The sequence below is a fragment of the uncultured Marinobacter sp. genome (genome assembly GCF_913055835.1).
Lineage (GTDB): Bacteria > Pseudomonadota > Gammaproteobacteria > Pseudomonadales > Oleiphilaceae > Marinobacter.
Genome location: NZ_CAJXKQ010000029.1, coordinates 1 through 56,661, shown reverse-complemented (window position 1 = coordinate 56,661; position 56,661 = coordinate 1). Strand labels below are relative to the sequence as shown.

The window sequence follows — 56,661 nt, the reverse complement described above, 5'->3', positions numbered from 1 at the left end:
GACGCACTGCTGCTTGAAGGTGGCGAAACAACTCTGGAAGTCCAGCAGCAGCTGGGTGACGGCATTGTTCGTACCATCGCCATGGGCAGCACCGAAGGCCTGAAGCGTGGCCTGAAAGCAGAAAACACCGGCAACCCGATTTCGGTACCGGTTGGTACCCAGACTCTGGGCCGTATCATGGACGTTCTGGGTCGTCCCATCGACGAAGCCGGCGAGATCGGCGAAGAAGAGCGTTGGGCGATTCACCGTAAGGCTCCTGGCTATGCCGATCAGGCAGCGTCTGCGGACCTGCTGGAAACCGGCATCAAGGTTATCGACCTGATCTGCCCGTTCGCCAAAGGTGGTAAGGTTGGCCTGTTCGGTGGTGCCGGTGTTGGTAAAACCGTAAACATGATGGAGCTGATCAACAACATCGCGAAAGAGCACTCCGGTCTCTCCGTATTCGCAGGTGTTGGTGAGCGGACCCGGGAAGGTAACGACTTCTACTACGAAATGAAGGAGTCCAACGTTCTCGATAAGGTTGCCATGGTTTACGGCCAGATGAACGAGCCCCCTGGAAACCGTCTGCGTGTGGCCCTGACCGGTCTCACCATGGCCGAGAAGTTCCGGGACGAAGGTCGTGACGTACTGTTGTTCGTTGACAACATCTACCGTTACACCCTGGCAGGTACCGAAGTATCCGCACTGCTCGGCCGTATGCCGTCTGCGGTAGGTTACCAGCCGACTCTGGCTGAAGAGATGGGTCAGCTGCAGGAGCGTATTACCTCCACCAAGAACGGTTCCATCACGTCCATCCAGGCGGTATACGTACCGGCGGATGACTTGACTGACCCGTCGCCTGCAACCACCTTCTCGCACCTGGATGCGACCGTGGTACTGAGCCGTGACATCGCTTCCAAGGGTATCTACCCGGCGATCGATCCGCTGGATTCCACCTCTCGTCAGCTGGATCCGCTGATCATCGGCCAGGAGCACTACGAAGTGGCCCGTGGCGTGCAGACTAACCTGCAGCGCTACAAGGAGCTGAAAGACATCATCGCCATCCTGGGTATGGACGAACTGTCAGAAGAAGACAAGCTGACCGTTGCCCGTGCCCGTAAGATCGAGCGTTTTCTGTCCCAGCCGTTCCACGTTGCTGAAGTATTCACCGGTTCCCCCGGTAAGTACGTTTCCCTCAAGGAAACCATCAGCAGCTTTAAGGGCATCCTGAATGGTGACTATGACGAATTGCCCGAGCAGGCGTTCTACATGGTTGGTACCATTGAGGAAGCGGTCGAGAAAGCGAAGGAAATGAAGAGCAAGGCAAAGAGCTAATCTGAGCCGACGCATTTGTTTCCGGATCGATCAAAGAGGCAACTGACATGGGTATGACCGTGCATTGTGATGTGGTAAGTGCCGAAACAAAGATCTATTCCGGATTGGTGGAAATGCTGATCGCAGCGGGCTCTGAAGGTGACCTGGGTATTGCCCCGGGTCACACTCCGCTGCTGACCCAGCTGAAGCCGGGCCCTATTCGGATTATCAAGCAGGGCGGTGAAGAAGAAATTCTTTACGTGTCCGGCGGGTATCTGGAAGTTCAGCCCAATCTGGTGACTTTGTTGGCGGATACCGCGGTTCGTGCAAAGGATGTGGACGAAGCAGCCGCGCTCGAAGCTCAGAAAGAAGCCGAGAAAGCACTTGCCAACAAGACCGGTGAATTCGAGTACTCCCGTGCCGCTGCAGAGCTGGCCGAAGCTGTTGCTCAGCTTCGTACCATCCAGCAGCTGCGTAACAAAATGCGATAAGCATTTCCGTTTCGGGTTTGCCGAACACCGAAGCCGCATCCTGAGCGGCTGGAAGATCAGCGTTTTACGTTGACCATCCGGCTTTGAAGGGTGCGGTTTTTTATTTTAAGCATTCAGAGACTAAATACTTCGGGAGCCTGACTTTTCCATGAGCCCGCTACACGTCGTCATTCTGGCCGCCGGCCAGGGTTCCAGAATGAAATCCGCACTGCCGAAGGTGTTGCACCCCATTGCCGGGCGCCCGATGCTCCATCATGTCATCGACACCGCCAAACAGCTGGGCGCTGAAAAAATTCACACGGTAATCGGCCACGGGGCCAGTATGGTTCGGGAAGCCACCGATGAAGCCTCGGTAAACTGGGTGACCCAGAGCGAACAGTTGGGCACCGGCCACGCTGTGGCCCAGGCCCTGCCGGATCTACCCGACGATGCGCGGGTTCTTGTGCTCTATGGCGATGTACCCCTGACCCGCCACGAAACCCTCGACGGACTGGTTGGAACTCTGGATGACAACACCCTGGGTCTGCTAACGGTGACCATGGACAACCCCCAGGGCTACGGACGGATCGTCCGGAATGCCGATGGCGACGTGCAGTCCATTGTCGAGCAGAAAGATGCTTCGCCGGAGCAACAACAGATTCGGGAGGTGAATACCGGCATCCTGGCGGTATCAGCAAAACACCTGAAGAACTGGTTGCCAACCCTCTCCAGCAGCAATGCCCAGGGCGAATACTACCTTACCGACATTATCGCCATGGCAGTGGCGCAGGGCCTTCGCGTCTCGGTGTCGCAACCGGAGAATCCTTTTGAAGTGCAGGGGGTCAACAATCGCCTGCAACTGGCCGAACTGGAACGCTGGTTCCAGCGTCAGCAGGCTGATCGCCTGATGACAGAAGGCGCAACACTGGCGGATCCCGCTCGGGTGGATGTTCGCGGCGAGCTCAGTATTGGCAATGATCTTTGGATTGATGTGAACGTGGTCTTTGAGGGTAAGGTCAGCCTCGGTAGCAATGTGTCCATTGGACCAGGTTGCGTCATCAAGGACGCCACCATTTCTGATGGTGCTGAGATCAAGGCCAACAGTGTGATTGAGGGGGCGGTGATTGGCGCCAAGGCCCAGATCGGGCCATTTGCCCGTATCCGTCCGGGCACCGAACTGGCGGCGAATACGAAGGTGGGCAACTTCGTGGAAACCAAGAAGGCCATCGTCGGCGAAGGCAGCAAGATCAATCACCTGAGCTACGTGGGTGATGCCTCTCTGGGTCGTAATGTGAATGTAGGTGCAGGAACCATCACCTGTAATTATGATGGGGTGAACAAGTACCAGACGGTGCTCGGCGACGGAGTCTTTGTCGGTTCCAATACCGCTCTGGTTGCCCCGGTTACCGTTGCGGCAGAGGCCACCATTGGTGCCGGTTCGACCATTACCCGAGACGTTGCCGATCACGAACTGGCCGTCGCCCGTGGCCGGCAGCGGAACATTGCCGGCTGGGAAAAGCCGAAGAAACACTGATACAAACGATCAACAGACAGGTAGAGCAGCATGTGTGGAATTGTAGGCGCGGTTTCGGAAAGGGACGTTCAGGGCATCCTTCTTGAGGGCCTGCGCCGTCTGGAATACCGGGGGTATGACTCCGCGGGCATGGCCGTCATCGGTGGCGACCACAGCGTCCAGCGTGCAAGGGAAGTTGGCAAGGTTGCTGCACTCGGGGATGCCATGAAAGCAAACCCGCTCGCCGGTCATCTGGGCATCGCCCACACCCGCTGGGCCACCCATGGCGAGCCGTCCCAGATCAACGCCCATCCCCACATGTCCGGTGAGCGCCTGGCCATCGTCCATAACGGTATTATCGAGAACTACCAGGAGCTGCGCGAAGAACTCCGGGCCGACGGTTTCGAGTTCACCTCCCAGACCGATACCGAAGTCGTTGCCCACCTGATCGAGAAGAACTACCGGTCCCTGGGTAACCTTCACGATTCCGTTCGGGCCGCCATTGCCCGTCTTCGCGGTGCCTATGCCCTGGCTGTGGTCCACGCCGATGAACCCGACCATATGGTGGTGTGTCGTGAAGGCAGCCCTCTGGTGATCGGTGTGGGTATCGGCGAGAACTTCATCGCCTCCGATCAGCTCGCGCTGTTGCCGGTGACCGACCGCTTCATGTTCCTGGAAGAAGGCGACATTGCCGACATCCGGAAGGACAACATCGCCATTCTCGATCGCGAGGGGCAAACGGTTGAGCGAGAAGTGACCCGCTTCGAACACGGCGCGGATTCCGCGGACAAGGGCGAATACCGCCACTTCATGCTCAAGGAAATCTACGAGCAGCCGAAAGTGATCAAGGCCACCATGGAAGGTCGGGTCACCAACACCCGGGTGCTGGAACAGGCCCTGGGTACCGAGGCTGCGAACCTCCTTGAGAACGTGCGTCACGTCCAGATCATTGCCTGTGGCACCAGTTACCACGCCGGTATGGTGGCCCGTTACTGGATTGAAGAGCTGGCCGGTATTGCCTGCTCCGTGGAAGTGGCTTCCGAATTCCGGTACCGCAAGCACGTGATCCAGCAGGACACCCTGTTTCTCTGTATCTCCCAGTCCGGCGAAACCGCCGACACTCTGGCGGCCCTGCGCCAGGCCAAGAAAGCCGGTTTCCGGGCGGCGCTGGCCATCTGCAACGTACCGGGCAGCTCCCTGGTGCGGGAATCCGACCTGGTGATCATGACCCAGGCCGGACCTGAGATCGGCGTGGCCTCCACCAAGGCCTTCACCACCCAGCTGACCGCGCTGCTGATTTTCACTCTGGCCCTGGCCCGCCACAATGGGCTGCCCGAGGAGCAGGAAGCGGAGATCGTTGAGGCCATCCATCTACTGCCTGGCCAGGTGAACGATGTGCTGGCTCTGGATGGCGAAATTGCCGAGATGTCCAAGGCCTTCATGGACAAGAACCACAGCCTGTTCCTTGGCCGCGGTTCCCAGTTCCCGGTCGCCCTCGAGGGCGCCCTCAAGCTCAAGGAAATTTCCTACATCCACGCAGAGGCCTATCCGGCGGGTGAGCTCAAGCATGGTCCCCTGGCCCTGGTGGACAGCGAAATGCCGGTGGTCACCGTAGCACCCAACAACGACCTGGTTGAGAAGCTCAAGTCCAACCTGGAAGAGGTCCGTGCCCGCGGCGGTGAACTGTTTGTCTTCGCCGATAAAAAGGCCGATGTGAAAGCCGAAGAGGGCCTGCACGTGATGCATATTCCGTCAGTGCATCCGATTACGGCCCCTATTGTTTATACCGTGCCACTTCAGCTGCTGTCCTATCATGTGGCCGTGCTCAAGGGCACCGATGTGGACCAGCCGCGGAACCTGGCCAAGAGTGTAACAGTCGAATAACCCTGATCGCTTGCGCGCTGATCAAACAATAAACGGTTTTTCTTGAATCCATCGCCAATGATAATTATTATCATTGGCGATGGATTATCAAGGAGACCACGATGAAATTTTTGTGCCCCAATCACCGCCAGCAATTTGCCGATCTTCCGCTGGAAGAGCGAAAAGACCTCTGGCTGTTCTGGATGGAAAACGCCCAGGCTTTGAGCGAGCAGGGTCAACTGCAGGATGTGATCTCACTGGCCGGGAGCGCGTTCGATCTGGCCTGCCTCTCCTGTAGCGCCGACGAAACCTGCATGCATGTTGAACTGACGCTCTCGGCCATTCTTGTCTCCCGAGCACTGCTGGACCGAGGCGATCGTAACGCCATGGATGCGGTGATCCTCCGAGCTCTGGAGTGTCTTCAACACCCGGATAGCCAGGCCGCCAACGATGGTTGCTGCGATTTCCAGGAATGCGTGTCGGTACTTATTGATCCTGCCCGCCAGGCGGATTTCTTTTCAGACTACTTGAACTGGCGTTCGATGCCTTTTGCGCCGAGGAACCGGGTGACCATGGTCAGGGTGTTGCACTGATTTCTTCTTTAAACGTCAAGGCCAACCTCTCGCCTAGGTTGGCCGCTGGCGTCGCGACCAGACCAAAAGAATTGCAATCACCACCACTCCGATAACCGCACCGGCGTAAAATGTCAGTGCGGCTCCACCCCAGACCCAGAGTATCCCGGCAAGCATGTTGGCCAGGAACAGCGTCAGGCCGGTGATCAGGTTGAAAACGCCAAACGCGGTGCCTCGCAGGTGGTCCGGGGCAGTGTCGGCAACCAGCTTGGCGAACAGGCCCTGGGTGATGCCCATATGCAGGCCCCAGGCGATGGCACCGGCCAGTACCCGGGCCCAGTGATCGGCTGTGGCGAGAAGGATATCGGCCAGAATCAGCGGCACCAGGCCAATGACCAGCAGTACAGGGGCGGGCAGGCGGTCCGAGAGTTTGCCGAAGGGGTAGGCAGACAAGGAGAACGCCAGATTAAGGGCGACGATGACCAGTGGCAGCCAGGCAAGCGCCAGATCCAGTTCCTCCGCGCGTAGCAGAATGAAGGCCTCGCTGAAACGGGCCAGGGTAAACAGGGCGCCGATGACGACAATGGTCCAGTAGGCCCGGGTCAGGCGCTTGAGATTGGCGCGCTGGATCGGGTTGGTTCGGGGTCTGGCATTTGCCGGGGGCGGTTCATGAACACCGAACACCAGCAAAAGAACCGTTAGCACGGCCGGCACCACTGCCGCCCAGAACACCGCCTGATAGTCGTTCTGCCACAGTAGCATCAAAGCGATGGCCAGCAGCGGCCCGGCCACTGCTCCGGCAACATCCAGGGATTGGCGCAGGCCGTAGGCGGCGCCACGCAGGGCAGGGGGAGCCAGGTCGGCAATCAACGCATCCCTCGGCGCACCGCGGATACCCTTGCCCACCCGGTCAACAATTCTGGCGGTGACAATCCAGCCAAGCCCTGAGGCCAGGGCAAACACCGGTTTTGAGAGTGCGCTGAGCCCGTAGCCCAAAATCGCCAACCCCTTTCGTTTGCCCAGGTAATCACTCAGTGCTCCGGAAAACACCTTGATAATGGGCGCCGTGGCATTGGCCGCGCCCTCGATCAGGCCGACGGCCAGGGCGCTGGCGCCAAGCACTGTCACCAGATAGATCGGCAGCAGGCTGTGGATAATTTCTGAAGACACATCCATCAGCAGGCTGACGAAGCCCAGAATCCAGATGCTCCGGGGCAAGTGTGGGGAAGAGGCAGGGTTGGGAATGGGCGCCATGGGTCAGGCAGCTCCGCAAGAGTCCATGGCGTCCATTCTATTCGGTTCCTTACCGGTCAGAAGGTGTAGGAGACTGATGCTTCAACGGTTCGTTCCTCGCCGAACCAGCAGTTACTGCTGTCAAAGCAGCTGTAATAGCGCTCGTCAGTAAGGTTGTTCACGGACAGGCCCAGTTCGGTGCCGCGGAGGGTGTGGGAGACCCGCCCCAGATTGTAGCGCAGGGCGATATCCAGCAGGGTGGCATCCGGCACATTGCCCTCGTTGGTGGCGGCGTTGTATTCCGCTTCACCAATGTAGCGGGCACCAATCCCGGCCACCAGGCCATCCAGCGGGCCACTATAGAAGCCATAGTCGGCCCAGACAGAGAGCATCTGGTCTGGCACCCAAACCGGGGTCTGACCTTTCAGGCCGGTGTTGTCTTTGGTGACTTCCACATCCTGCAGCGTGTAGCTGGCGGTTACCAGCAGACTGTCGATGGGCTGGGCCTGGGCTTCCAGTTCGATACCCTGTGACCGTACTTCGCCTGCCTGGATCTGATCATAGGGGCCGCCGTTGGGATCGCGTGTTGGCACGTTTTCCTTGGTGATCTGATAGAAGGCGAGGTTTGCCGAGGTGCGCTGATCCTGTGACTGGTATTTTACACCGAGCTCCCACTGGTCGCCCGTGGAAGGGTCAAACTCGTTGCCATTACGGTCGCTGCCGGTTTGTGGCTCGAAGCTTTCGGCGTAATTAATATAGGGCGAAACGCCGTTGGCAGCCTGGTACATCATGCCGGCCCGGGTGGAAAAGTTGTCTTGGTCCAGTTTCCTGTCGATCGCTCCACCATATTGCTTGCCTTTTTCCTCACCGGTGAAGTCATCCCATCGAACGCCGCCGATGAATACGAAACGGTTCAGCTCGATCTGGTCCTGGAGATAGACGCCAAGCTGCTTCTTACGAATGTTGAAGTCGGAGGAGTACACAGTGTCGGTAATGTCGATCGTGCTGCGGGAAATCTGATAGTAGTCGGGATCATAAAGATCGATTGAGGGCGCACCGCTGCCGAAGGATGTATCTTCATAGATCACATCTGAATCGAGGCTGAGGTAATCAAAACCGACCAGGATATTGTGCCGGGCCGAGCCGGTCTGGAAGCGTCCTGAGAACTGGTTGTCCACCGTAAAGCCAGTCGTTGCCTCATCAGTCAGGTAGGCCTGTCGCGACAGAGTTCTGCCATTGGCCGCGAGCCCGGTTCCGTAGGTATTGGTCTGAAACGCCTCCGCATCGGTGTACCGGAAGTTCTGCAGGAAATTCCAGTTGTCATTGATGTTGTGGTTCACCTTGTAGCCGGCAAGCAACACCTCTTTATCAAACTCGTTCCAGTTGGCGTCGCCGGAGAAGGCATCCTGCGGTAGCTCGCCATTGGGGTTGGGCAGTAAGAGACCGGAGGCGGGCAGGGTGGTGTAGATGCCCATGGCCGGGTCTTTCTGGTAGTACAGGTTGAAGTTTACCAGGGTGTCCTCACTGACCTGCCAATCCACGGACGGCGCGATCATGTGACGTTCTTCTTCGGATGTTTCGGCCTGTCCGTCACGGGTTCGGGTCAGGCCCACCAGGCTATAGGACAGGCTGGAGTCGCCCAGTTGGCCGCGGCTTTCAACTGACGCTTCGGCCAGATTTCGGGAACCGCCGGCCACTTCAATCTTGTTGAAGCTCTCAGTGGAGGGCTGTTTGCCGATCAGGTTGACCATGCCACCGGGCGGCATGGATCCGTACAGCGTGGAGGTGGGGCCACGGAAAACTTCAACCTGCTCCACGGCTTTCAGATCAATTTGGGGCTGGAGATTCCAGTCGTTGTAGAGAAGCTGAAGGCCGTCGTAGTAGTTCTGATAGTTGATGAAACCGCGGATGCTGAACAAATCCAGCCGGCCCACAGCTCCGCCCCGCAACTCGGTGTTCACACCCGGAGCATAGCGGAGGGCGGTGGCTACGGAGTCGGCATCGCGCATCTCCAGGGCCTGTTGGTCCAGAACGGAGATGCTTTGCGGGGTTTCGCCCGGTTCCAGTGCTGTCTTGGTGGCGGTGTTTCTGTAGGTCTCGCCGTACACCGTCATGGTGTCCAGTTCCAGGGGTTCATTGGAGTCCGCGGCAGCCATCTGGCTGACAGCCAGGCCAATGGCAACAGCCAGTGTGGAGGGTTTGATAACGTGTGAATGCATAATGGGTCCTGTTAAACCTCGAATAATTAATTGCGAATCATTCCCATTATATTTATCTGGTTGAACAGGACTTAACCGATTGGTGCATGCCGGTAATTAATGGTGTCTCAAGCACGACTGGAATCCAGTATTCCATGCTCACTTCCGGCGCCCGGGCGTCGAATTCCGGAGGGTAGACCTCCAGATCAAATTCATAGACCGCCTTGCAGCCGGCATGTGGAAGCCAGGCATTGAAAAACCATTTCAGGATTTCAGCGAGTGAGCGGATGGGGCCCTGAAAGGAGACCACCGCATAATTCTGGGCAGGCACCTGAAGCACTTCGAGACCTTGAGAAGCGTGGGCTTCACCGGTTTCAACACCAGCCAGATAGTGGAATTCGGGACCCGCTCCCCCGGAGAGATCAATAACGCCAAACCTGGGTTGCTCCTCTGGCAGCAGCCCGGCGGCCGATAACGAACCCCAGAGCGCAGGGACCTTGACGTTGAAATCAGGATTGGACGAGAACAGTCCCCGTATCTTCTCGGAGCGACCGGCCACGGTGAACGCCGGCCTTGAATCAAGCCGGATGGCAGGGACTCGGGCCCGGAGGGAGGCATCCGGCAGAAGGGCCGGATCGAGACATAAAGGCGTGCTCAGCAGGCACGGCAGTCCGCGGCGCCGGTATTGGGCCGGTGGACACCCGAAATGCTGTTTGAAACTGCGGCTGAAGCTGATGTCGGAGCCAAAGCCGCAGGCCAGGCCAATATCGATGATGCGCTGATCGGTAAACAGCAGCATTTCCGCCGCCAGGCTCAGCCGCAGTTCCCTCACATACTGCCCGACGCATTGACCGGTCTCGAAGGCGAACACGCGGTTGAATTGCCAGCGGGACCATCCCCCGATCCTGGCAAGGCTGGTAACGGCCAGCGGCTTGTCCAGGTTCAGGTGGATGTAATCCAGAACCTTCCCGATCCTGCCCAGCTGTGTTTGCCGGCTTGACGGGGTCATCGGGGGCTCCTGTTCCCGGGCAGGGGATTTACCAGCGATAGCTCAGGGTGCCGACCACACTGCGCTCTTCGCCGTAGTAACAGTAGAACTCACAGCTGGCGACGTACTCGCGATCAGCAATGTTGTTCACGTTCAGCTGTGCGATCCAGTTGTCCACGAACTGGTACTGCGCCATCAGGTCCACCACCGTGTAAGAAGGCACCTCGGTTCCCGTGAAGCTGTCGTCGGTACTGCCAACGTACCGGGCGCCACCACCGAGCTTCAGACCTGGCGCAAAATCCTGGAAGGCGTAGTCCAGCCAAACCGACGCAGAATGACGGGGGATCAGATTCGCAGCGGCCGCGGGCTGGTTGTCGGAGGTGTTGTCCGTTGTCGCGTCGTTGTAGGTGTAGGCAGCTGTCAACTCGAGCTGTTCGGTCAGATAGGCGACACTCTCAAGTTCAAAGCCCTGGGTTTCCCTGACGCCTTCCTGAACCTGAAAGCCGGAGGGACTGGTGACCAGTGAGTTTTCTTCCTCAATGTTATAGATGGCCGCCGTCACATAGCCGTCCAGACTGTTCGGAGCGTATTTGACGCCAAATTCCAACTGTTCACCAACCCGCGGTTCGTAAAGGTTGCCGTTGTTATCCACGCCGGCAATCGGTTGGAACGACTCGGTCCACGAAAGGTATGGCGAGAAGCCATTATCCGCCAGGTACATAACCCCACCGGAGAGAGATATCTGATCGTCGTCGGCTCTCTGCCGGGAAGCCGCGGTCAGGTTGCGATCAACCACCTCAGCCTGGTCGTACCGCGCGCCCGCGAGAAAGATCCAGCGGTCGTCCAGTCGGAGCTGATTCTGGAGATACAGGCCGGTTTGCTCCTTGGTGATGTTTCGGCGGGTCAGGTCTGCAGGTGATACCGGCGTGAAATTACCGTAAGTCGGGTCGAAGATGTCGATCGTGGAAAAGGCGAAATTATCCAGTTCCAGACCGTCGGTTTCGAGGTCCTGATAGTCCACACCGATCAACAGGGTGTTTTCAGTGCGGTCAGTAAACCAGGTGCCCACCAGCCGGTTATCCACCGTCCAACTGGACAGATCCCCATCGCGATAGACGATGCCGCGGGTCCCTTCTCTCGAGCCACTCTGGAACGACATGTAGATACTGCGCAGTAGCAGGTCGAGCTCGCTGTAACGGGTGTCCTGTTGAAACTCCCAGGTGTTGTTGAAGCGATGTGAAAGGCTGTAACCGACAGAGGACTGGGTACGTTCGTTGGTGTCGTATCCGGGTTCGCCATAAAAGGTGGAAGGTTCAACCTTGCCAAAGGGCGTATCCTGGATTGTGCCGTAAGCCAGCTTGAAGCCATTGTAGGGTACGGCATCATCCTTCTGAAGACTCGCCAGGAATGTCAGGGAGGTATCGTCGGACACATCCCAGCGCAGGCTGGGCGCCAGGTAGTAGCGTTCGTTTTCGGTGTAGTCAATATCACCATCGGCGGAACGGTACAGGCCAACCAGGCGATAGCTGACCGAATCGCTGTCTCCAATCGGGCCTGAGGTGTCCAGACCCAATTGGCGGTGCTCGTTGGTGCCAGCCTGAATCTGAAGTTCTCCCTGCGCCTGATCAGTCGGGCGTTTACTGATGGCGTTGATTACGCCGCCAGGGGGCGCCTCACCGTAAAGAATGGACGCGGGTCCCTTGAGGAGTTCAACGCGTTCAAGGCCATAGGTTTCCGGCAGCCACTGATAGAAGCCCTCGCGATAGATGCGCAATCCGTCTTGATAGGTGGCCTGGTCGAAACCCCGGATCTTGAACCAGTCAGTGTCGTTGTCTGCGCCATAGTGGCCGGAAACCACGCCGGCGCGATAGCGGAATGTTTCATCAAGGGATTGTACGTTGCGCTCACGGAGTTCCTCTTCATCGACCACGGAAGCTGGCCTTGGTGTTTCAACCAGCGGTGTCTCCACCTTGAGTGCTGTGGCGGAAACCACCAGGGCATCCAGGTTGGTTGTGGTGTCTTCCTGGGCTAAAACAGGCAGTGCATTAGCGGCGATACCGACGCATACGATCAGGCGAATGGCCCTTGCGAGGGGCTCGGGAGAGAGAACGGCGAACATTATCAAAACCCTGAAGCTATTGGTGGTGTTTGGGAATTTGCTTCAGGATAGTATTGCCCGGCAAATAATAATGCAAATAAATATCATTAAAATTAAAGGCAGGTGGACGTGTCCTCTTTGATAGCTTTCGGCAATTACCTAGCTTGCCGACGTGCTCCGTTGATACGCAAAAGCCATTGTTTTATTTGATTATTTTTTTAACTTCCAAGCCATTTTTAAGTTTCTTGCAAATCAGTTGCGCAAGGTAACAAATCCCTGCTGGCGCTTAAAAATCCATCACATTACCTTGGCCGTAATTTTCGATTCATCCAGCCAAAAGGGTGCCTTCATTGCGTCGTTTGCCACTGATTTTTCTTCTGATGATCTTCGTCTTTCCTGCCCACGTGTTGGCGGCTCCAAAGCTGACAATTACCAATGGAGCAAGCACTCTGGTTCTGGACCGGAATGAACTGGAAAGCTTTCCCCAAACCACCTTTTCGACAATCAGCCCCTATTTTGACGGCGAGGTCCAGTTCTCGGGACCAACCCTGGCACGGGTTCTTGAGACCTTCGGTGTATCCGGGCAGTCACAGATCACCCTGACGGCCCTGAACAATTACAATGTCTCGGGCTCTCTGGAAGATCTGCTGTCACTCGATGCGATCATTGCCACCCGTAGGGAATCCAAGACCATGTCTGTTCGAGACCGGGGCCCCTTCTGGGTCATTCTTCCACTGTCTGAGCGCCCGGAACTGGATAACGAAGATTTTCATCGCTACATGGTCTGGCAACTCAGCGGCATTGAGCTGGAATAACCTTGACCAAGGGCGCCCTACTTTCAGGTTTGTTTTCGCGAACCACCGTTGTCTTTCTGTTCCTGATCGTACTCCTGCTCCTGGGCGGGAGTTTCTATACGTATATTCAGGACAGGAAACTGCAGTCAGTTTCTCTGGGAACCCTGCGTATGGCGTCGTGGAACCTGGCCCAGTTGGGCACTGAAGCAGGCGACTTTGATCGGGAACTGTCGCTGGCGGCGAAGGGTGTGGGCGATCAGGACGAGTTGACCCTGCGCTACGACGTATTGTGGAGCCGGTATGATTACCTGCTTAACGGTTCCGAGTCGCGGGCAACCCGGGACCACCAGGACAATGAACTGCGTCTGAAAGCCCTGTTCAGTCAGTTAAGGGCGCTGGAGGAGCCGGTTTTGGCTGGTGTGGGAAGTGGGCCCGAAGACATTGTGCCAGTTATGGAGGCCTGGAACCGCCAGAAGGCGGGTATTCAGCAGCTGGTTATCGATAACTTCGTCGGTGACGAAGCCAGTCGGCTTGTGACTGCCGTTGAGGAATCCCGCAATAGGCTTGCCAACCTCCGAGTCCTGACTCTGGTGGCTCTGGTTGCCGTGTTTTCGTACCTGGCTTTTGCTATTGCCTTTGTTCGCAGGCAGTCCAGGGTAGATCCCGTAACCGGTCTTCCGAACAGCCAATATCTCCACGGTGTTCGCCGTGTATCCCCTGAAAAAGCCATTATCACTTGTGAAATCAGAGGTTTTCAGCTGGTTCTGAGCGATTTCGGAACTGAAGGTGGAGATGATTTGCTTAGGGTTTTTGCCCGAAAGCTCCGGAAGCAGCTGGGCGCTGATGATGAGCTGATCCAGGCCTCGCAGAGCGGGTTTGTGATGTTTATGTCAGTGAGTCTGACCGAAGACATCGAAACGATTGCCAAACGATTGGTCGGCGCAACCACCTTTGATTGGCGCATCAAGGACTCTGTCTTGCATGTGTCGGCAGTTATGGGTGTAGACCCGCAGTGCCAGGGTAATAGTCCGGACTGGAGTATTCGTTACCAACGCGCCCACCGGGCTTTGACTCAGGCGCGGCTGGAAGGCCACAACTACTGCATCAACCAGGAAGATCTCCGCCGTAGAATCGAGGAGGATCGGCTTGTCCACACCGGCCTTATCCGGTTTTTCAACAATGAACCCGGCACCCTTCATCTGAGCCTGGTGTATCAGCCTATTGTGAGTTCCGAAAACATAAATCTGGTGACCGGTGCCGAGGTGCTTCTTCGTTGCCGGGATGAGCGTGTCGGCTTTGTACCCCCGAACCGTGTGGTGGACCTGTGTGAGCGTTATGGCCTGGGTGTGGAGCTGGGTCGTTGGCTGTTCCGGCAGATTGCACGGGAGACCCAATCGCTTTATCAGAACCTCGGCTTTAGTGGCAATCTCTCAATCAATCTCAACCCTTCCATGCTGGACGATCATCTGGTGCAGGACGTTCAGAGTCTTTTGATTGATGCCGGAATCCCTGCCAACGCCCTCTGTATGGAGATTACCGAAGACAATGCGGCCCTGGAATTCCAGCGCATCAACCAGCTGATAGGCAGCCTTCATTCTATGGGCGTAACCTTCGCGCTGGATGATTTCGGCACCGGGCACTCGTCGCTGGAGTATGTCCGTGAACTGAAGGTAGACCGACTCAAGATCGACCGATGTTTTGTGAATGGCATTGAAGAGAGCGAGGACAAGGCCCGGTTCCTGGCTTCCGTGATCGCTATGGCCGACCAGGCATACATGAAGAGTGTGATTGAAGGGGTAGAGAACCAGGCCCAGTGGCAATTGATCGAGGGCATTGGTGGCGTCCTTATTCAGGGCTATTATGCGCACAAACCGATGCCACTGAATGATTATCTGGCCCTGCTCCTTGATTCGGGTACTTGTTACCCATTTGTAGAAACCAGGTATTTGGCAACTACTGGCTATTGAAGAGTGTGTCTGGATGAAGTTAAAGCGAGGTTTTGTTCCGTGGTTGGTTGCATTACTGATCGCCACTCAACCCATTAGCGCTTACAGTGCGGAAGACCCACTGCTTTTCGGCATTGTTCCCCAGGAGTCCTCCAGCAAACTGGCGGATCAGTGGACCCCCTTGATGCGGTATCTATCGGAGCAATTGGGTCGTCAGGTACGGTTTACCACCGCGCCGGACATTCCCACCTTCGAAGAGCGTGTCCTGGCGGGCCAGTACGATATTGCCTATATGAACCCCTACCACTACGTGGAGTTCAGTGAATCGCCGGGTTACCAGGCCGTCGCCCGTGAGGGGGAAAAACGGATACGTGGGATCATTGTGGTTGGCGAAGACAGCCCCGTTACCACCCTCGAAGAGCTTGAGGGATCGACACTGGCTTTCCCCGCGCCGGCGGCGTTTGCCGCCACGATATTGACCCGTGCTGAGCTGGAACGGCTGGGTGTCACCTACACGCCGCGCTTTGTGTCTTCCCACGAATCGGTATACCTGAACGTTCAGAAAGGTTTCGCGGCTGCCGGCGGTGGGATAGAGCGCACTTATAACTCGGCGATTGCCGGCGGTCTTACCGGCGTTCGGGTACTTTGGCGATCCGAGGGTTATACGCCCCACGCTATTGCGGTGCATCCGAAGCATACCGATGACCAGAGGTTGCGTATACAGGCAGCGTTGACCAATCTTGGTAGCAGCGAAGAAGGCGTGGCCCTTCTGCAACGCGCCAACCTCAAGACTCTGGTCCCCGCCGGGAACCACGATTGGGACGATGTCCGGGGACTTGGCCTGGACTTTATCCAGAAAACGGACGATCCGTGAAGCTATCAATCCGCGCCCAGGCCGTGATCGGGATCGGTATGATCGAAGTGGTCATGCTGGTGGTGCTGTTGTATTCGGTCTTTCACTTTATTGACTCGTCAACAACCGATGAAGTGGAACGTCGGGCCCAGTCTATCGCCCGGATTTTTGCCGCCACCGCTGCCGATGACGTGTTATCTCTGGACCTTGGATCCCTGCAGTCGTTTGTAGACGCCGCTGCCAGGACCCCTGGAACCGCGTTTGCCCGAGTAATTGACTACAATGGCCATCTCCTTGCCGAGGCGGGTAATCCGGATGCCCTGCGCCATTCTTTCCAGCGCTCGAGAGAGACCGATGGCCTTTCGGAGCTCTACATGGCAAAAGCCGCCATCGTGAAGGCAGGTCTGAATTACGGCACGGTGGAAATTGGCCTGGACCTGAGGGAACAGTTGCAGGGTATCGAGCAGGTCAAGCGCAGAAGTCTGGCTATTGCCGGCCTTGAAGTGTTGGCCGCTGCCTTGTTTTCCATTGCCGCGGGCTACTATCTTGTCCGGCGATTGAAACACATCCGGCGCATACTGGGGCGGGTAAATAACGGCGAATATCATCAGCGGGTTAAGGACACCCAGCTTGACGAGGTTTCCGAAGTTGCTGCGGAAATTGACCGTCTGACGGAGCGGGTTGCCTGGGAAAAGGCCGCCAGTGAGCGGAGGATCGCCGAGCTTGAGGAGCTGAACGGGTTACTCCAGAAGAGGTTTTCGGAGCAACGGCGGCGTTGAGCCTTGTTCAAACATTCTTCCCGCTTCGTACGTACAAGGCTGTCGAATTCTAGTTGTCGAAAAAACAGATGCAGTTCCTGACGCGCTGACTGGCATGATTCTCTGGGGAGCAAAAAGAGCAGCGATAATTTTTCATAAAGCGACTCTTCAGTTTGAAAATCGGTTAAAATGCCGTCGCCTGTGCGGCTTAAATTAAGTAATATTACTAAAAAATACCGGCGTGGCCGGGCTTACCTTCCTCTATTGTTGTTATTACGACCAATTAAGGTCTGAAAGTCGTACCTTTGGACCATACCGCGGTACGCAAATATCAAGGAAGATTCGGGCCTTCTGCCACACAATACCAATAATCCGTTTTCTCAGAAGATTTCTGTAATGCCCACTACCGTTATTTCCGGCTTTACCCACAACTTCCTTGGCAAGGCGCCTGTCTGGTACAAGCAGGTCATCCTGCTGTTTCTTGTCGCCAACCCGATTGTGATGTGGACCCTGGGGCCGGGGACGGCCGGTTGGCTGCTGATTGCCGAGTTTATTTTTACCCTGGCTATGGCCCTGAAGTGCTATCCACTGCTGCCCGGTGGCCTGCTTGCGGTGGAAGCGCTGCTGATCGGGTTGACCACGCCGGATGCAGTCTATCTGGAAGTGCTCACCAATTTCCCGGTTATCCTGCTGCTGATGTTCATGGTGGCGGGCATCTACTTCATGAAGGAGTTGCTGCTGGTTACCTTCACCCAGATTCTGGTGGGTGTGCGTTCTAAATCGGCCCTCTCCCTGCTGTTCTGCACTGCAGCCGCCATACTCTCTGCGTTCCTGGATGCCTTGACCGTTACTGCGGTGATCATCAGCGTGGCGGTAGGTTTCTACTCGGTTTACCACAAGGTGGCCTCCGGTAAGGGCTATCAACACAAGGATCACAACGCCGGCAGTGATGACGAGGTGATTGAGCTGCACCGGGAAGATCTCGAGAACTTCCGGGCCTTTTTGCGCAGCCTTTTGATGCACGGTGCTATCGGTACAGCCCTTGGTGGCGTGGCCACCATGGTGGGCGAGCCGCAGAACCTGCTGATTGCCAAGGTGGTGGGTTGGGATTTTGCCGGCTTCTTCCTGCACATGGCGCCGGTGAGCCTGCCGGTGCTGGCGGCGGGGCTGTTTACCTGCTGGGCTCTGGAGAAGCTGCGTTGGTTTGGCTATGGCGGGCGTTTGCCCAAACCCGTGCGCCGGGTGCTGGAAGAGTTTGCAGAGAACGAGCGGGCCAAGCGTACCAAGGCTGATCAGGCGGCACTCTGGGTGCAGGCCTTCGCGGCCGCAATCCTGGTGGTGGGCCTGGCCTTTCACCTGGCCGAGGTCGGCTTGATTGGCCTGTTGGTCATCATCCTGATTACCTCATTTACCGGGGTTACCGATGAGCACCAGATTGGTAAGGCGTTCCAGGAATCCCTGCCGTTCACCTCCCTGCTGGTGGTGTTTTTTGCGGTAGTTGCCGTGATCCATGAACAGCACCTGTTCAAGCCGATCATTGATTACGTTCTTTCGCTCCCCGAAGCCCGTCAGCCTGGCATGTTCTTCATTGCCAATGGCGTGCTTTCGATGATCAGCGATAACGTGTTCGTGGCCACCGTGTATATCAGTGAAGTGAAACAGGCTCTGGATGCAGGTGCTATCAGCTATGATCACTTCCAGAAGCTGGCAGTTGCCATCAACACCGGCACCAATCTTCCCAGTGTAGCGACCCCGAATGGCCAGGCGGCTTTCCTGTTCCTACTGACGTCTGCCATTGCGCCACTGGTGCGACTGTCCTACGGCAAGATGGTGGTGATGGCGTTTCCCTATATGCTGGTAATGGGTGGTGTAGGCCTGTATATGGTTATTAACCATATTTGACATTCTGTTCGGGTTTTTGCGGGCGGTGTCAGTGCAGATTTGCCCGGGTCTGTTAATCTTTGGCTAAACAGACCCAGACAGCATGGATTCCATGTCCAGAAACTACACGAACCAAATTTCCTCGATGTGTACAACCAATCGTTTTTTCGGTGCCCGGCTTTGGGTTTTGCTAGCAGGTTTATTGCTATCAACGGGCACTCTGGCTGAGCCGGATACAGCCGGCAAACCGCTTCGCATTGCCTACGTCGACTTTCCTCCTATGACCTATCAGAAAGTTGATGGCAGTCCGGCGGGCACTTTCATTGAGGTCACCCGAAAAGTGGCGGTCGAAGCAGGCTATCAGCCGGAATTTCTCTATCTTCCTATCAGTCGTGTATATCTTTATCTGCGCAATGGACGGATTGATGTTTGGCCAGGCTCAACCAACGTACCGGCTCTGGAAGGTGAAGTTCTTGAGACTTGGGTGAGCCCCTTTGCGACCCAGCTTAGTGCTTGGTATTTGCAGGGAACGAAGCCACTCACTCATTTTGATCAGCTACAGGGCAAGACAGTAATCACGATTGCCGGATACACCTACGGCGGGCTTTTGTATTGGCTGGAGGCCGAAGGCTCCATTGACGTAACTGAGGCACCCAACTACCGGGCGGCTCTGGAGATGCTTAAGCTCGGCCGAGGGCATTACCTGTTGGGTCATCGAGATCCTGTACTGGAAACCCTTTCAATGCCCGAAGATGCGAAAATTCGTGAATCGGAGATCCGTTTGAGGAATCTAGCCTGGCTGTTCTCGCTCGCCAATCCCCGGGCAGCGATGCTGCGGGAAGAGTTCGATGATGCTTATATCCGTCTCGCTGAAAAAGGTGAAGTCCCCCCGATACGAAAATTTGGTGAAAGCGCTGTGATACCGGGCTTCCCCGAAAAGTATCGGTAGTAAACCCAAGTGGCTCAGGGCCTGGGGTTCAACCGGATATCCCCATACCAGGCCGTCGCTTTTTCACCGGTGTTGTCCGAATCCGACATAATGGCAATACCCACCACCGGTGGCGGCTCCTCGCCAAACGCTTCCCGGTAGTCGGCCATGATGTCACGTTCCACAGTCACCCATTCTCCGACCCGTTCTGATCCTGAATTTACCGCGATCATCATGGTTTTATCTGTATACGGGTTGGGCACGATCTCGCCCCGGGGCAGGGTATTCGCCCAGATGTAGTTCAGGGCATTGCCTGGCAAAGACTCACCGAACAACACTTCAACTGCCTTTCGTTTGGCACGTTCGAAGAAGCCGGCCTTTTCGGGTTGGAACTCAAACGCAACGTAGATCCTGGCAGGGTAGTCGTCCCCGGACTTTTCCCGGGCATTCCCGTTTTCGAACACATTCGAGACCTTCCAGCGCCACTGCAGAATCAGCGAATCGGTCGGTTCCAGTCTTACCCGGGCGATAAGGCCAGAGGCCCCGCCGTCTGTGGTGGCCCGAACAACCTGCTGCCCGTCTTCTGTGGTCAGCTCATAACGGCTGAGCTGGTCAATCTTGGGGAATTCCAACGGTTCCCAGCCGTCATTCAGGGACTGCATCTCAGAAAACGGTTTGAGAGCGGGCGATTGCTGAGCAACCAGGAATCCAGAAATGCCTGCAAAAAACAGGAGTGACAGGATTCTTGTCGTCTTTCTCATCAGGCTTCTCGATGTCTGGAAGGGGGTATACCCGTGGACAGACGCTTTGCGCAAAAGTGCCCGAAACGATTACTGAATCGCCAACACCCGGATCGCGCTGGCCGCAGCTGCCGTCCGGTTCTCCACGCCCAGTTTCCGGAATACCTGCTCCAGATGCTTGTTGACGGTCCGGGGGCTCATATCCAGTATCTGGCCAATTTCCCGATTGGTCTTGCCGTTGGCGATCCACAATAACACGTCGGATTCCCTCAATGTCAGTTCGAACCGTTGTCGCAAAGCGGCGGTTGCGTTGTTCGGATTCTGCGGTGTTTTTAGCCGAAGCAGGTATTCCCGGTTATCCACGAGGGCCAGAAACTCCACGGACCTCGCCACGCCCATGATTTCCATCGGCATGCTGTGGCCTGGTTCGGGTTGGTGCCCCAGCCATTCTGCCAGGCGGGCGCGGACATCGGAGAATTCAGGGTGCGCCGCATCGGGCAGGTACTGACAAACCTGGGGCGTGCCCCAGAGCAGGTTGCCCTCCTGATCCACGGCAAACAGGTTCTGACCGGCAGTATCCAGTGCGCTGCGGGCGCTTCGGGTCATGCGGGCATTGGTCAGGTGCACATCCATTCTGGCCAGCAGCTCGGTGGTGTTGATGGGCTTTGTCACGTAATCCACGCCCCCGGCATTGAGCCCCATGACAACGTGTTCCGTGTCGCTCAGCCCGGTCATGAAGATGATAGGAATGTCGGTAAACGCCGGGTTCTCCTTCAATCTTCGACAGGTTTCGAAGCCGTCCATGTGGGGCATCAGAGCATCCATCAGCACCACGTCCGGCGTTATATTCTGGCTGATGGTGAGGGCCTGGTTCCCTTCCAGGGCAACCAGCACCGTCATGCCGGCCTCTTCCATGGCGTCGTTGATCATTCGAATGGAGTCGACCGCGTCATCCACGACCATCACGACAGTTTTCCGGTCATTATGAAGCTTCATGTTCGGCTACCTCGAGTAGTTCAAGAATTTTCTCGAACTGGAAATCATTGGTGAGTCTGGTGAGCTCACGCGCAAAGGGTTCGGCTGCATCGCCGCCGTGTTTCAGGGCATGCAATGCTTCAAGCAAGCCCTTTCGATGCCCGATCCGGGCCAGGTCGGCCAGAGCCAGACGATGCTCCAGTTCCGGTAAGGGAAGAACGCCGTGCTCGGGGGCGGGAATGGCGGCGAGGGGCTCCGGGCTTTTATCGAAACGCCACCCGAGATCCAGCACGCTGGCAATGGTGTCAAGCAGCAGATCCAGTCGCACGGGTTTAATGATGTAGCCATCGTGCAGCCGGGGAGAATCAGCCGCGTGGTGACCTTCATTGGCGTCGGCCGAGACCATGACAACCGGGACGGTGTGCTTGTGCTCGCGCAGTGATGCCAGCACGTCCCAGCCGCTCATTCCGGGCATGGAGACGTCCAGAAGCACGAGGTCAGGGCGCTCCGCCTCAACGGTCGCCATTACCGTCAGCGCATTACCGGTGTCGACGATTTCAAAGCCCAGGGGTGAAAGCATGGCACGCATGACCTGGCGGTGGGAGACATCGTCATCGACCAGCAGCACTTTTCGCCGCGGGCCGTGGTACCCGTAGATGCGTTTGGTCGGCGTCGAGATGGAGCGGGGAGCGGAGGCATGCAGGCTCGACAGCATGAGGCTCACCCGAAAGACGCTGCCCTGCCCAGGCTCGCTTTCAACCGAAATATCACCCCCCATGATTTCGGTGAGCAGGCGGGTAATGGTCAGGCCAAGGCCCGTGCCTGTCCGGCTTTGTCCCGGTGTGCGGATGCGCTCGAAGGGCCGGAAGATACGTTCCACATTCTCGGGGGCTATACCCTCGCCGGTGTCGCGCACGGTGAACTCGGCCACCTGACTGCGATAGCGCAGGGTCAGGGATACTCCGCCCCGGTCAGTATATTTAATGGCGTTGGATAGGAGGTTGATCAGAATCTGCCGCAGTCGTTTTTCGTCTGTGGTTACCAGTTCCGGAAGCGGATTGGGGCAGTGATAATCAAAGGCCAGGCCTTTGTCTTCCGCCTGCAAGCGGAACATGGTCACCAGTTGCTCCATCAACAGTTCAATGCGGACCTGATCACGGTGCAGGTCCAGCCGACCCGCTTCGATTTTGGAAATGTCCAGCAGCCCCTCAATGAGGTCGGCCAGGTATTCACCGCTGCGCCGAATCACACCCAGGGCTTCCTTCCGGTGCGCGGGAATGGTTTCGTCGTTCTCCATCAGCTGGGCGTATCCGAGAATGGCATTCAGTGGAGAGCGGAGTTCATGACTTATTCCGGTCAGGTAGCGACTTTTCGCGCCATTTGCGGCCTCCGCCTGCTCTTTCGCCTGCTGAAGGGCCTGATCGGTTCGTTCATGGGCGATGATCTCTTCCATCAACAGGCGGTTCTGACGACGGGACTCTTCCTCGGCCACCACCCGGCTTTCATGGGCAAGCACGAACAGCCAGCAAATCACACCGGTCACGATGACCAGTATGAAGAACACCTTCCAAAGCGTAATCGACAGCAGCAGACCTTCCGCCGGTGAAGCCACCGGCGTCTTGAAATAGATTAATGACAACAGCAGTCCCGAAAGCCCGTTGATCAATATCAGCAGACTCAGGAAATGCCCGATCCGCGAACGCAGACCGTCCAGCAGCGGTTTCGGCATCAGGGTTCCGAGAAAATGATTGAGCTGCTCCTGGTAACCCGCTCCCGGCTTGCAAACGTCGCCACACCGGGCATCCAGAGAGCAGCACAGGGAGCAGATGGTGCCCTCGTAGGCCGGACAGGTCGTGAGGTCCTCGGGTTCAAAGTGGTGTTCGCAGATCGTGCACTGAACCGGGTGATGGTCGGTCGCAATCGGGACGAAGGGCCGTGCGGTGTAAAAACGGCCGCCAGTCCTCCAGGCAATCAGAGGCGCCATGATCAAAGCAACGGCCATCGCGATGAAGTGGGAAAGCGCCTGGGGATAGTCCCCCAGTATGCCGGTGTGACAGGTGATGCCGACAACCGAAGCCGTCAGCATGGCACCAACGCCGACAGGGTTGATGTCATACAAGTGAGCGCGCTTGAACTCAATGTGCGCTGGGCTCAGCCCCAGTGGTTTGTTGATTACCAGATCCGCCACCAGGGAGCCTACCCAGGCAATGGCGACAATGCCGTAAAACCCCAGGGTTTCCTCCAGAGCCCGGTAGACACCGAGTTCCATCACCAGCAGGGCAATGGCGACGTTAAAGAACAACCAGACGACCCGCCCGGGATGACTGTGGGTCAGACGAGAGAAGAAATTGGACCAGGCAATGGAGCCGGCGTAGGCGTTGGTGACGTTGATCTTGAGCTGGCAAAGAATGACAAAAATGCCGGCCATGGCCATGGAAATCTCGGGCGAATGGGTAATGTAGTTGAAAGCGATCAGGTACATCTGAGTAGGGTCGGCGGCTTCGGAGGCCGTAACGCCCTGATTCAGGGCAAGCACGGCCAGGAAAGAGCCTGCCAGAATCTTCAGCATACCGATCACGATCCAGCCAGGGCCGCCCGTCATAACGGCAACCCACCAGCGCCGTTTTTCCTTCGCATTCTGAGGCTCGGGGATAAAGCGCAGGAAATCCACTTGCTCGCCGATCTGTGCGATCAGGGAAAAGACAACCGCCGCCGCGGCTCCAAACATCACGATGCTCAAGCCACCGGTATTCACCGGGTTAACTCCCTCGAATTGCGTCCAATCGCTGATTGAGGAGGCGTCCGAGTAGATGACAAAAACAAAAGGCATGATCTGCAAAAGGATGAAGGCTGGCTGGGTCCAGACCTGGAAGCGGCTGATCGTTGTGATGCCATGTATGACCAATGGAATGATGACCACAGCACAAATCAGGTAGCCAAGTACCAGAGGAATTCCGAACAGCATTTCCAGCGCCATGGCCATGATCGCCGCCTCGATGGCGAAGAAGATAAACGTGAACGAGGCATAGATCAGGGAGGTGATGGTGGAGCCGATGTAGCCAAAGCCGGCGCCGCGGGTCAGCAGGTCAATGTCGACCCCGTAACGGGCCGCGTAGTAACTGATCGGGATAGCCGTCAGAAAGATCACCAGGCTGACAGCGAGGATCGCGGCGACCGCGTTATCGAACCCGTAGTGAAGAGTTATGGAGCCGCCAATGGCTTCAAGCGCCAGGAACGAGATCGCTCCCAGAGCGGTATTGCTTACCCGGGCAGCAGACCAACGCCGGGCGCTTTTGGCAGTAAAGCGAAGCGCATAGTCTTCCAGGGTCTGGTTGGCTACCCACTGGTTGTAGCTGCGCCGAACCCGAAAAATAGTCTGTCTTGCCGCCATGACTGCCTTGCCTTTGGTTTCTGGGTGCCCCGCGTTAGTGCAGCTTCAAGCTGAAATGCACCGCATGAGAAAGCCGGAACAATATCCGTGCCATAGACGGGTGCCGGGATGTTCTTCTTCTGTATGCCTGCGTTTTTAGCCTGTCCTGCGGGCAACCGGAATGCGTCAAATGACGTAGCGCGCTGGGGCGATTGCCGAATGGGCACCCAAGAGGGGGCCGAGCAGAATGATTCTCGTGGGCACTGTGCTTTCGAAGGGAAGCGCGGATCCGGACTTCAAAAACTGCGAGGAATCACCATGGATACGACAGATCAAACCGCCGGTGGGCGGTCATTCGGCAAGGGACTGGGGCTTCGAAAGAGCCTGATGACGCTGGCGGCTTCCGTCATGCTCGCCACATCCGCACAAGCGGCCACACCGGCTACGGCCGAGGTCAACACCACCGGCCTGGCGGTTACGGATGACACCGTCACCGTGGGCATCCTGCACTCCATCACCGGCACCATGGCGCTTAGTGAGATTGGTTCTGTTCAGGCAGAGAAGCTGGCCATTGACCAGATCAACGCCTCAGGTGGTGTGCTTGGGCGTCAGATCGAATACGTTCAGGAAGACGGCGCCAGTGATTGGCCAACCTTCGCTGAAAAGTCGCGTAAGCTTCTGCGTCAGGACAATGTCGCGGCCATCTTCGGGGCCTGGACGTCCGCCTCACGCAAGGCCATCTTGCCAGTCATCGAGCAGTACAACGGCATGCTCTATTACCCGACCTTCTATGAGGGGCTGGAGCAGTCGCCCAACGTTGTCTACACCGGCCAGGAAGCTACCCAGCAGATTCTTGCGGGTATCGACTGGGCCGTCGAGAACAAGGGCGCCAAAACTTTCTATTTGCTCGGCTCCGATTACATCTGGCCGCGTACCTCCAACAAGATCGCCCGCAAGCACATCGACAAGCTGGGCCTGAAAGTGGTGGGCGAGGAGTACTACCCCCTGGGCCACACCCAGTTCAACTCGGTTATCAACAAGATCAAGCTGAGAAAGCCTGACGTGATCTTCGCCTCGGTTGTTGGTGGCTCCAACGTGGCCTTCTACAAGCAGATGAAAGCCGCCGGTGTTGATTTCACCGACGAGAAGCCGCTGCTGCTTACCATCTCGGTTACCGAGGACGAAATCCGCGGTATCGGCGGTGAGAACGTTGAAGGCATCTACGCCTCCATGAAGTACTTCCAGAGCCTTGATAACCCCAACAACAAAGAGTTTGTTGCGGCCTTCAAGGAAGCCTACGGCGACGACATGGTCATCGGTGACGTGACCCAGGCTGCATACCTTGGCCCATGGCTGTGGAAAGCGGCGGTTGAGAAAGCCGGCTCCTTCGATATCGACAAGATCCGCGAAGAGTTTGCAGGCATCGAATTCACCAAGGCGCCGGAAGGCTATGTGCGCATCCACGAAAACCATCACCTGTGGTCCAAGACCCGGATTGGCAAGGCTCAGACCGACGGCCAGTACAAGGTTGTCTACGAGACCGAAGAGCTGATGGAGCCGGACCCCTTCCCTGAAGGTTACCAGTAAGACGGAATGGCCGGCGCCACAGTGCGCCGGCCTTTATCGCCTCCAAAACGCAAAGCATGTTGGTTCGAAGGGGAGAAGGGTCATGTTCGATGGCTACACCAGCAGTGAATTGATGTCGATATTTGCCATGCAGGGGTTTGCCGGGCTCTCCCTGTTCTCAGTGTTCGTACTGATGGCAATGGGCCTGGCCATCATCTTCGGTCAGATGGGGGTGATCAACATGGCTCACGGGGAGTTCATGATCCTCGGCGCCTACACCACCTATCTCACATCGGGCTTTTTCCAGAGTTATCTACCGGGACTGTTCGGCGGTTACTTCCTCATCGCCATGCTCTTGGCGTTTCTTGTCTGCGCCGCGCTTGGGGCGCTGATTGAATGGTTGATGATACGGCATCTCTATCATCGGCCTCTCGACACCCTGCTCGCTACCTGGGGCCTCAGCCTGATTATGCAGCAGGCCTATCGATCCATTTTCGGCGCCCGTGAAGTGGGTGTGGAACTGCCGGACTGGATGATGGGTGCGTTCCAGGTGACCGACCTTGTGGAACTGCCGATTAACGGCCTGTTCGTCATGATCATTGCGCTCTCCATTGCAGTGGGCGTTTATCTGCTGATGTACCGGTCCGGCTACGGCAAGAAGGTGCGGGCGGTGGTTCAGAACCGGCCCATGGCCGAGGCAGTCGGTATCAACAGCGCCGGCATCGACCGGGCCACCTTTGCCCTTGGCTGCGGCATCGCAGGCATAGCGGGTGCCGCGTTCACCATGATCGGTTCAACGGGGCCGTCCTCGGGCCAGGCCTACATTGTGGACACCTTCCTGGTGGTGGTTTTCGGCGGTGCGCAAAGCCTGATCGGCACCATTGTCTCTGCCTTCGGAATTTCCCAGGCCCAGTCCACCATGGAGTTCTTCCTCAGCGGATCCATGGCCAAGGTACTCACCCTGCTGGTCGTCGTCGGCATCCTGATGTTGCGTCCGGAAGGACTCATGGCCCTCAAGGTCCGTCGCTAGGAGACTGTCATGAAGAATTCATCCCCCCTGAAATGGTTTGGCTCCCGCGAGGGACTGTACTACCTGGCACTGGCATTCCTGCTGGTGGTTCTCTTGCCCCTGATGCTGGACCCGTTCCGGCTGAACATGGTGGGCAAGTATCTGACCTACGCCTTTGTCGCAATCGGTCTGGTGATGTGCTGGGGTAAGGCCGGCATTCTGAGCCTGGGCCAGGGCGTGTTCTTTGGTCTGGGCGGCTACTGCATGGCGATGTTCCTGAAGCTGGAGGCCTCCACGCCGGAGGCCACGGCCATCCAGTCCACCCCGGGCATTCCCGACTTCATGGACTGGAACCAGCTCACCGAGCTGCCCTGGTTCTGGGAACCGTTCCACAGCTTCTCGTTCACCCTGATTGCGGTGATCGGTGTGCCGGTGCTGTTGGCCTTTGTAATTGGCTTCGCCATGTTCACACGACGTGTGGGTGGCGTGTACTTCGCCATCATCACCCAGGCCATCGCGGCAATCCTGACCATCCTGATCATCGGGCAACAGGGTTACACCGGCGGCGTCAACGGCATCACCGATCTGCAGACCCTGATGGGCTGGGATATTCGCACAGATGCAGCGAAGACAACCCTGTATTTCATCTGCGTGGGCATGCTGTTCCTGTGCCTGTTCATCGCGCGTTTGGTCCAGAACCGGAAACTGGGGCGGATTCTCGTCGCCATGAATGCCCAGGAAATGCGGGTGAGGTTCTCCGGCTACGACGTGGCCGCCTTCAAGATCTTCGTGTTCTGCCTGGCAGCGGCGTTTGCCGGTGTCGGGGGCGCCATGTTCACGCTGATCGTTGGCTTCATGTCGCCGTCGTTCATCGGCATCGTCGCCTCCATCGAGATGGTGATCTTCTGTGCCCTGGGCGGCCGCCTGTCGATTCTTGGCGCGGTCTACGGTGCCCTTCTGGTCAACGCTGCCAAGAGTGGCTTTTCGGAATCTTTCCCGGAACTCTGGCCCTTCGCCATGGGCGCGCTGTTCATTGGCGTGGTGCTGGCATTCCCGAATGGCCTGGCCGGTCTCTATCAGACCTATGTCATGCCCCTTGAGGACAAGCTCTTCGAGCGCGGCAAAGGCGCCAGGGCTGAGGCCACGCCTGCGAAACCAGCCGCTGAGCGAAAGCCGAAAACCGAGAAAACGGATGATTACGATCCGATGATCGATTCCTACAGCCCGGAGAAATCGTGATGAGTGCAGCCAAAAGCAAAGCCAAAGATTTCCTGCTGGCAGTCGAGGGCCTGACGGTTTCCTTCGACGGCTTCAAGGCGGTGGATGATCTTTCCTTCTACCTGGATCCGAAGGAGATACGGGTCATCATCGGCCCCAACGGGGCCGGAAAAACCACGGTGCTGGATCTGATTTGCGGCAAGACCAAAGCCACCTCCGGCTCGATCAAGTTTGATGGCAAGGAGCTAACCAAGCTCAAGGAGCACCAGATTGTTCACTCGGGCGTGGGTCGGAAATTCCAGACCCCGTCCGTGTTCGAGGACCTGACGGTGTTCGAGAACCTGGAGGTCTCCTACCCCCAGGGGCACAGCGTTATGGGCGCCCTGGCGTTCAAGCGCGACCGGGCGGTTATCGAGGCTGTGGAAGAGGTGGCAGAGACGATCTTCCTGTCTGATGCCCTGAACGAACCGGCGGCGTCGCTCAGTCACGGTCAGAAGCAGTGGCTGGAGATCGGGATGCTGTTGATCCAGAAACCGGATCTGTTGATGCTGGACGAGCCGGTGGCGGGCATGTCGGTCACCGAGCGCAAGAAAACCGCCGAGCTGCTGAAGGTAATCACCAAGGACCACACGGTGCTGGTCATCGAGCATGACATGCAGTTTGTCGGCGATATCGCCGACCGGGTCACGGTCATGCATCAGGGCAAGGTTCTATCCGAGGGGTCGATTGAGCACGTGAAATCGGATCCGAAAGTCATCGAAGTCTATCTGGGGCACTGATCATGCTGAGCTTGAAACATCATTCGGTGGCCTATGGCCAAAGCACCATCATCAATGACCTGAACCTTGACGTGGCAAAGAACGAAATCGTTGCCGTGGTGGGTCGAAACGGCATGGGCAAGACCACGCTGATGAAGTCCCTGGTGGGCATGACGCCGACCAAGAGCGGCGAAGTCAACCTGGACGGTACCGATCTGTCGGGCATGAAAAGCTTCCAGCGTGTGCGCGCCGGGATCGGCTTTGTACCCCAGGGACGGATGATCTTTCCGACCCTGACGGTCCGGGAAAACATCGAGACCGGCCTGGCCGCGGTGGGTGAAAAGAAGGTACCGGAAGACCTGTACGAACTCTTCCCGGTGCTGAAGGAAATGCAGAACCGCCGGGGCGGCAACCTGTCCGGCGGCCAGCAACAACAGCTGGCTATCGCCCGGGCCCTGGCCACCCGGCCCAAGGTGTTGTTGCTCGACGAGCCGACCGAGGGTATTCAGCCCAACATCATCAAGGACATCGCCCAGACCCTTCGACGCATCCGCGACGAACGGGGCCTGTCGATTGTGGTTTCCGAGCAGGTGCTGAGCTTTGTGATGGATGCGGCGGACCGGATCCTGGTGATCGAAAAAGGCGCGATCGTGCACGAAGAGAGCCGGGAAGAGGCCGATCAGGACAAGATTGCGAGCTATCTGGCCGTTTAACGAGGAGCAGAGCAATGAGACACGGTGATATTTCCAGCAGTAACGATACCGTTGGCGTGGCGGTGGTGAACTACAAGATGCCGCGGCTGCATACCAAGGCCGAGGTGTTGGACAACGCCCGCAAGATTGCGGACATGATCAAGGGTATGAAGGTGGGCCTGCCGGGCATGGACCTGGTGGTGTTCCCGGAATACAGCACCATGGGCATCATGTACGACAACGAGGAGATGATGGAGACCGCGGCCACCGTACCCGGTGACGAGACTTCCATCTTCTCCGCTGCCTGTCGTGAGGCCAATACCTGGGGGGTGTTTTCCCTGACCGGGGAACGCCACGAGGATCACCCCAACAAGGCCCCCTACAACACCCTGGTGCTGATCAACAACGAAGGTGAAGTCGTCCAGAAATACCGCAAGTGTATTCCCTGGTGTCCGATCGAGGGGTGGTATCCGGGTGACACCACCTATGTGACTGAAGGCCCCAAGGGTATGAAGATCAGCCTGATCATCTGCGATGACGGCAACTACCCGGAAATCTGGCGGGACTGCGCCATGAAGGGCGCGGAACTGATTGTGCGCTGCCAGGGCTACATGTACCCGGCCAAGGAACAGCAGGTGATGATGGCCAAGAGCATGGCCTGGGCCAATAACTGCTATGTGGCCGTCGCCAACGCCTCTGGTTTTGACGGTGTGTATTCCTACTTCGGCCATTCCGCCATTATTGGCTTTGATGGCCGAACTCTTGGCGAATGTGGCGAGGAGGACATGGGCATCCAGTATGCCCAGCTGTCGGTCAGCCAGATCCGCGATGCCCGCGCCAATGACCAGTCCCAGAACCACCTGTTCAAACTGCTGCACCGGGGTTACACCGGCGTGCATGCCTCCGGTGACGGCGATAAGGGCGTGGCAGACTGCCCGTTCGAGTTTTATCGCACCTGGGTGATGGATGCCCAGAAAGCCCAGGAAAACGTGGAGGCGATGACCCGCAAGACGGTGGGCACCGCTGAGTGCCCGGTGGGCGAGTTGCCATTCGATGACAAGGAAAAATCTGCAGGGGCATAAGCCCGGGAGGTGCTGATGCCGTTTATTAACGAACGGCTGGAAGCCAACCGGGAGTCCATCGAAAAGAACCGGGCCGCTTCAGGCCCGGTTCGTGCTTCCCGGTTCCGTTTCGAGCCTGATGCTGTCATGGCCCGCCTGCGGCAAAACATCGTCGGCCAGGACGAGGCCCTTGATGCCATGGAATCCATGCTGGTGCGGGTAAAAGCCGACATTGGCGAGGACAACCGGCCGCTGGCGGTGCACCTGTTCCTGGGGCCCACGGGTGTGGGCAAGACCGAAACCGTGCGCCTGATCGCCGAAGCCATTCATGTCAACCGGGATGGCCTGTGCCGTATCGACATGAATACCCTGGCCCAGGAGCATTACGCGGCGGCACTCACCGGCGCGCCTCCGGGCTACGTGGGCAGCAAGGAAGGCCATAGCCTGTTTGATCTGGACAAGATTCAGGGTTCCTTCAGCAAACCCGGCATCGTGCTGTTCGATGAAATCGAGAAGGCCAGCAAGGAAGTGGTCCGTACCCTGCTCAATGTGCTCGACACCGGCCGACTGGTCTTCCCCTCCGGCAATCGGGAGATCGACTTCCGCAACACCCTGATCTTCATGACCAGCAACGCCGGTGCCCTGGACGCTGAGACCCACCAACAGCGATACCAGCGGGGATGGCGGCGCTGGCTTGGTTTATCGCCCGGCAAGGGCGAGGCCATTCGCGATGCTGCCTTGCGACGCCATTTCGACCCGGAGTTTCTCAACCGGATCGACCAGATCCTCACCTTTAACCGGCTGACCGACAACTGGCTGGAAGCCCTGCTGGACATCGAGCTGGCAGGTCTCAATCGTCGGCTCTCCAAGAAGCACGCAGAGCTCAGCCTGTTGCCGGAATTGCGCGCTGAACTCTGCCGGAGTTACGACGCCCGCTACGGAGCAAGGGAACTGTTGCGAGCATTTCGCCAGCGCCTGGAGCCGGCGGTAGCGCGGGCACTGCTGGCCTATCCTGAGTGCCGTCGGTTCCGTGCCGGACTGAAGGGCAACACGGTCACCGTTGACCAATACGTCGAATGACGTAGGCACCGGGGGCATTTCGCGAATACCTCACCGGCACGGGATTCCGGATAGTAGAGGCGTTACCTAATCGTGCAAGCCAACACCAAGGAGCGCCCGTTATGGCTGAAACCATTATCAAGATCGATCTGAACAAGTCGGCTTATGAGAACGACAAAATCCACAACCGCTGGCACCCGGACATTCCGCTGGTAGCCACCGTCAAGCCGGGGGACGATTTTATCGTCGAGTGCTACGACTGGACCGGCGGTCAGATCAAGAACGACGACAGTGCCGACGACGTGCGGGATGTCGATCTCAGCCAGGTGCACTTCCTGTCTGGCCCGATCGGCGTGGAAGGTGCCGAGCCCGGCGACCTGCTGGAAGTGGACATCCTCGACATCGGCACCTTCGAAGAAAGCCAGTGGGGCTTCAACGGGTTCTTCTCCAAGCAGAACGGTGGTGGCTTCCTGACCGAACACTTCCCGGAAGCCCAGAAATCCATCTGGGACTTCAACGGCATGTTCACCAAATCCCGCCACATTCCCAACGTGGAATTTGCCGGCCTGATTCACCCGGGCCTGATCGGTTGCCTGCCCTCCAGGGAGCTGCTGGAAACCTGGAACAAGCGGGAAGCCGGCCTGGTGGCCACCGATCCTGAGCGGGTGCCGGAACTGGCGACACTGCCCAACGGCGAGACCGCCCACATGGGCCAGATGACCGGTGAAGCGGCCAAAGCCGCCGGCGCTGAAGCCGCACGTACCGTGCCGCCCCGTGAGCACGGTGGTAACTGTGATATCAAAGACCTTTCCCGTGGTTCCAAGGTTTACTTCCCGGTTTACGTCGATGGTGCCGGCCTCTCCGTGGGCGACCTTCACTTCAGCCAGGGCGATGGTGAAATCACCTTCTGCGGCGCCATCGAGATGGCCGGCTGGATTCACCTGCGGGTTAACCTGATCAAGGACGGCGTGAAGAAGTACGGCATCAAGAATCCGGTGTTCAAGCCCAGCCCGATCAAGCCCCGTTACGACGACTATGTGATCTTCGAAGGCATCTCCGTAGACGAAGACGGCGGCCAGCATTACCTGGACGTGCATGTGGCCTATCGCCAGGCCTGCCTGAACGCCATCGAGTACATGACCAAGTTCGGCTACACCAAGGCCCAGGCCTACGCGATTCTCGGTTGTGCACCGGTGGAAGGCCACATCAGCGGCGTGGTAGATATCCCCAATGCCTGCGCCACACTCTGGCTGCCCACGGGCATCTTTGACTTTGACATCAACCCGTCCGCTGAAGGCCCCCAGAAGAAAGTCAGCGGGGGCATGGACGTACCGTTGTCGAAAGATAAGGAGTAATCACCATGCCTGTGTATGACTACAAGTGCCGGGAGCACGGCCTGTTCAATACCCTGGCTACCATGGAGGATGCGGCCAAGCCGGCGGAATGTCCGACCTGCAAGGCGCTTTCGCCCAGGGTGATCGTGTTGCCATCGCATATTGCGGCCATGGACCCGGCTAAAAGGGCGGCTGAGGACCGGAACGAGCGGTCTCGACACGAACCGGTTTTTTCCACCGCGGACCGACGGGCCCACGATAAGGAGCACAGCCGGGCCTGCGGCTGCGGCTCCCCAAAACCCGGTAAGTCCATGCTGTTCTACACCGCTGATGGGAAGAAGATGTTTCCCTCCATGCGGCCCTGGATGATCAGCCACTGATTGGTTGAGTTGATACTGTCACGTGTTTGGCCCCCTCTCCGGGGCCTTTTTTATTCTGCTGGTTGTTCCTTCTGGATATCGTGTATATAGTGTTTTTATCCTTGGTCAAATACCAGATGTAGTGATCAGTGCGTAACCAAATCGGTCAGCGCGTGATCACCCCACACATTCTGGTATCGGGAATCCGGTGAAACTCCGGAACTGACGCGCAGCGGTATTGGGGAACAAGCACGGCATTAAGACACTGGTTGATACCGGGAAGTCGCCGAGCGAGGCCGAATCCAACGATTCACGCCCCTGAGTCCGAAGACCTGCCAGGGAGACAACTGCACCTTCGCGTTTCAAGGTGAGCAGACCGGACTCAGGCCAGACATGTAGGTCGGATTAGCGAAAGCGTAATCCGACACCCCTATCTGCGCCAAACCGCCTTTGTCGGATTACGCTTCGCTAATCCGACCTACGGTGGCACTCCGTTTCTCTGCCTGCGCGATGGTGAAAGGAATTCAACGCGTATTCAGGAGAACACCTATGTCCGCCTCAGCCCTGGCCGAACCCCGGCCAACCTCGCACACCGATACCGAATCCCTACAGGTCATCAAACGCAACGGCACGCTCGTAGGCTTCGACCCCTCGAAGATCAGCATTGCCGTGACCAAAGCCTTCCTCGCTGTCGAGGGTGACAAGGCTGCCGGCTCCGCCCGGATCAACGATGCCGTACATCGGGTGACTGACCAGGTGATCCAGGCCATCGGTCGCCGCCTGAAAGCCGGTGGCAAGGTTCATATCGAAGACATCCAGGATCAGGTGGAACTGGCTCTCATGCGGGCGGAGGAACAGAAGGTGGCCCGCGCCTACGTACTGTACCGGGAAGAGCATGCCCGCGAGCGTGCCCGCCATGCCCCGGTTGAGGCGCACCCGCACCTGACCGTGAAAAAGACCAGCGGTGAAATCGCTCCCCTGGATCTGGGGCTGATGAAATTGCAGGTGGAGCAAGCCGCCACAGGGCTGGAGGGCATTGACGGCGATTCCCTGGTGGACGATGCCCTTACCAATCTCTATGACGGCATCGCCGAGGAAGACGTGCTGTCGGCCCTGATCATGACAGCCCGCAGCCGGATTGAGCGGGAGCCGGACTACAGCGCGGTCACCGCCCGTCTACTGCTGGAACAGCTGCGTTTGGAGAATGCCGCTGCCCTGGGCCTGCCCATCAGTCTGCCATTGGCTGAGATTTATCCACAGGCCCTGAGTGCCTTTATAGAGGCAGGTATTCGTTATGAACTGCTGGACGAAGCCCTGGCGGCTTTCGACCCGGAGCGCCTCGGTGCTGCTCTGAAACCGGAACGTGACCTGCAGTTCGGCTTCCTGGGCCTGCAAACCCTGTACGACCGCTACTTCCTGCACTGGAACAAGGCCCGCCTCGAATTGCCCCAGGTTTTTTTCATGCGCGTCGCCATGGGCCTGGCCCTGCGGGAAGACGACCCGAATGCCCGGGCCATCGAGTTCTACAACCTGTTGTCGTCGTTCGACTACATGGCGTCCACACCCACGCTGTTTAACAGCGGTACCCGCCATTCTCAGCTGTCGTCCTGTTACCTGACGACGGTGGGCGACGACCTTGAAGACATCTACGGCGCCATCCGCGACAACGCCATGCTGTCGAAATGGGCTGGCGGCCTGGGCAACGACTGGACGCCAGTCCGTGCGCTGGGCTCCCACATCAAAGGAACCAACGGCCAGAGCCAGGGTGTGGTGCCTTTCCTGAAAGTGGTGAATGACACCGCGGTGGCGGTGAACCAGGGCGGCAAGCGTAAAGGTGCGGTGTGTGCCTACCTGGAAAGCTGGCACCTGGACATCGAGGAATTCCTGGAACTGCGTAAGAACACCGGCGACGAACGCCGCCGCACCCACGATATGAACACTGCCAACTGGGTGCCCGATCTGCTGATCGAGCGCATGCGCGAAGACCGTGACTGGACCCTGTTCTCCCCCAGCGATGCGCCGGATCTGCATGACCTGTATGGCAACGCCTTCCGGGAACGCTACGAGCATTACGAGGCGCTGGCGGAGCAGGGCAAAATCAAGCTGTTCAAGAAAATCCCGGCCAAGCAGCTGTGGCGCAAGATGCTCACCGTGCTGTTCGAAACCGGCCACCCCTGGATCACCTTCAAGGACCCGTGCAACCTGCGCTCCCCACAGCAGCACCGGGGCGTGGTGCACAGCTCCAACCTGTGCACGGAAATCACCCTGAACACCAGTGCCGAAGAGATTGCCGTATGCAACCTCGGTTCCGTGAACCTGGCAGCTCATATCGCCAACGGCGAGCTGGATGTGCAGCGCCTGGAGAAGACGGTTAACACCGCCGTGCGCATGCTCGATAACGTTATCGACATCAACTATTACGCCGTGCCCCAGGCCCGCAACTCCAACCTCAGGCACCGCCCGGTCGGTCTTGGCCTCATGGGTTTCCAGGACGCGCTCTATCAACTGGGCCTGCCGTATTCCAGCCCGGAAGCGGTTGAGTTTGCCGACGTGGCCATGGAGCAACTCAGCTACTTCGCCATCCGGGCGTCCGCCACGCTGGCGGGTGAGCGAGGCGCCTATGAAAGCTATGAGGGTTCACTCTGGCAGCAGGGCATCCTGCCAATCGACTCCATCAACCTGCTCAAGGAGAACCGCAGGGAAGGGGACATCTCTGTAAACACCAACGCCCGGCTGGACTGGTCGCCGGTACGCGAACTGATCGCGAAAAACGGCATGCGCAACAGCAACGTGATGGCCATCGCCCCCACGGCCACGATTTCCAACATTGTGGGTGTGTCCCAGTCCATAGAACCGGCGTACCAGAACCTGTTTGTGAAATCGAACCTTTCCGGTGAGTTTACCGTGGTCAACCCCTCCCTGGTTCGCGATCTGAAGGCCGAAGGACTCTGGGACAACGTGATGGTCAACGACCTCAAATACTTCGACGGCAGCGTCCAGCAGATCGACCGCATTCCGAACGAATTGAAAGCACGCTACGCCACCGCCTTCGAAATCGATGCGAGATGGCTGGTGGAAGCCGCCGCCCGACGCCAGAAATGGCTCGATCAGGCCCAGAGCCTCAACCTCTACATGGCCGAACCCAGCGGTAAAAAGCTGGATGCCCTGTACCAGCTGGCCTGGGAACGTGGCCTGAAAACCACCTATTACCTGCGCTCCCTGGGTGCCACCGGCGCCGAGAAAACCGCTCCGGTTGCCGCGCCCCAGCCACAGGTGTGCAGCATCGACGACCCGGACTGCGAAGCCTGTCAGTAACTGCTCACTTAACGAATTCGAGGCAAAACCATGCTTGATTGGGACGACGAACCAAAAACCGAATCCAAAGCCACGCATCCCGGTGCCCCGGCACCGGTGAATGTGGACGACAAACGCGTCATCAACGGCGAAACCGACATTAACCAGCTGGCACCGTTCAAGTACCCCTGGGCCTGGGAGTACTTCATGAACGCCAACAAGAACCACTGGACCCCCCTGGACGTGAACATGGCCCAGGACGTCCATGACTACCATCACAGGCTAACCGCGCCGGAAAAGCACGTGTACGAGAACGTGCTGGCCTACCTCACCACCTCGGATATCCTGGCCATGCGCAACATCGGCCTGGCGGTGATGGAGAAGATGAGCGCCCCGGAGCTACAGATCTACCAGGCCCGGCAGGTATACGAGGAAGCCATGCACACCTGGGCCTACCAGCACTGCATAGAAACCCTCAACCTGGACCAGAGCGAGATCTACAACCGCTACCGCGTGGTACCCGCCATCAATGGCAAGATCCAGATTGCCAACCGCCGCCTGGATGCGGCCATGCGCCCGGACATGAACCTGCGTAACAAGGACGACCTGCAGGAATTCATCATGTCCTACCTGTTCTTCGCGGCGGTGTTCGAAGGCACCTGGTTCTACAACGGCTTCAGCCCCATCTTCGCCCTGCAGCGTCGGGGCCTGATGCGTGGCACCGGTGAGCAGCTGCAGTACATCCTGCGGGACGAGGCCATGCACTTCTCCTTCGGCCTGAAAGTGGTGAACCAGATCGTGGAAGAGGAAAACATCACCTTCGACCCGAAGGCCGTGCGCGAGATGTGGGACGAATCCGAAGCCGCCGAGAGGGCCTATGCGGACTACATCCTGCGGGACCCGATTCTCGGTTATTCGGCCGAGTACCACAGCGAGCAGTTCCGCTTTGTAGCCAATCGCCGTGCCAGAACGGTAGGTCTTGAAGAGCCGTTCCCTGGCGCGAAGAACGTCTCGCCCTGGCTGGATGAACAGGCCACCCTGCGCAAGGAAAAGAACTTCTTCGAGACACGGGTGATCGAATACCAGACCGGGGCTCAGTTGGAGTGGTGAGGGCTTACTAACCTCTAGCCGAGCGGACTGCGCACCCCTGTGAAACCTTGCCGAGGACATGGGTATAAATCTGGGTGGTGCGCAGATCCGGGTGGCTACCCCGACATTACGATGCACAGCGAGCCAGGTCAGGAACTCATTGACCTCTCTGGGCCCCATATTGCGAGGGTGTCTTCCCTCCATTCGTCTTGGCTCCCTGCCAGTACTGTTTATTTATACAGTATCATTGGTGGCTTGGATCACAGATGTCAAATGATTACATGGAAAGGCAGTGTGTAGTGGGCTAACCTGTTGTTTTCTAAATTTATGGGCATTGCGTACTGTGATCCAGAAGCCGTAATAACGAAGCGGTCAAATTTCTGCAATCATGAAGCGCTCTGTCTAATTGCTGTTATGCAAAAAGGAATTATATGGCTTGGCAGGAAGTAATTAATTTTTTGGGTGGTGCTACGGCGATATCACTCACCGTTGCATTTCTTGGGAAGAAAGCCATAGAAGCATTTTTACAAGGACGTATAGAGTCCTATAAAAAGAATCTCGAGCGAATTGCTAGTGAAAACTCCATAAGGTTCCAGCGTCTTCATTCAGAGCGGGCTGAAATCATTAAGGATTTCTATGAGAAGCTTGCTGTTCTCGACGATACTCTTTATTCGACTTTAAGGCCATTTCAGGCTGTAGGCGAGCCAGAGCTGGAAGAAAAGGTAAAGGAGTTATCAGTTCAGTTTAACGATTTGAGGGAGTATTTTCTGCCAAAGAGGATTTTCTTCGAAAACGATCTTTGTGAGCTGATAGATAAAATACTCGAAACGGCGAAAGGAGTATTTTTTGATATTACGACTTTTCCGGTAGACATCAAAGACACTCATTACAAGTATGATAGGGGCTTGCTAAAAGAAAGGCATGAATTTTGGGAAAAAGCCAGGAATATACACAATAATGAGATTGCCTCGCTAAAGAGAGATTTAGAAGATGAGTTTCGGCAAATACTTGGAATCAAGGCATAACCAGTGAATCAAGCCGACCGATTTTCCGCTGCCGCTCCAAATCGGCCGCTTATTCAAGGCGTTAGGCATCAAAACTAGGATTGGCAATGGCGAGACTAGATACACGGTTGGAGGCAGAAGGAGCTGAGTTTTTGGTTCTGGGACAGCTTTTGCTACACAAAATTGCCTCCTACAAGACTTATACAAATATGCCTGGTTATGATCTGGTCGCGACAAACCCTGAGTCGAATAGATCTGCAATGGTTCAAGTAAAAAGTCGGTGGCGAACCGGCGCTGGCGGGTTTCCAATCAAAAACTTCAACTGCGATTTCGTTGTTGTGGTGCTTCTGAACCGGGGCTCGAAGGATGGTAAAAAAGAGGTTATGCCGCCGAATTATTTCGTCTTCCCGGTAGCCATCGTGGAGTCAGCTCCACGAAGCGAAAACTGGGGCAAAGTAAACCTTAGAGACATTCCCGATTACGAGGAATACAAAGAAAAGTGGCATCTCATCGCTGACTTTCTGCGCGATAAAAATGCCCAACAAATCAATTAAGTTCGTTCCGGCCTGCGGCCTCCACCGGACGCCCTAGTCGGGCGCCGCTTATCATCGACGTTAGGTGTATATGGGTATTTCTTCAGCACAAGCGTCAAAGTTCTACCAAGAAGTTGCCGAGAATGGAGTCATTTGGGGCATAAAAGACAGCGGAGGTTTTCCTGCGCCACGGGGAACAGAAGGCAACCGAGCAATGCCATTTTGGTCCTCTCGGTCTCGCGCTCAGACAGTAATCGAGAATGTCAGCGCTTATACGGGTTTTGAGCCTGTGGCTATCTCATGGGAGGTGTTCTGTGAGCGTTGGGTACCTGGTTTGTCTCAAGATGGCCTTTTGGCAGGTATAAATTGGTCTGGCGAACGTGCCACAGGCTTTGATATTCAACCATCTGAGTTGCAGGAAAATGTCGAAGCTGTGCGCAACAACACCTAACCAGGCCATTAAGGTTGTTCCGGGCCGATGGCCCTCCACCGGACGGCTTTCAGCCGCCGCTTATGGCAAGCGTTACATGGTGTAAGCCAATCTTATGATTCCGGTAAAGCTGAGAAATCTTCATTACCAAGATAAGGAGTCTGTCTTGGCAATGCTTCGAGATCCTCAGGTAATGAAGTTTCTTGGGCCGCGTCGCGCTCTGACAGAAGATGAGGCGAGCTCTTGGTTTGAAACTGCGCTCGCTACCCCGTCGCGCTTTGCTATTGCCGAGGCTAATACTGATGAATTCATCGGGTTCTGCGGCATTAAACAGATAGATGGTGTTTTCGATTTCGGCTACTTCATCAGGTCGGAGTTTTGGGGCAAAGGCATAGCTGCCAAGGCGTGCAAGTTGGCCGTTGAAAAGCTGTCCGACGAGATCGATTTAGAGACCGCCCAGGTTTTCATCGCGGACGAAAATGTGGCCAGCAAAAGGGTAGCCGAAAAATTGGGTTGGCAGGCCACGAACAGTGGATCTAAGGATGGTGAGCATGGCCGGTACTACCGAATCACCATGTAACAAGGCGGTCAACCGGACGCCAAAAACGTGCCGCTTTTGGTTCCCTCCGCTGGCGCTCCGGCGCCGGTTACCTCAGCGTTAAATGCCGGTGATAGCCAGGTCCAAAGCTCCCACAATCTGGTCTCTGAAATGTGAGAGAGAGCCAATAGGGCTCTTGAGATGTTTTTCAGGCACGGAGGAAATTTGCGGAGTTAGCAGCAACAGCTCTTGATCAGCAAAGCTGATTTCGGGAGTGAGCCCTTGCATGGCTTCGCCACCGAAGGCAGAACGTTTGCCCAAAGGGATGACAATGCGAGTTGCCAAATCGCTAAGAAGGCTGCTTTGAATATCCACAAGGTAAGGATAGTGAGCCTTGCTGATTTTGCTCGGGTTGGGGTACACATCGAACTGTGCCATCAAAACTCCCTGAACTCGTCGCCGAAGCATCCATGTTGTTCGACGAAATCGTTGTAGCTTTTTATCGCAGCGCGATTCTCTTCAACCCATTGAGCGGCTTCGCGTTTCGAAAGCTCTTCTTTCAGAGCTCGTTCCAGGGTGGCAGACAAGTTAATGTTCAGTTCCCGGGTCTTACGCAGAAGATCGCTATTGATTGAGAGGTTCGCTGCCTTTTTGGGGGCGGATGAGTCATAGAGTTCGGCCATAAGGGCCTCCCAGAAGATTTAGAATACAGAGCTTGATCATATGCGCATGGCTATGCGCATGCAAGCAGTTAACCAATGGCTGTTGTCGGACGTGCCTACGCTGGCGCTCTATCACGCCGCAAAGCCAAGGCATTAGAACTCAGAGAGAAAATGAATGTTTGTTGCCGTTTATGAGCTTGAAATCAAGGAAGGCGCAGAGACTTCATTTCGCGAAGCCTGGCTCGAAGTGACGAAAGCGATCTATGAGCACTGTGGCAGTTTTGGTTCAAGACTCCATACCTCAGACAAACCGAATATCCTGGTTGGTTATGCTCAGTGGCCTGATCGGGAAACTTGGCAGAAAGATCGTCCCGTAATCAATGAAAAATATCACAGGGCACGCAAACAAATGCTCGACTGCCTGGTTCAATCGAAAACTGTCTATGAATTGGAAGTCAGTGACGATTACTTGCGTGCCGATCAGTCCCGTAGTCCCAACCAGAACTGACTGACAACCTTCCCCCGTTCAGCAAGACGCGTAACCTTATCCACGCCATATCTCACATCAGGCTGCGCGTACGGCCACCCTCGTACCGTTGAACGCCGCATTGCCGGTCAGTGCGTCAATGCGCCCGGAATCGGTGACGTCGTTCATGCTCACGCCGGGTTGTCCCTGGGCAATCGACATGGAGGTGTCTGGCCGATTGTGGCCCCAACCCTGGGGCATGCTAATCACACCCTCGAACATATCGTCGTCGATTTCCACCGGCAGGTTGATGCTCCCGGAAGCCGAAGTGACCGTAGCCAGTTGTCCGTCTTCAAGCCCGAGTTTGCGGGCATCTGAGGCGTTCATCTGCAAAGTGCACGGGTTCTTGCCTTTTACCAGCCGGTGGGAATTCTGGGTCCAGGTGTTGTGGCTGCGGGGCAGGCGGCGGCTGATCAGCGTGAACGGATAGTCGCTGTTCTCATCTGCCTGCAACAGGCCCGAGGCATTCAGGCGTTTCAGATCCTTCAGGTATAGCTCGGGGGCAATGCGGATCTTGCCGTCCTCGGTCTGGATCCGCTGCGTCAGGCAGGGCTGAAGCGGTCCCAGATCCACACCATGGGGGTTGGCTTTCAGGGTCTCCAGGCTCATGCCCTCTTTTCCGTAGGCGCCGTGTTTCAGGCCCAGATCCAGCATGGCTTCCGGAGTCACACCGTCGTCTTCCAGGCCGGTCAGTTGCAGGGCAAGGTCCCGGAGAATCTCCCAGTCGTGTTTCTGGTTCGGCGCTTTCTCAAACATCGGTTCCGAGAACTTGGCGGTGTTGCGAACGGCGAAGGAATTGAAGAACACATCGAAGTGCGGCACTTCCAGCCCTGTCGTGGCCGGCAGGATGATGTCGGCATGGCGGGTGGTTTCGTTCAGGTAGATATCCACCGACACCATGAAATCCAGGGCATCGAAGGCGTCTTCCAGTCGGGCTCCGCCGGGTGCCGAAAGCACGGGGTTGCCGGCGATGGTAATCATCGCCCGGATCTGCCCCTCGCCCGGGGTCAGGATCTCATCCGCCAGGGTGGCCACGGGGAATTCGTTGTTGAAGTAGGGGAGCTTTCTAACACGGGACTCGTAACGGCCATAGGAACTGGGCTTGCCCTTTTTGTCCCGAACCAGATCAAAGGCCGGTTGGGGGAACATGGCGCCACCGCGGCTATCGAAGTTGCCGGTGAGAATATTCAGCACGTTGGTCAGCCACTGGCAGAGGCCGCCGAACGACTGGGTCGAGGCCCCCATACGGCTGTAACATACGGCGCTCTTGGCAGTGGCCATCTCCCGTGCCAGCTCGCGGATGGCGCTAGCGCTCATACCGCAGGCGTCCGCCACGGACTCCGGAGCATAGGGTTTGACGGCCCCGGCCAGTTGCTCCAGCCCATCGATCCGGTCTTCCAGGTGGCCCAGGGTAACCAGCCGTTCCTCGAACAACGTGTGGACCATGGCCAGCATGAACAGGGCATCGGTTTCCGGGCGGATAAACAGGTGCTGGTCGGCCTTTTTCGCGGTTTCGGTGCGCCGTGGATCAACCACCACCACCTTGCCGCCCCGTTGCTGGATGGCTTTCAGGCGTTTGCCCACGCCGGGTGCGGTCATCAGGCTGCCGTTGGAGACAATCGGGTTGGCGCCGATGATCAGCATGAAATCGGTATGGTCGATGTCTGGCACCGGGATCAGCATGCCGGCGCCGAGCATGTAATTGGAAGCCACGTGATGCGGTAACTGGTCGGCGGAGGCGGAGCTGTAGCGGTTATTGGTGCCCAGCGCCTTGAAGAACCGCGGCAGCATGATGGCGTTGCCAAAGTTGTGGGCGTTCGGATTGCCCAGGTACACCCCGACGGCATCCTGGCCATGTTCCTGCTGGATACCCCGAAACCGCGAGGCGATTTCCTCAAAGGCTTCCTCCCAGCTGATCTCCTGCCAGCCGTCGGCGGTGCACTTCATCGGTGTTTTCAGGCGGTCCTTATCGTTGTAGAAATCCTGCAGTGCGACGGCTTTCGGGCAGATATGGCCGCGGCTGAACGGGTCGTTGTTATCGCCCTTGATGGACAGGATCTCGTTACCCCGATGCTGGATTTCGAGGCCACACATGGCTTCACAGATATTGCAGGTGCGGTAATGGGTCTGGGTGTCGGTCATGGCAAACACTCACTCGGGGTATTGTCATTATTGGTTTTGGCAGTGTGGCACAGGCCGGCGAAAAATCAGACGGTCATAATTCACATAAAACCGGTCAATCCCGCCAAATGATGTTTCTCCCGGTGCCTGAAAGACAGGCCGGAATTTCATCGTACAATAGCGCCATGGCCAAATCTTTTTACCGTCGGGGCCCGGACCATCGTGCCGGTGCGCCTGTTACCTTTCTCGACGTCCGCCGTCGTTTCCAGTTCCGTTCCATCGAGCTTGGTCGCTGGGTCACCGAGCCGGAGAAACAGCGCAGTGCGTCGCTGTTCTACGATGCCCTGTGCGACCTGATGACCATTCTTGGCGGCACCGAGTCGCTGGTGTCCCTGCGCGGCACCCTGGCGTTGCAGTACGGCATTGGCGGCCGGCCCGGTGTGTCGGCCCATTACACGCCTGCTACCCGCAGTTTCTCACTGGCCAAGAACGCAGGCCCAGGCAGCATTGCCCACGAGTGGTTTCACGCTTTCGACCATTACATTGGTGAGAAGCTTTTCGGTGAGGCCCAGAGAGGCCAGTTTGCGTCGAAACTCTGGCTCCGCCGCGACGATGCGGTTCGCCATCCTCTGAATGACCGTCTGCAGGCCTGCTTTAAAGCGGTTTTGCTGGACGAAGAAGGCGCAGAGCCCAGCGAACTCTTCCGTTGCTCGATAAAAGCCGACAAAGCGGCCGGGATTCAGTACTTCAGCCTGCCCGAGGAACTCTGCGCCCGGGCGTTTGAAGCCTTTGTGCAGGATTCCGACGTAAAGAATGCCTTTCTGGTAAGCGGAACCCGCGAATCCGAAGAGGCAAAACTGGGGCTCTATCCGGTTGGCGCGCAACGGGAACGGGTTAATAGTGCATTCCGGGCTTATTATTCAGCCCTGGGGCAGGCCCTGCGCGCGGCCGGAAGCTGATCGCTTCCCAGGCAGCGCAGGCCTGAGCCATGGAGCCGTTAGTGGCAGTGCGCGTGGGAAGCAGCGTCCTCATCCCGTGGGTCGCCCATGCCGCCTTTGAGGCCATATTTGATCAACAGCAGATTGGCCGGCCAGGCGGCAAACAACCCGAGTGAGAGCGATACGTAAAGTGATGACCAGAACAGGGCATCACCCATGGTTGCTTCTCCGCCCAGATACAGGTCGGTGGTGATTGCCACGGACTCCATGACCACAATACTGATGGTTTCCGCAACGAACGCGCCCTTGAAGGCTTCCTTGAAGGGCATCCCGTTCTGCATCATCGGGCCAATGTTCAGGGCAAAGCCGAATATGTACGCGAGGGTAAAGGTGATGATAGCTGCCCAGAAGTTGCCCATGGCAAACAGGCCAACCGAGATGATCACCCCGAGAATCTCGCCTATACCGCAGCCCGAATAGCAATGGGCCACCGAACGAAAACCCTTGCGGGCAAGACTATCCGTGGGGATCTGTTTGCGCCCGGAATATCGGTAGATGGCAAGGCCTATCGGTCCCGAGTAAAGCACAGTCAGCCCCCAAACCCACTGCATCATGGAGGCGATATGGCTGTTGCTGGTTTTCAGGTCGTAGATCACCCAGGCAACACTGGCGCCAACGAGTGCCAGCCAGATGCCCAAGCCCGTCCAAGTGTCGATAAGGGCCTGAATCTGATCAAGGCTCATAGAAAGAACAATCCTTTCCCGAGAAGTGTACTGTTAGTGTAGTCCTTGGAGGCCCGGTGTCTTTCTTTCAACCTCCAGCCATGCCTTCAGATCGTCCAGAGGCTTCGGTGGGCAAATCCAGTAACCCTGGAGCATTTCCGCTCCGAGGGATTCAAGAAGCTGTGCCGATTTTTCGGTCTCAATGCCTTCGGCAACCACCCGATAACCCAGGCCCTGGCCCATACTGATGGCGGTTTCCACAATCATCCGGGCGCTGTCGCTGGACTCGATGTCCTGCAGCAGGGCGCGGTCCAGCTTTATTTCGCTGGCTGGCAGCTTCTTCAGGTAGGAGAGTGAGGAGTAACCCGCGCCGAAGTCGTCAATCGAGAGCTTGAGCCCGATCGCCGTCAATTCATTCAGGGCTTTCAGGCCCCGGTGTGGATCGTCCATGGCCGCGGTTTCGGTGAGTTCGATAATGACCTGTTCCGCCTGTAGCTGATATCGCTTTATGCGGGTTTCAAACAGGCCAATCAGTTCTGGAGAGCTGAGGTCGCGAGCGGAGATATTCACTGAGATGGTCAGCTCCGGATCAATCTCGTGGAGTGCTTTGAGGTCGTTCATCGCCTGATCCACCACCCAGCGAGTCAGATGTTTGATCACGCCGGTTTTCTCCGCCATGGGAACGAAGTCGATCGGTGGCACCCAGCCCCTTTCCGGATGGTGCCAGCGAATCAGGGCTTCCACACCCACCACGTTGCCCGTGGCCAGACTGATTTTGGGTTGGTAGTAGAGTTGGGTCTGATTGTTGTGCAGAGCCTCCCGAAGGTCAGACATCAATGTCAGCCGGCTCTCGTCGTAGATATCGTTTTTCCGCGAATACAGACCGGTCACATAGGGACCGTGGGGGGCCATTTCCATGCCAACGTGGGCGTTGCGGATCAGCAGAGCCGCTTTTTTTCCATGTTCCGGAAAGCTGGCGGCACCGAACCGGGGGTTGGGTTCTATGGCGATGTTGTCCAGTAACACCGGTTCGGCCAGTTGCTTCAGGGCATTATCCAAAGACTTGAAATCATCCCCCGTTTTGCCGATATCCACCAGCAGGCCAAAGCTGTCTCCGGAAAGCTGGTAGACCAGCTCCTCACGACCTTCGGAATTGACGGTGGAGTGAACCATAGGCAATCCGGCTGCTAGCTTGATCATCTGTTCTGCCATCGCTTTGAGCAGGCGCTCACTGCGGTCCAGGCCCAGGGTGCGGTTGATTTCCTTCAGCTGGGTTATCCGGGTAACCCCAACCATGAAGCGGCCATTGGGGTGTTGCCGGAATTGCTCATCCACCATCCACTCGAAGCGGTTGCGGTTTGGAAGACCGGTAACCGGGTCGTGGGTGAGTGCTTCATTCAACCGGGTTTGGGCATCGCTGCGGGCTTTCTGCTGTTGCAGGATGTCGGCCTGGGCCTGGATTTTCTGTTCCCGTTCCCGATAAAGGCGGTCGGCAAGGGCGAGTGTCAGAATGAAAGCTTCGAGCCCGGATCCTATCTGCATGGCGTACTCGGTAAAGAAGTTCTCCGGCAACAGGCCAAGAGCGCGCCCTGCTGTTGCCGATACTCCTACCGTGAGTGGTGTCCAGGCAATGGTGAAGAAAATGCCGGCCCGAACACCGGCGGCCCAGGTTACAGGACCTGCCACCAGGAGCAGCGAAAAGAACCCGAAGGCAGAAATTGCCGCCACACGGATACCCGTGTCGTAGTTCAAAAAAGGTGCGCTCAGGAAATACAGGATTTCGAATCCCAGCATGGCCTGCAGGGCCCGGTAAAGCCGCGGGCTATGTGAGCGGACTTTCAGGAACTCCATGCAGAACAGCAGGGAGAACATCGCCAGGAAAGGAATGGAGAGCATCAACACATGGGCATGCAGAAACGGTGATTCCGGATAGATATGCTGGAGGGTGTAACCGCGAACCGCGGCAAAAAACAGGAAATACCCGGATATGGCCAGCGCGTAGTACAGGTATAGCCGTTCACGCAGGGTCAGGAACACGGCCAGATTGATCAGAATGATGACCGCCAGGCTGCCGTAGTAGAAAAAGTGCAGTTTTTGCTCGTTGGCGGCGGCCTCGTAAAAATCACTCTGATGCCATATCTGCAGCGGCACCACCATCGAGCCTTGTGTCGCCACCCGTATGTAGAGCGTTTTCAGCTTGTCCGGTGCCACCTGGAACCTGAACAGCATGCTGGGATGGTCAACATCCCTCGGATAGAAGGGGCGGGTATCCCCGGTGCGGAATTCGCGAATCAGGGAGCCGTCGGAGAGCTCGTGGAACACCACGTCATCGAGCTGCGAGTAGGCCAGCTCGGCGATCAGCAATTGGTCACGATCGGTCTGGTTATGCACCTCAACCCGCAGCCAATAGGCGGAATCGGTGATGCCAAAGGTGGCTTTGCCAGTGGGCCTGTGTTGCCAGGCGGACTCGGGAAGAGCCCGAACCTCGGCCAGTGTTGCGTTGGCACCGGTGTCTTCCCAGTACTGGAAGTGGCTCTCTATTGGCGCGCCAGAGACCACGGAAATCGGGCTGGCATCCGCGTGCACAGACTGGAACACGGATAAGGCCAGCAGCAGAAAGAGGATACGCAGAGCATTGCTGAGGATCACCAATAGTAGACCCCGTTATATAGCCAACAGGCTTTTCTTTTTGTCGTGTAGTTCAGCTTATCAATCTTTCTGCATCAGAAAAGCCGACAACCGATATTTAATGTAGCGAAATGTCTCATATTTCGAGCTTTCCTGCGCGCGCTCCAGGCTTCCGGTGCCCAGGCTTGCCTGTCTGGATGGCGGCGCATCTGCTACGTTAAAGGGATAGAACCTATCCCGAGGAGGCCTCCATGTTTGTCGCTGAAAAAGCAACCGGGCACCTGATAGAAGTGCTGGATACCCAGGCACTGTTTGACCCCCATGTCCAACAGGTTCGCGGCAGCCTCCATTACGGGGAAGAGGCGCAGGACCCGGAATCCTTTGCAAAATCGGATCTGGCCTTTCCCTCCGGCGAGACCCTTCCCGTGTGCTGGACCGATCCCGACTACCGCCGCCATAGCTGACACTTTCCTGGTTTTCCCACCGCCTTCTCAGGGCCGAATCACCTAGGCCCTGAAGTTGGCAGTTTTTCAGACACGTTTGAATTTGCCGCCTCGCTTCTGTAAGCTTTTTATTAATTGAACGTTCAATTAATAAAAAGCAGGGCCAGGTCGCGCTGCTTTTTAACACCGGAAACAAGACGAGTAGCCGAAGCCGCCATGCCAAAAGTTGGGGTTAAAGACACACGCAAGCAGCAACTGATTGAAGCCACCATGGATTCGATTGCTGAGCTGGGTATGCAGAACACCACCATTGTCAGCATCAGCAAGCGGGCGGGTATGTCCTCAGGGATTATCAGCCACTACTTCGGTGGCAAGCAGGGTCTGATTGAGGCGGCTCTGCGTTATCTGCTGGATCAATTGGGCAAGGAGCTGCGGGAACGCATGGCCAGGACCGACCGCTCCCCTGAGCAGCGGTTGAATTGCATCATCGAGTCGAACTTTTCTGAGTTCCAGCGCTCGGCGTTGGCCGCCAAGACCTGGCTGAGCTTCTGGGCCCGATCGATGCATGAGCCGGGGCTAAAGCGATTGCAGCAGATCAACAATGCCCGGCTCTACAGCAATCTGCGGTATTCGTTTGCGCAGGTGCTCGAGCCAGACGCAGCCACAGAGGCGGCCCGGCAAACCGCGGCAATGATTGACGGTTTCTGGCTGCGCAGTGCCCTGAGCCTGGATCCGGCAGAAAGCTTTGAAGCTGGCGAGCGGCTTTGCAAGAAATTTGTCCACGAGACACTGGCCCAGGCCACCACCTGAGCCGCGATAGATTCAAATGGCCCACAAGGCTTGAAGACACCGAACCGAGGTATCTGATTACTATGTCTGCATCTCTTCCTGTTGTTCAGAATTTCGTCCATGGCCGTTTCCTGGCTAACAGTACCGGCGAAACCTTCCCTGTTGTAAACCCGGCGACAGGCCAGGTTATCTACGAAGTGGAAGTGGCGGATGAGTCCGTGCAGCAGGCTGCCATCGAAAGTGCCCGGGCCGGCTTCGCAGAGTGGTCTGCGATGACGGCCATCGAACGCAGCCGGATTCTGCTGCGGGCGGTTGCGCTGTTGAGAGAACGCAATGATGAGCTGGCCGCCGCAGAAGTTCGCGATACCGGCAAGCCCTGGCAGGAAGCGGAAGCCGTGGATGTGGTAACGGGTGCCGATGCGATCGAGTTTTTTGGTGGTCTGGCGCCGTCCATTGAAGGCAATCAGCAGGACCTGGGCGCAGATTTTTACTACACCCGCCGGGAGCCCCTGGGCATCTGCGCTGGCATTGGCGCCTGGAACTACCCGATCCAGATTGCCTGCTGGAAGTCGGCGCCGGCCCTGGCCTGTGGCAACGCCATGATCTTCAAGCCCTCAGAGGAAACCCCCATGGGTGCGGTGAAGCTGGCGGAGATCTTTACCGAAGCCGGCGTGCCCGCAGGCGTGTTCAACGTGGTTCAGGGCGCCGCCGAAGTCGGTCAGTGGCTGACTCATCATCCGGAGATTGCCAAGGTCTCGTTCACCGGCGAAGTGGCTACCGGCAAGAAGGTAATGGCAGCGGCATCCTCCACCCTGAAAGACGTCACCATGGAGCTCGGCGGCAAATCCCCGCTGATCATCTTTGACGATGCCGACCTGGAAAACGCCATCTCTGCCGCCATGGTGGGCAACTTCTACACACAGGGCGAGATCTGCACCAACGGCACCCGGGTGTTTGTTCATGAAGATCTGTACCCGCGTTTCATGGAGCGCCTGCTGGAGCGCACCCGCAAGAACATCAAACCCGGTGATCCGATGAATCCGGATACCAACTTTGGTGCCCTGATTTCCAAGAAGCATCAGGACCTGGTTCTGGACTACATCGCCAAAGGCCTGTCCGAAGGGGCGACCCTAAGCCACGGTGGGCGTGCGTTTGAGCCGGAGGATTCCAAAGGCGGCTATTTCGTGGAGCCCACCATTTTCACCGACTGCACCGATGATATGACCATCGTGAAAGAAGAGATCTTCGGGCCGGTGATGTCGGTGCTGACCTTCCGCGATGAGGACGAGGTGATTGCCCGGGCCAACAACACCGACACCGGGCTGGCGGCCGGCGTGTTCACCAACGATATCCGTCGGGCCCACCGGGTGATTCACCAGATCCAGGCCGGTATCTGCTGGATCAACAGCTACGGGGCCTCCCCGGCGGAAATGCCGGTGGGCGGCTACAAACTCTCCGGCATCGGCCGCGAGAACGGGCGCGAAACCATTGCGCACTACACCCAGATCAAGTCCGTCTACATCGGAATGCAGGATCTGGACGCCCCGTTTTAACCCGCAGGCCACACAGGAGAGCGCGTATGAAAGAAAATCGATACGACTACATCATTGTGGGTGCGGGTTCCGCCGGTTGTGTACTGGCCAACCGCCTGACCGAGGACGCGCGTCACCGGGTGCTGCTGCTGGAAACCGGCGGCAGCGACAAGAGCATCTTCATCCAGATGCCCACCGCCCTGTCCATTCCCATGAACACCAAAAAATACGCCTGGCAGTTCGAGAGCAAGCCGGAGCCGTATCTGGACAACCGCCGCATGCATTGCCCCCGGGGCAAGGTTCTTGGCGGTTCTTCCTCCATCAACGGGATGGTGTATGTCCGTGGCCACGCCCGGGATTTTGATGAATGGGATTCCGAAGGCGCTACCGGCTGGCACTACCGGAATGTCCTGCCGTACTTCAAGAAGGCCGAAACCTGGGCGTTTGGCGGCGATGATTACCGGGGTGATAAAGGCCCGCTCGGTGTGAACAACGGCAACAACATGCAGAACCCGCTCTACAAAGCCTTTATCCAGGCGGGCTCCGATGCCGGTTATTTCGAAACCGCCGATTACAACGGAACCCAGCAGGAAGGCTTCGGCGCCATGCACATGACCGTCAAGAACGGTCGTCGCTGGTCCACCGCCAACGCTTATCTTCGCCCGGCCATGGAGCGCCCGAACCTGACGGTGGTCACCCATGCCCTGGTCCACAAGGTATTGCTGGACGGCAAAACCGCCACCGGTGTCCGTTACGAGCAGGGCGGTAAAGTGCACGAGGCCAGAGCCGCCGAGGAGGTCATCCTGTCAGCGGGCTCTATCGGTTCACCCCACCTGCTGCAGTTGTCCGGAATTGGCAAGCGTGAGGTACTGGAGAAGGCTGGCATTGAGGTAAAGCATGAGTTACCCGGAGTCGGTGAGAACCTGCAGGACCACCTGGAGTTCTATTTCCAGTATCGCTGCAAGCAGCCGGTGTCGCTCAACGGCAAGCTGGACTGGTGGAACAAACTGAAGATTGGTGTTCGCTGGATTCTCCGCAAGGACGGCCTGGGCGCCACCAATCACTTCGAGTCCTGTGGCTTTATCCGGTCCAAGGCCGGTGTCGAGTGGCCCGACCTGCAATATCACTTCCTGCCGGCAGCCATGCGCTACGACGGCAAGGAGGCCTTCAACGGAGACGGGTTCCAGCTGCACATTGGTCACAACAAGCCGAAAAGTCGGGGCTTTGTGCATGTGCAATCGGCTGATCCGAAACAGGCGCCGACCATCCGCTTCAACTATCTGCAGCACGAGGCAGACCGGGAAGGCTTCCGGGACTGTGTGCGCCTGACCCGGGAAATCATCAACCAGCCGGCCATGGACGAGTACCGCGGAGCGGAGATCCAGCCCGGTGCCGAGGTGCAGACCGACGAGGAAATTGATGCGTTTGTCCGCCAGGCGGTGGAGAGCGCTTACCACCCGTCCTGCTCCTGCAAGATGGGCACCGACGAGCTGTCGGTGGTGGACCCGGAGACGCGGGTTCACGGTATCCGGAATCTCAGGGTGGTGGATTCGTCCATCTTCCCGACCATACCCAACGGCAACCTGAATTCGCCCACCATCATGGTGGCCGAGCGGGCAGCCGATCTGATTCGGGGCAGGGAGCCCCTGCAACCTTCTGACGCGCCTGTGGTGATGGACGACCAGTGGCAGGCACGTCAGCGACCGGGACAGGCAAAGCGCGCGCTGGCATAGCGCGTCGTCATCCCACCCGGGCGTGCAACGCGCCCGGGGTTTTGCAAGCCCTCAGGATTTCCCTATCAGCGCGACGGTGTTCTGCCGTTTTCGGGCGCCGGATAGGCAAGTCCTGGGTTTGTGTCCGATTCGAAAGAAGCAGCGCTTACAAAGTAGAGGAGGAACACCCATGCTGTTTATCAAAAAGAAAGAAAGTAACCGGAGGACGTTATGACACTCTGGTTATCCGCAGGTCTGATATTTACCTTCGCCGCCATTGCCCTGATTCTGTACAAATGGTGGGACATCCAGTGCATCGGCGTCACGCCGGTTCGCACATTCACCTTCATCGCCATCCTGTTCACCTCCGGTCTGGACGTGGGCCTGATCATGTTCCCGCTGACCGAGTTCGGTGGTTATGGCGACCTGTCTGCCAGCCCGGAGTACGGCTTTGCCAATCCTCTGGCGATTGAGTTCGGGTTCTGGGCGTTCCTGATCTGGGGCTTCTATTTCCTGACCTGTTTTTACTTCGCGATCATCGAGCCGCGGGTGCAGTTCTTTGAAATCCCGTTGGTGAAGGTCGTGAACAACGTGGTGATCATCGGCACCTGCGCGTTTACCGCCTACCTGCTGCTGGTGAACCTGCCCTGGTACCTGCCCATGCTCGGTGATGGCGAGTCCGTGGTGCCGGCCTTCTACTTCATCGTGTTTGCTGCCATTGCGCTGGCGGTGTATTCCAGCTCGAAGATCAAGTATGTGCGCATTCTCAGCCTGGGTTCGAGCCTGCTGTTCATTGCCCTGATTGTGGGCATGTGGTTCCGGGCGTTTGTCATGGGTGCCGGCTCGCCGGCGGATTTCTTTGGCACCGCCGGATTGATCGGTGAGTACTTTGCCAACATTCATCAGTTTGCCCTGCCCATCAACGACTACCACGAGTTCTACCTGTTCTGGTGGTTTGCCTGGAGCATCATGATCGGCCAGTTTACGGCCCGCTTCGTGAGTGGTATCCGTACCTGGCAGCTGCTGATTGCCATGCTGGTGGTGCCGTCCATCGCTATTGGTGTGTGGTTTACCGTGCTTTACCACTATCATGCGGAAGGCCTGCAGATTGCGGCGTTTACCAACCTTGCCATGATCTCGGTGGGTGTCCTGATGGTGGTGAACTCGCTGGATTCACTGATCAGGCTGTATACCGACAACCTGAACCTCACTGCGCAGCGTCTGGGGCGGGCGAACTACGTGGTGTTCAATTTCCTGGCGATGGTTGGCCTCACCATGCTGTTCCAGCTGGATTTCCTGCGGATTCAGTGGGTGGGCGCCCTGGTGATTGCACTGTATTTCGGCTGCTTCGTCTTTATCCTGGCGAAGAAGCGGGCAGAAGTGGCTGCCATTAAAGCGTCACCGAAAGAAAATATTCTCGACTTCGGCAAGATTGAACTTGCCGGTTAAGACCCCATAAATAGGCAGAGCCTATCCTTGGCTTGGAAATTATCAATTTTATCGCGGCGTTGGATGTCAGTACCTTTAGCGCCGCAAATTCATCCACTTATTGAATCCATCAACAAGGAGTTATCTTTAATGGGCATCATTAACAGCGAGATCAAGCCGTTCAACGCCACCGCCTTCAAAAACGGCGAGTTCGTTGAGATCAGCGAAGCCGACGTAAAAGGCAAGTGGGCGGTATTTTTCTTCTACCCGGCCGACTTCACCTTCGTATGCCCGACCGAGCTGGGCGACGTTGCAGACAAGTACGAAGAACTGCAGAAGCTGGGCGTTGAAGTGTTCTCCGTGTCCACCGACACCCACTTCACCCACAAGGCATGGCACGATGCCTCCGAGACCATCGGCAAGATCCAGTACTACATGGTAGGCGACCAGACTGGCACCATCACCAACAACTTCGGTGTTATGCGTGAAGGCCAGGGCCTGGCAGATCGCGCTACCTTCCTGATCGACCCGGATGGCGTTATCCAGGCTATGGAAATCACTGCTGAAGGTATCGGCCGTGACGCAGACGACCTGATGCGCAAGGTCAAAGCGGCCCAGTACGTTCGCAAACATCCTGGCGAAGTATGCCCGGCCAAGTGGAAAGAAGGCGAAGAAACTCTGGCTCCGTCTCTGGACCTGGTTGGCAAGATCTAAGCTCTCCTTCCGGATAGCTTATGAACGAAAAACCCCGGATTTTCCGGGGTTTTTTGTGTCTGGACGAAGGTAGTGCTCAGAGCGACTCGAGAATGGTCTCGGCGCTGGTGAGGTCCAACCCTTGAGGGTCCACGTGCAACAGCTCCACCTTGCCGTCGTTGACGATCATGGCGTAACGCTGGCTGCGAATGCCCATGCCATTGGCGGTGCGGTCCTGGGTCAGGTCCAGAGCCTTGGCGAACTCTGCCAGGCCATCGGCCAGCATAACGATTTCGTCGGCATTGTGGGCCTTGCCCCAGGCGTCCATCACGAAGGCGTCGTTGACCGAGGTGCAAACGATGCTGTCCACGCCTTTGGCACGCAGTTTGTCGGCATTGACGACAAACCCGGGCAGATGGGCGGCTGAACAGGTAGGCGTGAACGCACCCGGTACGGCGAACAGGACGGCTTTCTTGCCGGCAAAAAGCTCGCTGGTGCGGACTTTCTCCGGACCTTTGTCGCCCATTACCTGAAGTTCGATATCTGGCAGGGTATCACCCGGCTGAATTGGCATCGCTGTGGTCTCCACGGTTGTCCTTGTTGAAATAGTCGGCGCCACGGGCCTTGAGACGATAGAACTCTTCAATCACGCCTGCCATCGCCTCTTCAGAGTAGGGCCGCAGCCCACTTAATACGAGCCGTTTGGTCACTTCGCCCACCGGTTTTTCGTTGGCGGTGAGGCGGTACTCAAGTAGAACGTTACCGCGCTTGCCGGCCGCCTCCAGAGTGGCGTTGTGCAATTCCAGACTGGGGGAGGGCAAATCCAGGTTTTCCAGGGCCAGACTCATGCTCTCGTACATCACCATCGGGCGATCGGGATTGAACATTACCCCGTTTGACTCCATTAACGGTTTCAGAGTGTGAGGGAAGTTCTTGCCGGAGGCCGCCACATAGGCGCGGGTAATCGCCTCGATCAGCTGTTCATCATTGGTGGTGGCGCCACTGCGAACCACCTCGATATAGACTTTGCCGGCGTCGTCGCAGACTTCAATGGTCTCTCCGGTTTCGACGAACCTGAGGGGGACGTTTTCACCCAGCAGGCTGCGAAACCGGAAGGTCATGTTTTCTGACAACCCGAAGCGCGCCAGCACTATGGCGAACAGCAGGTCACCGGGAACACAGAAACGGCGGGCATCCGGATCATGGATGGGATTGAAATCCCCGGCGATTTCCTTGGCGAACTGGCTGGCCTGCAGAGCGGAAATTACGACGTGTCCGTCCTGGACGGAGTGGAAACGGTCTAGAAACATGCGTTGCCTATTCTGGGTACCAGAGAATGATGTTGCGACTGTATGACAACATCATACTGCGGCGGGCTTTCGGTGGATATGCGCTATTGGTCAAGCTTCGTCGGTTCCAGGCTCTCGGGACATAGCAAAGCTCTATCAAACAGTTTGGGTCAATTAATTTGAGCATCGGATTGCCGGTCCGTATCTTTGCACCAACTTCAATTGACCACCGTATTTTTTCAAATACTTAGTTTCGAAATTTAAAGGAGAAGTCAGAACATGTTGGATGCCAATATCAAGGAACAGCTCAAGGCCTACATGGACAAGCTGCAGCAGCCGATCGAGCTGGTCGCAGCCTATGACGACAGCAAGAAGTCCCAGGAACTGCGGGCGCTGCTGGAAGAACTTGAGCCGATGTCTTCCAAGATCAGCCTGCGTACCGAAGAGTCCAATGATGTGCGTCGTCCTTCTTTCGCCATCAACCGTGTAGGCACCGATATTGGCGTCCGCTTTGCCGGCATTCCCATGGGCCATGAGTTCACCTCTCTGGTGCTGGCCCTGTTGCAGGTGGGCGGCCATCCCTCCAAGGCGTCCCAGGATGTGATCGAGCAGATCCAGTCTCTGGAAGGCCGGTTCGAGTTCGAAACCTATTTCTCCCTGTCCTGCCAGAACTGTCCGGATGTGGTTCAGGCCCTGAACCTGATGAGCGTGCTGAACCCGAACATCAAGAACACCTCCATCGACGGTGCCCTGTTCCAGGA

General features: G+C 57.1%; 48 protein-coding genes, 1 pseudogene and 1 riboswitch. Of the genes and pseudogenes, 35 read left to right on the top strand and 14 right to left on the bottom strand.

Annotation, left to right across the window (positions count from 1 at the left end):
* The 5 genes from atpD to QZ534_RS14660 form a co-directional block, all read left to right on the top strand.
* A partial coding sequence (atpD, locus tag QZ534_RS14680) for a F0F1 ATP synthase subunit beta (RefSeq protein ID WP_296935357.1) occupies positions 1-1,314 on the top strand: 1,314 nt, incomplete at its 5' end.
* A 47-nt stretch (positions 1,315-1,361) separates the two neighbouring features.
* Positions 1,362-1,784 (top strand): F0F1 ATP synthase subunit epsilon, encoded by a 423-nt coding sequence (locus QZ534_RS14675; protein WP_008172596.1) that lies wholly within the window; start codon positions 1,362-1,364, stop codon positions 1,782-1,784.
* A 148-nt stretch (positions 1,785-1,932) separates the two neighbouring features.
* Positions 1,933-3,297 carry a bifunctional UDP-N-acetylglucosamine diphosphorylase/glucosamine-1-phosphate N-acetyltransferase GlmU gene (gene glmU, locus QZ534_RS14670; RefSeq protein ID WP_296935352.1) on the top strand — a complete coding sequence of 455 codons (1,365 nt, stop codon included), beginning with the start codon at positions 1,933-1,935 and terminating at the stop codon, positions 3,295-3,297.
* A gap of 30 nt (positions 3,298-3,327) precedes the next feature.
* On the top strand, positions 3,328-5,160 hold the full coding sequence (gene glmS / locus QZ534_RS14665) for a glutamine--fructose-6-phosphate transaminase (isomerizing) (RefSeq protein ID WP_296935350.1): 1,833 nt from the start codon (positions 3,328-3,330) through the stop codon (positions 5,158-5,160).
* Positions 5,161-5,261: 101 nt separating this feature from the next.
* Positions 5,262-5,732 carry a hypothetical protein gene (locus tag QZ534_RS14660; RefSeq protein ID WP_296935348.1) on the top strand — a complete coding sequence of 157 codons (471 nt, stop codon included), beginning with the start codon at positions 5,262-5,264 and terminating at the stop codon, positions 5,730-5,732.
* Between the two features lie 33 nt (positions 5,733-5,765).
* On the opposite strand, the gene QZ534_RS14655 is transcribed toward QZ534_RS14660, so the two are convergent.
* Genes QZ534_RS14655 through QZ534_RS14640 form a run of 4 tightly spaced genes read right to left on the bottom strand, consistent with a single transcriptional unit; the run spans position 5,766 to position 12,249 of the window.
* Positions 5,766-6,965, bottom strand: coding sequence for an MFS transporter (locus QZ534_RS14655; RefSeq protein WP_296935345.1), 1,200 nt, complete (start codon positions 6,963-6,965; stop codon positions 5,766-5,768).
* A 56-nt stretch (positions 6,966-7,021) separates the two neighbouring features.
* Positions 7,022-9,163 (bottom strand): TonB-dependent siderophore receptor, encoded by a 2,142-nt coding sequence (locus QZ534_RS14650; RefSeq protein ID WP_296935342.1) that lies wholly within the window; start codon positions 9,161-9,163, stop codon positions 7,022-7,024.
* 52 nt (positions 9,164-9,215) lie between these two features.
* The gene (locus tag QZ534_RS14645; protein ID WP_296935339.1) at positions 9,216-10,151 is read right to left on the bottom strand and encodes an AraC family transcriptional regulator; all 936 of its coding nucleotides are present in this window, start codon (positions 10,149-10,151) and stop codon (positions 9,216-9,218) included.
* A gap of 28 nt (positions 10,152-10,179) precedes the next feature.
* Positions 10,180-12,249 (bottom strand): TonB-dependent siderophore receptor, encoded by a 2,070-nt coding sequence (locus QZ534_RS14640; protein WP_296935336.1) that lies wholly within the window; start codon positions 12,247-12,249, stop codon positions 10,180-10,182.
* Positions 12,250-12,578: 329 nt separating this feature from the next.
* On the opposite strand from QZ534_RS14640, the gene QZ534_RS14635 reads away from it, so the two are divergent.
* From QZ534_RS14635 to QZ534_RS14610, 6 genes are all read left to right on the top strand, one after another.
* Positions 12,579-13,043, top strand: coding sequence for a hypothetical protein (locus QZ534_RS14635; protein ID WP_296935334.1), 465 nt, complete (start codon positions 12,579-12,581; stop codon positions 13,041-13,043).
* 149 nt (positions 13,044-13,192) lie between these two features.
* On the top strand, positions 13,193-14,989 hold the full coding sequence (locus QZ534_RS14630; protein ID WP_296935332.1) for an EAL domain-containing protein: 1,797 nt from the start codon (positions 13,193-13,195) through the stop codon (positions 14,987-14,989).
* Positions 14,990-15,002: 13 nt separating this feature from the next.
* Entirely contained in the window at positions 15,003-15,842 is an 840-nt protein-coding gene (locus QZ534_RS14625; RefSeq protein ID WP_296935331.1) for a phosphate/phosphite/phosphonate ABC transporter substrate-binding protein, read from the top strand.
* Positions 15,839-16,600, top strand: a complete 762-nt coding sequence (locus tag QZ534_RS14620; protein ID WP_296935327.1) for a HAMP domain-containing protein — start codon at positions 15,839-15,841, stop codon at positions 16,598-16,600. Before QZ534_RS14625 ends, QZ534_RS14620 begins: the two co-directional genes overlap by 4 nt.
* Positions 16,601-16,975: 375 nt before the next feature.
* The gene (nhaB, locus tag QZ534_RS14615; RefSeq protein WP_296935324.1) at positions 16,976-18,481 is read left to right on the top strand and encodes a sodium/proton antiporter NhaB; all 1,506 of its coding nucleotides are present in this window, start codon (positions 16,976-16,978) and stop codon (positions 18,479-18,481) included.
* Between the two features lie 91 nt (positions 18,482-18,572).
* On the top strand, positions 18,573-19,409 hold the full coding sequence (locus QZ534_RS14610; protein ID WP_296935322.1) for a transporter substrate-binding domain-containing protein: 837 nt from the start codon (positions 18,573-18,575) through the stop codon (positions 19,407-19,409).
* 14 nt (positions 19,410-19,423) lie between these two features.
* On the opposite strand, the gene QZ534_RS14605 is transcribed toward QZ534_RS14610, so the two are convergent.
* The 3 genes from QZ534_RS14605 to QZ534_RS14595 all read right to left on the bottom strand — a co-directional run bounded on the left by QZ534_RS14605 (position 19,424) and on the right by QZ534_RS14595 (position 24,494).
* On the bottom strand, positions 19,424-20,050 hold the full coding sequence (locus tag QZ534_RS14605; RefSeq protein WP_296935359.1) for a DUF3047 domain-containing protein: 627 nt from the start codon (positions 20,048-20,050) through the stop codon (positions 19,424-19,426).
* A 168-nt stretch (positions 20,051-20,218) separates the two neighbouring features.
* Positions 20,219-21,124 carry a DNA-binding response regulator gene (locus tag QZ534_RS14600; protein ID WP_296935319.1) on the bottom strand — a complete coding sequence of 302 codons (906 nt, stop codon included), beginning with the start codon at positions 21,122-21,124 and terminating at the stop codon, positions 20,219-20,221.
* Positions 21,111-24,494, bottom strand: coding sequence for an ATP-binding protein (locus QZ534_RS14595; RefSeq protein WP_296935316.1), 3,384 nt, complete (start codon positions 24,492-24,494; stop codon positions 21,111-21,113). The genes QZ534_RS14600 and QZ534_RS14595 overlap by 14 nt, the downstream gene beginning before the upstream one ends.
* Before the next feature lie 297 nt (positions 24,495-24,791).
* Between QZ534_RS14595 and urtA the strand changes: the two genes are divergently transcribed.
* From urtA to QZ534_RS14520, 15 genes are all read left to right on the top strand, one after another.
* The gene (urtA, locus tag QZ534_RS14590) at positions 24,792-26,060 is read left to right on the top strand and encodes an urea ABC transporter substrate-binding protein (RefSeq protein WP_296935314.1); all 1,269 of its coding nucleotides are present in this window, start codon (positions 24,792-24,794) and stop codon (positions 26,058-26,060) included.
* Between the two features lie 82 nt (positions 26,061-26,142).
* The gene (urtB, locus tag QZ534_RS14585; protein ID WP_153634146.1) at positions 26,143-27,069 is read left to right on the top strand and encodes an urea ABC transporter permease subunit UrtB; all 927 of its coding nucleotides are present in this window, start codon (positions 26,143-26,145) and stop codon (positions 27,067-27,069) included.
* A gap of 9 nt (positions 27,070-27,078) precedes the next feature.
* Positions 27,079-28,287, top strand: coding sequence for an urea ABC transporter permease subunit UrtC (urtC, locus tag QZ534_RS14580; RefSeq protein ID WP_296935310.1), 1,209 nt, complete (start codon positions 27,079-27,081; stop codon positions 28,285-28,287).
* Positions 28,287-29,045, top strand: a complete 759-nt coding sequence (urtD, locus tag QZ534_RS14575; protein ID WP_069182379.1) for an urea ABC transporter ATP-binding protein UrtD — start codon at positions 28,287-28,289, stop codon at positions 29,043-29,045. The genes urtC and urtD overlap by 1 nt, the downstream gene beginning before the upstream one ends.
* Before the next feature lie 2 nt (positions 29,046-29,047).
* Positions 29,048-29,737 carry an urea ABC transporter ATP-binding subunit UrtE gene (gene urtE / locus QZ534_RS14570; RefSeq protein ID WP_069182378.1) on the top strand — a complete coding sequence of 230 codons (690 nt, stop codon included), beginning with the start codon at positions 29,048-29,050 and terminating at the stop codon, positions 29,735-29,737.
* A 14-nt stretch (positions 29,738-29,751) separates the two neighbouring features.
* Positions 29,752-30,798: an aliphatic amidase gene (locus QZ534_RS14565; protein WP_296935306.1), complete on the top strand. Its 1,047-nt coding sequence runs from the start codon at positions 29,752-29,754 to the stop codon at positions 30,796-30,798.
* A gap of 15 nt (positions 30,799-30,813) precedes the next feature.
* Positions 30,814-31,857, top strand: coding sequence for an AAA family ATPase (locus QZ534_RS14560; protein ID WP_296935305.1), 1,044 nt, complete (start codon positions 30,814-30,816; stop codon positions 31,855-31,857).
* A 101-nt stretch (positions 31,858-31,958) separates the two neighbouring features.
* The gene (gene fmdA, locus QZ534_RS14555; RefSeq protein ID WP_053113347.1) at positions 31,959-33,191 is read left to right on the top strand and encodes a formamidase; all 1,233 of its coding nucleotides are present in this window, start codon (positions 31,959-31,961) and stop codon (positions 33,189-33,191) included.
* 5 nt (positions 33,192-33,196) lie between these two features.
* Positions 33,197-33,550, top strand: a complete 354-nt coding sequence (locus tag QZ534_RS14550) for a zinc ribbon domain-containing protein (protein WP_069182375.1) — start codon at positions 33,197-33,199, stop codon at positions 33,548-33,550.
* Positions 33,551-33,686: 136 nt separating this feature from the next.
* Positions 33,687-33,884, top strand: a riboswitch (cobalamin riboswitch).
* A 194-nt stretch (positions 33,885-34,078) separates the two neighbouring features.
* The gene (locus QZ534_RS14545; RefSeq protein WP_296935301.1) at positions 34,079-36,844 is read left to right on the top strand and encodes a ribonucleoside-diphosphate reductase subunit alpha; all 2,766 of its coding nucleotides are present in this window, start codon (positions 34,079-34,081) and stop codon (positions 36,842-36,844) included.
* 30 nt (positions 36,845-36,874) lie between these two features.
* Positions 36,875-37,933, top strand: a complete 1,059-nt coding sequence (locus QZ534_RS14540; RefSeq protein ID WP_296935298.1) for a ribonucleotide-diphosphate reductase subunit beta — start codon at positions 36,875-36,877, stop codon at positions 37,931-37,933.
* 410 nt (positions 37,934-38,343) lie between these two features.
* Positions 38,344-38,937 (top strand): hypothetical protein, encoded by a 594-nt coding sequence (locus QZ534_RS14535; protein WP_296935295.1) that lies wholly within the window; start codon positions 38,344-38,346, stop codon positions 38,935-38,937.
* Positions 38,938-39,023: 86 nt separating this feature from the next.
* Positions 39,024-39,470, top strand: coding sequence for a hypothetical protein (locus QZ534_RS14530; protein ID WP_296935293.1), 447 nt, complete (start codon positions 39,024-39,026; stop codon positions 39,468-39,470).
* A 70-nt stretch (positions 39,471-39,540) separates the two neighbouring features.
* Positions 39,541-39,900 (top strand): DUF2750 domain-containing protein, encoded by a 360-nt coding sequence (locus QZ534_RS14525; RefSeq protein WP_296935290.1) that lies wholly within the window; start codon positions 39,541-39,543, stop codon positions 39,898-39,900.
* 94 nt (positions 39,901-39,994) lie between these two features.
* Positions 39,995-40,459: a GNAT family N-acetyltransferase gene (locus tag QZ534_RS14520; RefSeq protein ID WP_296935287.1), complete on the top strand. Its 465-nt coding sequence runs from the start codon at positions 39,995-39,997 to the stop codon at positions 40,457-40,459.
* Positions 40,460-40,537: 78 nt separating this feature from the next.
* On the opposite strand, the gene QZ534_RS14515 is transcribed toward QZ534_RS14520, so the two are convergent.
* Entirely contained in the window at positions 40,538-40,855 is a 318-nt protein-coding gene (locus tag QZ534_RS14515; RefSeq protein ID WP_203301045.1) for a CcdB family protein, read from the bottom strand.
* Positions 40,855-41,100 (bottom strand): type II toxin-antitoxin system CcdA family antitoxin, encoded by a 246-nt coding sequence (locus QZ534_RS14510; protein WP_296935283.1) that lies wholly within the window; start codon positions 41,098-41,100, stop codon positions 40,855-40,857. The genes QZ534_RS14515 and QZ534_RS14510 overlap by 1 nt, the downstream gene beginning before the upstream one ends.
* A gap of 154 nt (positions 41,101-41,254) precedes the next feature.
* Here QZ534_RS14510 and QZ534_RS14505 point away from each other — a divergent pair, with 154 nt between their 5' ends.
* On the top strand, positions 41,255-41,587 hold the full coding sequence (locus QZ534_RS14505; RefSeq protein ID WP_296935281.1) for an antibiotic biosynthesis monooxygenase: 333 nt from the start codon (positions 41,255-41,257) through the stop codon (positions 41,585-41,587).
* Positions 41,588-41,644: 57 nt separating this feature from the next.
* Here QZ534_RS14505 and QZ534_RS14500 read toward each other — a convergent pair whose 3' ends face one another.
* Complete coding sequence (locus tag QZ534_RS14500) at positions 41,645-43,747, bottom strand: molybdopterin-dependent oxidoreductase (RefSeq protein WP_296935278.1); 2,103 nt, start codon at positions 43,745-43,747, stop codon at positions 41,645-41,647.
* 164 nt (positions 43,748-43,911) lie between these two features.
* Here QZ534_RS14500 and QZ534_RS14495 point away from each other — a divergent pair, with 164 nt between their 5' ends.
* Positions 43,912-44,685 carry a CLCA_X family protein gene (locus QZ534_RS14495; protein WP_296935274.1) on the top strand — a complete coding sequence of 258 codons (774 nt, stop codon included), beginning with the start codon at positions 43,912-43,914 and terminating at the stop codon, positions 44,683-44,685.
* A gap of 38 nt (positions 44,686-44,723) precedes the next feature.
* Here QZ534_RS14495 and QZ534_RS14490 read toward each other — a convergent pair whose 3' ends face one another.
* Positions 44,724-45,407, bottom strand: coding sequence for a DUF4396 domain-containing protein (locus QZ534_RS14490; protein WP_053113333.1), 684 nt, complete (start codon positions 45,405-45,407; stop codon positions 44,724-44,726).
* A gap of 33 nt (positions 45,408-45,440) precedes the next feature.
* The gene (locus QZ534_RS14485; protein ID WP_296935272.1) at positions 45,441-48,035 is read right to left on the bottom strand and encodes an EAL domain-containing protein; all 2,595 of its coding nucleotides are present in this window, start codon (positions 48,033-48,035) and stop codon (positions 45,441-45,443) included.
* A 230-nt stretch (positions 48,036-48,265) separates the two neighbouring features.
* On the opposite strand from QZ534_RS14485, the gene QZ534_RS14480 reads away from it, so the two are divergent.
* From QZ534_RS14480 to ahpC, 6 genes are all read left to right on the top strand, one after another.
* Positions 48,266-48,478: an acetyltransferase gene (locus tag QZ534_RS14480; RefSeq protein ID WP_296935270.1), complete on the top strand. Its 213-nt coding sequence runs from the start codon at positions 48,266-48,268 to the stop codon at positions 48,476-48,478.
* Between the two features lie 195 nt (positions 48,479-48,673).
* A complete protein-coding gene (betI, locus tag QZ534_RS14475; RefSeq protein ID WP_296935268.1) occupies positions 48,674-49,267 on the top strand; it encodes a transcriptional regulator BetI in 594 nt (197 codons plus the stop codon).
* A gap of 62 nt (positions 49,268-49,329) precedes the next feature.
* Positions 49,330-50,799: a betaine-aldehyde dehydrogenase gene (betB, locus tag QZ534_RS14470; protein WP_296935265.1), complete on the top strand. Its 1,470-nt coding sequence runs from the start codon at positions 49,330-49,332 to the stop codon at positions 50,797-50,799.
* Between the two features lie 26 nt (positions 50,800-50,825).
* Entirely contained in the window at positions 50,826-52,511 is a 1,686-nt protein-coding gene (gene betA, locus QZ534_RS14465) for a choline dehydrogenase (RefSeq protein ID WP_296935262.1), read from the top strand.
* A 210-nt stretch (positions 52,512-52,721) separates the two neighbouring features.
* Positions 52,722-53,939, top strand: coding sequence for a BCCT family transporter (locus QZ534_RS14460; RefSeq protein ID WP_296935260.1), 1,218 nt, complete (start codon positions 52,722-52,724; stop codon positions 53,937-53,939).
* 129 nt (positions 53,940-54,068) lie between these two features.
* Complete coding sequence (gene ahpC, locus QZ534_RS14455; protein ID WP_069182361.1) at positions 54,069-54,632, top strand: alkyl hydroperoxide reductase subunit C; 564 nt, start codon at positions 54,069-54,071, stop codon at positions 54,630-54,632.
* Positions 54,633-54,708: 76 nt separating this feature from the next.
* Here the strand turns inward: ahpC and QZ534_RS14450 are convergent, their stop codons facing one another.
* Both QZ534_RS14450 and QZ534_RS14445 read right to left on the bottom strand, forming a co-directional pair.
* Complete coding sequence (locus QZ534_RS14450; RefSeq protein ID WP_296935257.1) at positions 54,709-55,185, bottom strand: peroxiredoxin; 477 nt, start codon at positions 55,183-55,185, stop codon at positions 54,709-54,711.
* Positions 55,166-55,921 (bottom strand): DUF3581 domain-containing protein, encoded by a 756-nt coding sequence (locus QZ534_RS14445; protein WP_296935255.1) that lies wholly within the window; start codon positions 55,919-55,921, stop codon positions 55,166-55,168. Before QZ534_RS14445 ends, QZ534_RS14450 begins: the two co-directional genes overlap by 20 nt.
* A gap of 258 nt (positions 55,922-56,179) precedes the next feature.
* Here QZ534_RS14445 and QZ534_RS14440 point away from each other — a divergent pair.
* Positions 56,180-56,661, top strand: a pseudogene (locus QZ534_RS14440) (alkyl hydroperoxide reductase subunit F); the annotation flags it as partial.

Coding starts and splice junctions, on each gene's coding strand:
- QZ534_RS14675 (WP_008172596.1), top strand. CDS start 1,362: ATGGGTATGACCGTGCATTGTGATGTGGTAAGTGCCGAAACAAAGATC.
- glmU (WP_296935352.1), top strand. CDS start 1,933: ATGAGCCCGCTACACGTCGTCATTCTGGCCGCCGGCCAGGGTTCCAGA.
- glmS (WP_296935350.1), top strand. CDS start 3,328: ATGTGTGGAATTGTAGGCGCGGTTTCGGAAAGGGACGTTCAGGGCATC.
- QZ534_RS14660 (WP_296935348.1), top strand. CDS start 5,262: ATGAAATTTTTGTGCCCCAATCACCGCCAGCAATTTGCCGATCTTCCG.
- QZ534_RS14655 (WP_296935345.1), bottom strand. CDS start 6,965: ATGGCGCCCATTCCCAACCCTGCCTCTTCCCCACACTTGCCCCGGAGC.
- QZ534_RS14650 (WP_296935342.1), bottom strand. CDS start 9,163: ATGCATTCACACGTTATCAAACCCTCCACACTGGCTGTTGCCATTGGC.
- QZ534_RS14645 (WP_296935339.1), bottom strand. CDS start 10,151: ATGACCCCGTCAAGCCGGCAAACACAGCTGGGCAGGATCGGGAAGGTT.
- QZ534_RS14640 (WP_296935336.1), bottom strand. CDS start 12,249: ATGTTCGCCGTTCTCTCTCCCGAGCCCCTCGCAAGGGCCATTCGCCTG.
- QZ534_RS14630 (WP_296935332.1), top strand. CDS start 13,193: ATGGCGTCGTGGAACCTGGCCCAGTTGGGCACTGAAGCAGGCGACTTT.
- QZ534_RS14625 (WP_296935331.1), top strand. CDS start 15,003: ATGAAGTTAAAGCGAGGTTTTGTTCCGTGGTTGGTTGCATTACTGATC.
- nhaB (WP_296935324.1), top strand. CDS start 16,976: ATGCCCACTACCGTTATTTCCGGCTTTACCCACAACTTCCTTGGCAAG.
- QZ534_RS14610 (WP_296935322.1), top strand. CDS start 18,573: ATGTCCAGAAACTACACGAACCAAATTTCCTCGATGTGTACAACCAAT.
- QZ534_RS14605 (WP_296935359.1), bottom strand. CDS start 20,050: ATGCAGTCCCTGAATGACGGCTGGGAACCGTTGGAATTCCCCAAGATT.
- QZ534_RS14600 (WP_296935319.1), bottom strand. CDS start 21,124: ATGAAGCTTCATAATGACCGGAAAACTGTCGTGATGGTCGTGGATGAC.
- QZ534_RS14595 (WP_296935316.1), bottom strand. CDS start 24,494: ATGGCGGCAAGACAGACTATTTTTCGGGTTCGGCGCAGCTACAACCAG.
- urtA (WP_296935314.1), top strand. CDS start 24,792: ATGGATACGACAGATCAAACCGCCGGTGGGCGGTCATTCGGCAAGGGA.
- urtB (WP_153634146.1), top strand. CDS start 26,143: ATGTTCGATGGCTACACCAGCAGTGAATTGATGTCGATATTTGCCATG.
- urtC (WP_296935310.1), top strand. CDS start 27,079: ATGAAGAATTCATCCCCCCTGAAATGGTTTGGCTCCCGCGAGGGACTG.
- urtD (WP_069182379.1), top strand. CDS start 28,287: ATGAGTGCAGCCAAAAGCAAAGCCAAAGATTTCCTGCTGGCAGTCGAG.
- urtE (WP_069182378.1), top strand. CDS start 29,048: ATGCTGAGCTTGAAACATCATTCGGTGGCCTATGGCCAAAGCACCATC.
- QZ534_RS14565 (WP_296935306.1), top strand. CDS start 29,752: ATGAGACACGGTGATATTTCCAGCAGTAACGATACCGTTGGCGTGGCG.
- QZ534_RS14560 (WP_296935305.1), top strand. CDS start 30,814: ATGCCGTTTATTAACGAACGGCTGGAAGCCAACCGGGAGTCCATCGAA.
- fmdA (WP_053113347.1), top strand. CDS start 31,959: ATGGCTGAAACCATTATCAAGATCGATCTGAACAAGTCGGCTTATGAG.
- QZ534_RS14550 (WP_069182375.1), top strand. CDS start 33,197: ATGCCTGTGTATGACTACAAGTGCCGGGAGCACGGCCTGTTCAATACC.
- QZ534_RS14545 (WP_296935301.1), top strand. CDS start 34,079: ATGTCCGCCTCAGCCCTGGCCGAACCCCGGCCAACCTCGCACACCGAT.
- QZ534_RS14540 (WP_296935298.1), top strand. CDS start 36,875: ATGCTTGATTGGGACGACGAACCAAAAACCGAATCCAAAGCCACGCAT.
- QZ534_RS14535 (WP_296935295.1), top strand. CDS start 38,344: ATGGCTTGGCAGGAAGTAATTAATTTTTTGGGTGGTGCTACGGCGATA.
- QZ534_RS14530 (WP_296935293.1), top strand. CDS start 39,024: ATGGCGAGACTAGATACACGGTTGGAGGCAGAAGGAGCTGAGTTTTTG.
- QZ534_RS14525 (WP_296935290.1), top strand. CDS start 39,541: ATGGGTATTTCTTCAGCACAAGCGTCAAAGTTCTACCAAGAAGTTGCC.
- QZ534_RS14520 (WP_296935287.1), top strand. CDS start 39,995: ATGATTCCGGTAAAGCTGAGAAATCTTCATTACCAAGATAAGGAGTCT.
- QZ534_RS14515 (WP_203301045.1), bottom strand. CDS start 40,855: ATGGCACAGTTCGATGTGTACCCCAACCCGAGCAAAATCAGCAAGGCT.
- QZ534_RS14510 (WP_296935283.1), bottom strand. CDS start 41,100: ATGGCCGAACTCTATGACTCATCCGCCCCCAAAAAGGCAGCGAACCTC.
- QZ534_RS14505 (WP_296935281.1), top strand. CDS start 41,255: ATGTTTGTTGCCGTTTATGAGCTTGAAATCAAGGAAGGCGCAGAGACT.
- QZ534_RS14500 (WP_296935278.1), bottom strand. CDS start 43,747: ATGACCGACACCCAGACCCATTACCGCACCTGCAATATCTGTGAAGCC.
- QZ534_RS14495 (WP_296935274.1), top strand. CDS start 43,912: ATGGCCAAATCTTTTTACCGTCGGGGCCCGGACCATCGTGCCGGTGCG.
- QZ534_RS14490 (WP_053113333.1), bottom strand. CDS start 45,407: ATGAGCCTTGATCAGATTCAGGCCCTTATCGACACTTGGACGGGCTTG.
- QZ534_RS14480 (WP_296935270.1), top strand. CDS start 48,266: ATGTTTGTCGCTGAAAAAGCAACCGGGCACCTGATAGAAGTGCTGGAT.
- betI (WP_296935268.1), top strand. CDS start 48,674: ATGCCAAAAGTTGGGGTTAAAGACACACGCAAGCAGCAACTGATTGAA.
- betB (WP_296935265.1), top strand. CDS start 49,330: ATGTCTGCATCTCTTCCTGTTGTTCAGAATTTCGTCCATGGCCGTTTC.
- betA (WP_296935262.1), top strand. CDS start 50,826: ATGAAAGAAAATCGATACGACTACATCATTGTGGGTGCGGGTTCCGCC.
- QZ534_RS14460 (WP_296935260.1), top strand. CDS start 52,722: ATGACACTCTGGTTATCCGCAGGTCTGATATTTACCTTCGCCGCCATT.
- ahpC (WP_069182361.1), top strand. CDS start 54,069: ATGGGCATCATTAACAGCGAGATCAAGCCGTTCAACGCCACCGCCTTC.
- QZ534_RS14450 (WP_296935257.1), bottom strand. CDS start 55,185: ATGCCAATTCAGCCGGGTGATACCCTGCCAGATATCGAACTTCAGGTA.
- QZ534_RS14445 (WP_296935255.1), bottom strand. CDS start 55,921: ATGTTTCTAGACCGTTTCCACTCCGTCCAGGACGGACACGTCGTAATT.